The organism is Weissella sp. MSCH1 (genome assembly GCF_045799135.1).
Classification (GTDB): domain Bacteria; phylum Bacillota; class Bacilli; order Lactobacillales; family Lactobacillaceae; genus Weissella.
Map to the genome: position 1 here is coordinate 1 of NZ_JBJMBA010000031.1, position 56,183 is coordinate 56,183.

66 protein-coding genes and 2 riboswitches (1 of these 68 running past the window's edge) are annotated in these 56,183 nt (G+C 45.3%); of the genes, 9 read left to right on the forward strand and 57 right to left on the reverse strand.

Annotated elements, in window-relative coordinates; translation table 11 throughout:
- The 13 genes from ACJ28U_RS02590 to ACJ28U_RS02650 all read right to left on the reverse strand — a co-directional run.
- The coding region (locus ACJ28U_RS02590) for an ATP-binding protein (protein WP_407618282.1) at positions 1-633 on the reverse strand (633 nt) is incomplete at its 3' end.
- Positions 633-1,433 (reverse strand): DnaD domain protein, encoded by an 801-nt coding sequence (locus ACJ28U_RS02595; RefSeq protein WP_407618283.1) that lies wholly within the window; start codon positions 1,431-1,433, stop codon positions 633-635. The genes ACJ28U_RS02595 and ACJ28U_RS02590, both read right to left, overlap by 1 nt.
- A 10-nt stretch (positions 1,434-1,443) precedes the next feature.
- Positions 1,444-1,920 (reverse strand): single-stranded DNA-binding protein, encoded by a 477-nt coding sequence (gene ssb / locus ACJ28U_RS02600; protein WP_085636816.1) that lies wholly within the window; start codon positions 1,918-1,920, stop codon positions 1,444-1,446.
- Complete coding sequence (locus tag ACJ28U_RS02605; protein ID WP_407618284.1) at positions 1,886-2,596, reverse strand: putative HNHc nuclease; 711 nt, start codon at positions 2,594-2,596, stop codon at positions 1,886-1,888. The genes ssb and ACJ28U_RS02605 overlap by 35 nt, the downstream gene beginning before the upstream one ends.
- A complete protein-coding gene (locus ACJ28U_RS02610) occupies positions 2,596-3,216 on the reverse strand; it encodes an ERF family protein (protein ID WP_407618285.1) in 621 nt (206 codons plus the stop codon). Before ACJ28U_RS02610 ends, ACJ28U_RS02605 begins: the two co-directional genes overlap by 1 nt.
- A gap of 8 nt (positions 3,217-3,224) precedes the next feature.
- On the reverse strand, positions 3,225-3,626 hold the full coding sequence (locus ACJ28U_RS02615; RefSeq protein ID WP_407618286.1) for a hypothetical protein: 402 nt from the start codon (positions 3,624-3,626) through the stop codon (positions 3,225-3,227).
- 81 nt (positions 3,627-3,707) lie between these two features.
- Entirely contained in the window at positions 3,708-3,854 is a 147-nt protein-coding gene (locus ACJ28U_RS02620; RefSeq protein ID WP_167769363.1) for a hypothetical protein, read from the reverse strand.
- 79 nt (positions 3,855-3,933) lie between these two features.
- A complete protein-coding gene (locus ACJ28U_RS02625) occupies positions 3,934-4,461 on the reverse strand; it encodes a hypothetical protein (RefSeq protein WP_407618287.1) in 528 nt (175 codons plus the stop codon).
- The gene (locus ACJ28U_RS02630) at positions 4,462-4,647 is read right to left on the reverse strand and encodes a hypothetical protein (protein WP_407618288.1); all 186 of its coding nucleotides are present in this window, start codon (positions 4,645-4,647) and stop codon (positions 4,462-4,464) included.
- Positions 4,644-4,841 carry a hypothetical protein gene (locus ACJ28U_RS02635; RefSeq protein WP_063083174.1) on the reverse strand — a complete coding sequence of 66 codons (198 nt, stop codon included), beginning with the start codon at positions 4,839-4,841 and terminating at the stop codon, positions 4,644-4,646. The genes ACJ28U_RS02630 and ACJ28U_RS02635 overlap by 4 nt, the downstream gene beginning before the upstream one ends.
- A gap of 2 nt (positions 4,842-4,843) precedes the next feature.
- Positions 4,844-5,077: a hypothetical protein gene (locus tag ACJ28U_RS02640; protein WP_118123302.1), complete on the reverse strand. Its 234-nt coding sequence runs from the start codon at positions 5,075-5,077 to the stop codon at positions 4,844-4,846.
- 2 nt (positions 5,078-5,079) lie between these two features.
- Entirely contained in the window at positions 5,080-5,799 is a 720-nt protein-coding gene (locus ACJ28U_RS02645) for a Rha family transcriptional regulator (protein ID WP_407618289.1), read from the reverse strand.
- 11 nt (positions 5,800-5,810) lie between these two features.
- Positions 5,811-6,014, reverse strand: a complete 204-nt coding sequence (locus ACJ28U_RS02650; RefSeq protein ID WP_407618290.1) for a helix-turn-helix domain-containing protein — start codon at positions 6,012-6,014, stop codon at positions 5,811-5,813.
- A 254-nt stretch (positions 6,015-6,268) separates the two neighbouring features.
- Between ACJ28U_RS02650 and ACJ28U_RS02655 the strand changes: the two genes are divergently transcribed.
- The 4 genes from ACJ28U_RS02655 to ACJ28U_RS02670 all read left to right on the forward strand — a co-directional run bounded on the left by ACJ28U_RS02655 (position 6,269) and on the right by ACJ28U_RS02670 (position 8,972).
- Positions 6,269-6,613: a helix-turn-helix domain-containing protein gene (locus tag ACJ28U_RS02655; protein WP_407618291.1), complete on the forward strand. Its 345-nt coding sequence runs from the start codon at positions 6,269-6,271 to the stop codon at positions 6,611-6,613.
- Positions 6,614-7,024 carry an ImmA/IrrE family metallo-endopeptidase gene (locus ACJ28U_RS02660; RefSeq protein WP_226970295.1) on the forward strand — a complete coding sequence of 137 codons (411 nt, stop codon included), beginning with the start codon at positions 6,614-6,616 and terminating at the stop codon, positions 7,022-7,024.
- A 68-nt stretch (positions 7,025-7,092) separates the two neighbouring features.
- Positions 7,093-7,710, forward strand: a complete 618-nt coding sequence (gene bamE, locus ACJ28U_RS02665; protein WP_407618292.1) for an outer membrane protein assembly factor BamE — start codon at positions 7,093-7,095, stop codon at positions 7,708-7,710.
- Positions 7,711-7,880: 170 nt separating this feature from the next.
- Positions 7,881-8,972 carry a tyrosine-type recombinase/integrase gene (locus tag ACJ28U_RS02670; protein ID WP_407618293.1) on the forward strand — a complete coding sequence of 364 codons (1,092 nt, stop codon included), beginning with the start codon at positions 7,881-7,883 and terminating at the stop codon, positions 8,970-8,972.
- A 161-nt stretch (positions 8,973-9,133) separates the two neighbouring features.
- Here ACJ28U_RS02670 and ACJ28U_RS02675 read toward each other — a convergent pair whose 3' ends face one another.
- The 9 genes from ACJ28U_RS02675 to alr form a co-directional block, all read right to left on the reverse strand.
- Positions 9,134-9,868 carry a gamma-glutamyl-gamma-aminobutyrate hydrolase family protein gene (locus ACJ28U_RS02675; protein WP_407618294.1) on the reverse strand — a complete coding sequence of 245 codons (735 nt, stop codon included), beginning with the start codon at positions 9,866-9,868 and terminating at the stop codon, positions 9,134-9,136.
- A 120-nt stretch (positions 9,869-9,988) separates the two neighbouring features.
- Complete coding sequence (locus ACJ28U_RS02680; protein ID WP_407618295.1) at positions 9,989-11,083, reverse strand: aspartate-semialdehyde dehydrogenase; 1,095 nt, start codon at positions 11,081-11,083, stop codon at positions 9,989-9,991.
- A 102-nt stretch (positions 11,084-11,185) separates the two neighbouring features.
- A complete protein-coding gene (locus ACJ28U_RS02685; protein ID WP_407618296.1) occupies positions 11,186-12,367 on the reverse strand; it encodes an aminotransferase class I/II-fold pyridoxal phosphate-dependent enzyme in 1,182 nt (393 codons plus the stop codon).
- Between the two features lie 59 nt (positions 12,368-12,426).
- Entirely contained in the window at positions 12,427-13,167 is a 741-nt protein-coding gene (dapB, locus tag ACJ28U_RS02690; protein WP_407618297.1) for a 4-hydroxy-tetrahydrodipicolinate reductase, read from the reverse strand.
- A gap of 19 nt (positions 13,168-13,186) precedes the next feature.
- The gene (gene dapA, locus ACJ28U_RS02695; protein WP_407618298.1) at positions 13,187-14,053 is read right to left on the reverse strand and encodes a 4-hydroxy-tetrahydrodipicolinate synthase; all 867 of its coding nucleotides are present in this window, start codon (positions 14,051-14,053) and stop codon (positions 13,187-13,189) included.
- Between the two features lie 22 nt (positions 14,054-14,075).
- Positions 14,076-15,221 (reverse strand): N-acetyldiaminopimelate deacetylase, encoded by a 1,146-nt coding sequence (locus ACJ28U_RS02700; protein WP_407618299.1) that lies wholly within the window; start codon positions 15,219-15,221, stop codon positions 14,076-14,078.
- A 12-nt stretch (positions 15,222-15,233) separates the two neighbouring features.
- A complete protein-coding gene (gene dapD / locus ACJ28U_RS02705) occupies positions 15,234-15,947 on the reverse strand; it encodes a 2,3,4,5-tetrahydropyridine-2,6-dicarboxylate N-acetyltransferase (RefSeq protein WP_407618300.1) in 714 nt (237 codons plus the stop codon).
- 15 nt (positions 15,948-15,962) lie between these two features.
- Positions 15,963-17,249, reverse strand: coding sequence for a diaminopimelate decarboxylase (lysA, locus tag ACJ28U_RS02710; RefSeq protein ID WP_407618301.1), 1,287 nt, complete (start codon positions 17,247-17,249; stop codon positions 15,963-15,965).
- A gap of 13 nt (positions 17,250-17,262) precedes the next feature.
- The gene (gene alr, locus ACJ28U_RS02715; RefSeq protein ID WP_407618302.1) at positions 17,263-18,378 is read right to left on the reverse strand and encodes an alanine racemase; all 1,116 of its coding nucleotides are present in this window, start codon (positions 18,376-18,378) and stop codon (positions 17,263-17,265) included.
- Between the two features lie 122 nt (positions 18,379-18,500).
- Positions 18,501-18,671, reverse strand: a riboswitch (Lysine riboswitch).
- 113 nt (positions 18,672-18,784) lie between these two features.
- Here alr and ACJ28U_RS02720 point away from each other — a divergent pair.
- The gene (locus ACJ28U_RS02720; RefSeq protein WP_099087842.1) at positions 18,785-20,140 is read left to right on the forward strand and encodes an aspartate kinase; all 1,356 of its coding nucleotides are present in this window, start codon (positions 18,785-18,787) and stop codon (positions 20,138-20,140) included.
- 62 nt (positions 20,141-20,202) lie between these two features.
- On the opposite strand, the gene ACJ28U_RS02725 is transcribed toward ACJ28U_RS02720, so the two are convergent.
- From ACJ28U_RS02725 to ACJ28U_RS02735, 3 genes are read right to left on the reverse strand one after another with little or no spacing between them, the layout of a single operon-like run.
- On the reverse strand, positions 20,203-21,213 hold the full coding sequence (locus ACJ28U_RS02725; protein ID WP_407618303.1) for a DUF3114 domain-containing protein: 1,011 nt from the start codon (positions 21,211-21,213) through the stop codon (positions 20,203-20,205).
- 34 nt (positions 21,214-21,247) lie between these two features.
- Complete coding sequence (gene rbsR, locus ACJ28U_RS02730) at positions 21,248-22,240, reverse strand: ribose utilization transcriptional repressor RbsR (RefSeq protein ID WP_010374121.1); 993 nt, start codon at positions 22,238-22,240, stop codon at positions 21,248-21,250.
- A gap of 14 nt (positions 22,241-22,254) precedes the next feature.
- Complete coding sequence (locus ACJ28U_RS02735; RefSeq protein ID WP_407618304.1) at positions 22,255-23,109, reverse strand: homoserine kinase; 855 nt, start codon at positions 23,107-23,109, stop codon at positions 22,255-22,257.
- 265 nt (positions 23,110-23,374) lie between these two features.
- Positions 23,375-23,472: riboswitch (THF riboswitch) on the forward strand.
- A 41-nt stretch (positions 23,473-23,513) separates the two neighbouring features.
- Between ACJ28U_RS02735 and ACJ28U_RS02740 the strand changes: the two genes are divergently transcribed.
- The gene (locus ACJ28U_RS02740) at positions 23,514-24,062 is read left to right on the forward strand and encodes a folate family ECF transporter S component (RefSeq protein WP_010374125.1); all 549 of its coding nucleotides are present in this window, start codon (positions 23,514-23,516) and stop codon (positions 24,060-24,062) included.
- Positions 24,063-24,123: 61 nt separating this feature from the next.
- Here ACJ28U_RS02740 and ACJ28U_RS02745 read toward each other — a convergent pair whose 3' ends face one another.
- Positions 24,124-24,438 (reverse strand): hypothetical protein, encoded by a 315-nt coding sequence (locus tag ACJ28U_RS02745; protein WP_407618305.1) that lies wholly within the window; start codon positions 24,436-24,438, stop codon positions 24,124-24,126.
- 182 nt (positions 24,439-24,620) lie between these two features.
- On the opposite strand from ACJ28U_RS02745, the gene ACJ28U_RS02750 reads away from it, so the two are divergent.
- Positions 24,621-25,277 carry a metal-dependent transcriptional regulator gene (locus ACJ28U_RS02750; RefSeq protein WP_407618306.1) on the forward strand — a complete coding sequence of 219 codons (657 nt, stop codon included), beginning with the start codon at positions 24,621-24,623 and terminating at the stop codon, positions 25,275-25,277.
- A 53-nt stretch (positions 25,278-25,330) separates the two neighbouring features.
- Here the strand turns inward: ACJ28U_RS02750 and ACJ28U_RS02755 are convergent, their stop codons facing one another.
- The 7 genes from ACJ28U_RS02755 to rlmD form a co-directional block, all read right to left on the reverse strand.
- Entirely contained in the window at positions 25,331-26,056 is a 726-nt protein-coding gene (locus ACJ28U_RS02755; protein WP_407618307.1) for a class A sortase, read from the reverse strand.
- 100 nt (positions 26,057-26,156) lie between these two features.
- Positions 26,157-27,038, reverse strand: a complete 882-nt coding sequence (locus tag ACJ28U_RS02760; protein ID WP_407618308.1) for a hypothetical protein — start codon at positions 27,036-27,038, stop codon at positions 26,157-26,159.
- The gene (locus ACJ28U_RS02765; protein WP_407618309.1) at positions 27,031-27,948 is read right to left on the reverse strand and encodes a hypothetical protein; all 918 of its coding nucleotides are present in this window, start codon (positions 27,946-27,948) and stop codon (positions 27,031-27,033) included. The genes ACJ28U_RS02760 and ACJ28U_RS02765 overlap by 8 nt, the downstream gene beginning before the upstream one ends.
- A 196-nt stretch (positions 27,949-28,144) precedes the next feature.
- On the reverse strand, positions 28,145-28,786 hold the full coding sequence (locus ACJ28U_RS02770) for a redox-sensing transcriptional repressor Rex (protein WP_407618310.1): 642 nt from the start codon (positions 28,784-28,786) through the stop codon (positions 28,145-28,147).
- Between the two features lie 226 nt (positions 28,787-29,012).
- Positions 29,013-30,320 (reverse strand): DEAD/DEAH box helicase, encoded by a 1,308-nt coding sequence (locus ACJ28U_RS02775; protein ID WP_407618311.1) that lies wholly within the window; start codon positions 30,318-30,320, stop codon positions 29,013-29,015.
- 105 nt (positions 30,321-30,425) lie between these two features.
- Complete coding sequence (locus ACJ28U_RS02780; RefSeq protein WP_407618341.1) at positions 30,426-31,418, reverse strand: Gfo/Idh/MocA family protein; 993 nt, start codon at positions 31,416-31,418, stop codon at positions 30,426-30,428.
- A 145-nt stretch (positions 31,419-31,563) separates the two neighbouring features.
- Entirely contained in the window at positions 31,564-32,931 is a 1,368-nt protein-coding gene (gene rlmD / locus ACJ28U_RS02785; RefSeq protein ID WP_407618342.1) for a 23S rRNA (uracil(1939)-C(5))-methyltransferase RlmD, read from the reverse strand.
- A gap of 197 nt (positions 32,932-33,128) precedes the next feature.
- Between rlmD and ACJ28U_RS02790 the strand changes: the two genes are divergently transcribed.
- Positions 33,129-34,664, forward strand: a complete 1,536-nt coding sequence (locus ACJ28U_RS02790) for a helix-turn-helix domain-containing protein (protein ID WP_407618312.1) — start codon at positions 33,129-33,131, stop codon at positions 34,662-34,664.
- 52 nt (positions 34,665-34,716) lie between these two features.
- Here ACJ28U_RS02790 and htpX read toward each other — a convergent pair whose 3' ends face one another.
- The 5 genes from htpX to ACJ28U_RS02815 all read right to left on the reverse strand — a co-directional run bounded on the left by htpX (position 34,717) and on the right by ACJ28U_RS02815 (position 39,472).
- Positions 34,717-35,613 carry a zinc metalloprotease HtpX gene (gene htpX / locus ACJ28U_RS02795; protein WP_407618313.1) on the reverse strand — a complete coding sequence of 299 codons (897 nt, stop codon included), beginning with the start codon at positions 35,611-35,613 and terminating at the stop codon, positions 34,717-34,719.
- 17 nt (positions 35,614-35,630) lie between these two features.
- Positions 35,631-36,200, reverse strand: coding sequence for a LemA family protein (locus tag ACJ28U_RS02800; protein ID WP_010374148.1), 570 nt, complete (start codon positions 36,198-36,200; stop codon positions 35,631-35,633).
- Positions 36,201-36,271: 71 nt separating this feature from the next.
- Entirely contained in the window at positions 36,272-37,306 is a 1,035-nt protein-coding gene (locus ACJ28U_RS02805) for a serine hydrolase domain-containing protein (RefSeq protein WP_407618314.1), read from the reverse strand.
- Positions 37,307-37,315: 9 nt separating this feature from the next.
- Entirely contained in the window at positions 37,316-37,636 is a 321-nt protein-coding gene (locus ACJ28U_RS02810) for a Txe/YoeB family addiction module toxin (protein ID WP_010374151.1), read from the reverse strand.
- 111 nt (positions 37,637-37,747) lie between these two features.
- Positions 37,748-39,472, reverse strand: a complete 1,725-nt coding sequence (locus tag ACJ28U_RS02815) for a phospho-sugar mutase (protein WP_407618315.1) — start codon at positions 39,470-39,472, stop codon at positions 37,748-37,750.
- Between the two features lie 202 nt (positions 39,473-39,674).
- On the opposite strand from ACJ28U_RS02815, the gene ACJ28U_RS02820 reads away from it, so the two are divergent.
- Complete coding sequence (locus tag ACJ28U_RS02820) at positions 39,675-40,703, forward strand: lipid II:glycine glycyltransferase FemX (RefSeq protein ID WP_407618316.1); 1,029 nt, start codon at positions 39,675-39,677, stop codon at positions 40,701-40,703.
- Positions 40,704-40,794: 91 nt separating this feature from the next.
- Here the strand turns inward: ACJ28U_RS02820 and ACJ28U_RS02825 are convergent, their stop codons facing one another.
- From ACJ28U_RS02825 to ACJ28U_RS02915, 19 genes are all read right to left on the reverse strand, one after another.
- Positions 40,795-41,937, reverse strand: a complete 1,143-nt coding sequence (locus ACJ28U_RS02825) for a YncE family protein (RefSeq protein ID WP_407618317.1) — start codon at positions 41,935-41,937, stop codon at positions 40,795-40,797.
- Positions 41,938-41,941: 4 nt separating this feature from the next.
- Positions 41,942-42,628, reverse strand: coding sequence for a ribose-5-phosphate isomerase RpiA (rpiA, locus tag ACJ28U_RS02830; RefSeq protein WP_407618318.1), 687 nt, complete (start codon positions 42,626-42,628; stop codon positions 41,942-41,944).
- A gap of 114 nt (positions 42,629-42,742) precedes the next feature.
- A complete protein-coding gene (accA, locus tag ACJ28U_RS02835; protein ID WP_407618319.1) occupies positions 42,743-43,528 on the reverse strand; it encodes a carboxyltransferase subunit alpha in 786 nt (261 codons plus the stop codon).
- Entirely contained in the window at positions 43,528-44,373 is an 846-nt protein-coding gene (gene accD, locus ACJ28U_RS02840) for an acetyl-CoA carboxylase, carboxyltransferase subunit beta (RefSeq protein WP_010374163.1), read from the reverse strand. The genes accA and accD overlap by 1 nt, the downstream gene beginning before the upstream one ends.
- 12 nt (positions 44,374-44,385) lie before the next feature.
- Positions 44,386-45,762, reverse strand: coding sequence for an acetyl-CoA carboxylase biotin carboxylase subunit (gene accC, locus ACJ28U_RS02845; protein ID WP_407618320.1), 1,377 nt, complete (start codon positions 45,760-45,762; stop codon positions 44,386-44,388).
- Between the two features lies 1 nt (position 45,763).
- A complete protein-coding gene (fabZ, locus tag ACJ28U_RS02850; protein ID WP_099087825.1) occupies positions 45,764-46,195 on the reverse strand; it encodes a 3-hydroxyacyl-ACP dehydratase FabZ in 432 nt (143 codons plus the stop codon).
- Between the two features lie 12 nt (positions 46,196-46,207).
- Complete coding sequence (gene accB, locus ACJ28U_RS02855) at positions 46,208-46,675, reverse strand: acetyl-CoA carboxylase biotin carboxyl carrier protein (RefSeq protein WP_407618321.1); 468 nt, start codon at positions 46,673-46,675, stop codon at positions 46,208-46,210.
- The gene (gene fabF / locus ACJ28U_RS02860) at positions 46,675-47,910 is read right to left on the reverse strand and encodes a beta-ketoacyl-ACP synthase II (RefSeq protein ID WP_010374171.1); all 1,236 of its coding nucleotides are present in this window, start codon (positions 47,908-47,910) and stop codon (positions 46,675-46,677) included. The genes accB and fabF overlap by 1 nt, the downstream gene beginning before the upstream one ends.
- A gap of 87 nt (positions 47,911-47,997) precedes the next feature.
- Positions 47,998-48,720, reverse strand: coding sequence for a 3-oxoacyl-ACP reductase family protein (locus ACJ28U_RS02865; protein WP_407618322.1), 723 nt, complete (start codon positions 48,718-48,720; stop codon positions 47,998-48,000).
- Positions 48,720-49,661: an ACP S-malonyltransferase gene (locus tag ACJ28U_RS02870; protein WP_407618323.1), complete on the reverse strand. Its 942-nt coding sequence runs from the start codon at positions 49,659-49,661 to the stop codon at positions 48,720-48,722. Before ACJ28U_RS02870 ends, ACJ28U_RS02865 begins: the two co-directional genes overlap by 1 nt.
- 21 nt (positions 49,662-49,682) lie before the next feature.
- A complete protein-coding gene (locus ACJ28U_RS02875) occupies positions 49,683-50,630 on the reverse strand; it encodes a nitronate monooxygenase (RefSeq protein WP_407618324.1) in 948 nt (315 codons plus the stop codon).
- Positions 50,631-50,661: 31 nt separating this feature from the next.
- Entirely contained in the window at positions 50,662-50,901 is a 240-nt protein-coding gene (locus ACJ28U_RS02880; protein ID WP_010374178.1) for an acyl carrier protein, read from the reverse strand.
- Between the two features lie 87 nt (positions 50,902-50,988).
- Positions 50,989-51,960 (reverse strand): beta-ketoacyl-ACP synthase III, encoded by a 972-nt coding sequence (locus tag ACJ28U_RS02885; RefSeq protein ID WP_407618325.1) that lies wholly within the window; start codon positions 51,958-51,960, stop codon positions 50,989-50,991.
- 11 nt (positions 51,961-51,971) lie between these two features.
- Positions 51,972-52,430, reverse strand: coding sequence for a MarR family winged helix-turn-helix transcriptional regulator (locus tag ACJ28U_RS02890; RefSeq protein WP_010374181.1), 459 nt, complete (start codon positions 52,428-52,430; stop codon positions 51,972-51,974).
- A 2-nt stretch (positions 52,431-52,432) separates the two neighbouring features.
- A complete protein-coding gene (gene fabZ / locus ACJ28U_RS02895) occupies positions 52,433-52,906 on the reverse strand; it encodes a 3-hydroxyacyl-ACP dehydratase FabZ (protein WP_010374183.1) in 474 nt (157 codons plus the stop codon).
- A 271-nt stretch (positions 52,907-53,177) separates the two neighbouring features.
- On the reverse strand, positions 53,178-53,390 hold the full coding sequence (locus ACJ28U_RS02900) for a CsbD family protein (protein ID WP_010374184.1): 213 nt from the start codon (positions 53,388-53,390) through the stop codon (positions 53,178-53,180).
- 94 nt (positions 53,391-53,484) lie between these two features.
- Positions 53,485-54,780, reverse strand: a complete 1,296-nt coding sequence (gene purB, locus ACJ28U_RS02905) for an adenylosuccinate lyase (RefSeq protein WP_407618326.1) — start codon at positions 54,778-54,780, stop codon at positions 53,485-53,487.
- 152 nt (positions 54,781-54,932) lie between these two features.
- Complete coding sequence (locus ACJ28U_RS02910; protein WP_407618327.1) at positions 54,933-55,943, reverse strand: peptidylprolyl isomerase; 1,011 nt, start codon at positions 55,941-55,943, stop codon at positions 54,933-54,935.
- A 65-nt stretch (positions 55,944-56,008) separates the two neighbouring features.
- Positions 56,009-56,183, reverse strand: partial view of a carbamoyl-phosphate synthase large subunit gene (locus ACJ28U_RS02915; RefSeq protein ID WP_407618328.1) — the 3' portion only. The gene runs 2,294 nt beyond the window's last position; 175 of the gene's 2,469 nt are visible here — the last part of the coding sequence; its start codon lies beyond the right edge, outside the window — the gene reads right to left on this strand; the stop codon is at positions 56,009-56,011.

Genomic DNA, 56,183 nt, shown 5'->3' on the forward strand with positions numbered 1-56,183 from the left:
CAACGCCAATCCGGTCAAATCATCGTTTGACGTGATAATCGTCGCCTTGCCTCTTCTAGCGTCCGCTAATTCAAATAGCATTGACGACACGGTCTCTTTTGCTTCGGCCTGTGTCTCTTTTCCAAAATCATCAAGAACCAATACTTCTACCTCACGCATAAACTTTTCCGTTAGGTTCAAACGTTCAGCAACCTTGTTGTCCTTGAATGACTTAAATTTCAAGTTGCGCCATTCAACAACCGACACGAACATCGTTGTGTAGCGATCGCTTAATCGGCTCATCATTGCCAATGCCAACGATGTTTTACCAGCACCGGCTCGACCGAACAGGAACACATTGAACAGTCCGTTGCGCATATCATTTGTCATTGCATATGCCTGATTGCCAATATCACGCGCTGTCTGCTCGTTTCGTTGCATTTGTGGGTTCCAGTCTTCAAACTTAAAAGAACGCGTCTCTGTCTCTCCCCACAAGCTCATGCGTTGATATTTAACGCGTTCTTGTGCTTGCCACGATTTAGTAATGCGTTCAGCATCAGCCTTTTCTTTTTCAGCACGCTCTTCTGGTGTTAACGTCTTAGGTGTTAACCCACGTTGTCGCAACTCACGCACCCAATCGCTTGTAGTATTCATTAGCTGCCCTCCAGTTTGTCGTTAAGTTCGCGCATCCAATCTGGCACCTTTTCATCAGTAACGGCCTGTTTGTGTGTCTCTTTACCTGCATGCCAATCAGCAACCGATTTGACACCTTCATTCAACTTTGCACGTAGTATTGCGTCTACGTACTTAAAGTTGCGAATAGCTCGATTAGAAGCGTCTTGTAATGCAAGGTCCAGTACACCGATTTCCATACCGTCTTCTGTAACATATTCAAGCAACTGGCTTAACTGCATCGGTGTTAGACGATCTGCAAATCCATGCACCGCCACCAAGTCAGTAAGTTGATTGCGAAGTGAGCCGGTCGGTTGGTCGGTCGTGTTTTCACTTACCTTACCTTCACTTACCTTACTCTTACCTTTACTTACCTTATCTAACCTTACCTGTGTCGCCGTGTCGTCTACTATCCGTGGACGTTCCGTCGACGGTTCGTCCACGTAATAAGAACCACTTTCTGAAACACCTAATTTCCGGCGTTCTTCGCTGTACATCGTTGCATTGTACGTATCTTTTCGAATGTAATTGTGAATGCGCCAGTCTTTAATGACGACTACCCCGCTTTCTTCGAACGGGATTAAGAATTGCTTCGCTAGCAATAATTTTTCATCGTCAGTTGATGCGCCAATCATTCGCTTAATTGTGTTGATGTTCCCGACAAACCCGTCATCGTCAGCATGCATATTCAAATGGAAGTACAATGCCTGCGTTGACAGTGGCATGTCTAAGAACACGTCTGTGTCAGTAACTTTCTTGCTTAACATTCGTCGTTGTGCCATTTAAACACCCCTAGAACGGTAAATCGTCATCGTTGATAGTAGCTGCATTACCACCACCGTACATATCGTTAGGTGAGAACCCGCCCTGTTGTGGTGCCTGACGTTGTGGTTCAGGATTAAACCCGCCAGTATTTTCCTGTGGGAATTGTGTTCGTCGCTGATCCGTTTGTTCACGCGTTTCAACCAGTGTGAAATTGTTGACGATAACTTCTGTTACATAGACACGTTGACCTTGTTGGTTCTCATAGTTACGCGTCTGCAAAGACCCTTCGATGCCAACCAGCGACCCTTTGGCCGTCATGTTGGCGAAATTTTCGGCAGCCTTACGCCAGATAACGAAGTTGATAAAATCGCTCTCTCGTTCACCGTTCGCGTTAGTGAATTGACGTTGTACTGCTAGCGAACCGGAAGCAACTGCTGCGCCCGACGTTGTGTACTTAAGCTCTACTTCCCTAGTTAATCGTCCGATTAGTGCGACGTGGTTCATTGTCGATTTCCTCCATTTGTTTAAACGTCATAATGCCTAGACGTTGCAATGTTTCTGGGTCTAACTTAATACCCTTAACGTGATACTTACGCTCGAATTCTGGCCACCCAATGTTGTGTGCTTCGTTGTGATGTACACGACATAAAGCAATTAAGCGCTTCTCTCGGTGGTCAACCGTTCGGCGGTCGTTACCCATTCCGACCGTGTCAATGTGGTGAACGTCAGCCGACCTACCACACACAACGCAGCTTCGGTATCGAAGCGATGAATACATGTAGGCGTCAACGTCGTCCATATATTCCAAACCGCTCTTCGACATTGGAATGTGATTGCGTACTGCATAATCAAGCAGATATGAAATGAAATTGCGCGCCGTGGTCATATCAGTGTCAGCGAATGAAAAATACTGATCGCCCGTTTCGCCGATGTAGTAAAATTTCATCCATTCCTTCGTCTCTTCGGGCGTGTACCCTGACCACTTCGCAATCTCGCTCATAATCGCATACGCCTTCTTACGTTGAATGCGACTGATACTGCGTTCGTCAGCAACCGTCACAACCGCCTGTGGCTGTTCTTCTTGCGTGTATAGTGACAAGCTGGCTAGTTCCTGCGCATCTTCTACTGACATCGTCAGCTTGTTACCTTGAATTGATGTGATGCGCCCCCATATATCCATTACTCGAGCCCCTGACTAGTCCAGTCGATGATTTGTTGCTTCTGCGTGTCGTTCAATTTGTTAAAGGCATAGAAATTTGCGATGTTAGTCTTGAACGCTGCGCTGATTTGCTTATACATCTCTTCTTCGGTTAGTGAGTGTTTGGTTTGATAATTCTTTGCAACGGCACCAAACTTGGAATTAAGTGGGTTCTTTGATTGTGATTGCTGACGGTTCTGGTAGCTCTTTTGAGCACTGTTTGCGTCATCATCAACATCACTAGCCACTCCGAACGCTAACGCTAGTGAATAGCGCTTTGCGTACGTCAGACCAGAACCTTGCGCTTGTGGGTCAAGCGATGCATCAACCCAACCTTGTCCCTTTTGTTGACGGGCTGAGATAATCTCAACACCGCCCAAGTCCAAACGATCATCATCAGTTAGCAGTACCGTGAACAACTGACTGTCCTTCACTTCTTGTGTCCACACAAGTCCTGCTTCACTTGCCTTAATGGCATCATCAACCGCCTTAACGACGGCATCATATGTCACATAACTAGAACGGAATTGTGGGTTGCTGGCATCTTTCACGGGTTGCACAAGTGACTTGCGCACCTTCAATAATTCTGTTGCTACTCCCATGTATCCACCTACTTCCAGGTTAGCGTCTTGGTTGGTGTCTGGACTGTGTGTCCATCAAGCAACTCGTCAACAACCTCGCCATACTTGTTTTTTAACTTATTAGCTGTTTTCAAACTCACGGCGTCCCAGCCAAACTTTTCCACAAATTGTTGCTTCAATTCATTGTCAGCATCTGGAATTTCCGTCTTCATGCCATCACGATATTGTGCATGACTGAATGTGACCCCCTCATCAAGACGTCGCTTAACTTCTGCATCGATAGCTTTAACAGCTGGTGCAGCGACCATCTTTGATGTGTACTTCAATTCTTCCAATGTTTCGTTATCAACTTGCGCCAACAACTTGGGGTCTGTCAGTTGCTCCATCGTTGCAATTTCGCCAGTTGAGATAACCATTCCCATTTCACTCATAAGTCTTTATCCTCGTATTCATCCATGTAATCGTTAAGTGCTTCTTCTTCATCTTTTGGGTCATCAGGTGGATCAATTAATTCATCGAACATGGTCAGCCACCCAGTTCAAAACGTCAGCAACGCCCGTTTCAAAATATGAAACAGTCCCGTCATTGTTATCGCGTTGTTCCGCCTTAAAGGCTCGATTCATACGTTTTTGCGCTTCTAATCGCAATTCATTTTTCATTGCATACCCCCTGTGTTATCCTTGAGGAGTAAAATCTATTCACAAATTGTTTTACTCCGACGCTTAACGGTTGCACCCGTTAGGCGTTTTTCTTTTCCTTGTCATATCGACCCTTGTACTTCGTGTTGTACAACGATGCCAGGCTCATTCGTAGCTGTTTAGCAATCGGCGTCGCGATCTCTGAAAACGATTGTTCAGGTCGCTTAGAATCCATCGCCCTTTTGAACGTTTTATACCTATCTTCGTAACCAACCGCCGATGTTATATTCGGCTTGTTGAAAGGCGTGCCTTCTAACTCAGCTTCGCTGTGTTCCCGTAAAAAACGTCCAAGATATCGTGAATTATTAGCAGCAATGAATGATAGTCCAGACACTTGACTTGCTTGTGACACTAAATCATCACGTTCATCAGCGTTCTTCCCAACCATGTAATCTGATAGGGACTTCGCAAATCGACGATACCGCCTTTCGTATTCAGACAACGCCTTATTAGACCGTTCAACCGCACTTTTGCGAATTCGTTCCTTCTCTGCTTCAACATCAAATTTCGCAGGCTTTGCAAAATTATAGTGAATATCACCAACTCCCATTGGTCCTTTGAAATCCATTTAGTTACCGCCTTCCAACTTATTTAACATGTCGAACACACCTTCTCGTGTTGTTGCCCACTCAATGTGGTTCTTAACGTGAATGCCCAGTTGAACACCACCAGTCGGTAGTGAACGTGCCTCAACGTTATGCACCTTGTTATAAGCGAGAATCTGTTGCAGATTTACAAATTCTCCGACTTTCATGCTGCCCCCTTTCTGCGTGGCAACGCTTGTGCATCGCCCGTCAGCAAGTAATAAACAGTTGGCCCTAATCGCTTCAACCAAATGTGCTTAATTCCCTTGAACAAGTAATAAACACTTGTACCAATCAAAGCCATGAGTGCGACACCCATAAACATCAGTCCGAAAAATACTGCTAATGTTGTTTGATCCATCATTTTCACCACCAATCATTAAGTTTGCGAAATCTCAATAAGTCAGACACCAAGTAAGTTGGGTTATACGCGTTAGGTGTCTTATTAGGTACGTTTTGCATAAACTTCTTTGAGAAACGTAGATGGTCTTTAAACCAATTCACTGAATGATTGAATAATCGACTTGCACCAACTTGGCCAACTATTCGACGTTGCTCAAGTTCTTCGATTGTGGCTGCACTTTCTGAAAAACGCGCCATAACTAAACCTCCAATTCCATTTGCTTTAGTTGGTATATCGTCGCTGCTGCTGGCGTCCAAATGCTAATAAGTTGCGTTACAGTGTCAAAGTCCTTGTCTCGCAAGTCACGTCGAATTTTTACGCCTGCAACTTCATTGATTTGTCGGTTCAAATCGCGTCGCAACTCACCATTAACCTTCTTATAGTTCAAGTTGTTAACGTTGGCATACTCTCGCACTTTGGCGCTTACAGCCTTGCTGATGTACTCATAGCGCGCTGAATTAAGAACTTGATTACCGTCTAACTCATCAACCTTATTCTTTAACTTGCCAACTTCTTTGCTTAGTTGCGTCGTTCCTTGCGCCAACAAAACAATCTGATCCAACGGGTTAGTTGGTAAGGCCGGTTGGCTACGCAACGTTTCTTCCATTTCGTTAAACGCTTGAATGTATCGCAGCTTAAATTGTGTTGCCTTTGAGCCTGTGAACCCCATCGCTAACAACGTGAAACCGTCCTTGTTCATTCGAATTTGCCGATATTCTTGGTGGTTTTGTTCATGGATATATGTTTCTTCTTCGAATGTTGGGTCTGCCCAATTTTGGGCACCCCCCATTTGCTTAACCAAATCATCAATATCTCGAAGCACATGTCGGTGTTCTTTACCAAACACTCCTGCAACTTCACGAGATGTTGTTGTTACTTGACCGTTAATCGTTTCGACTAATTGAGTTTGCTCTGTCATTCGTTTTCTCCTTAAATTGCGATGCCTAAGATTTTTGCTACTTGCTTTTGGATTACAATATCCTTTGGCGTTGTGTTTCCTTGCAGCGCACGACTTACTTGCGCTGGTGAAACATTCAGCATTTTTGCTAGTTCAACTTGCTTCATACCGTGCTCTAGCAATGCGGTTTTAAACATAATCCGCACATTCTTAGCCGCTACTTCCAATTCAGTCATATCCGGACCTCCTGTAATTTATTCATCAAGTTATTGCAATTGTTTAACCAATAAGCTAAACTAAGTGCATAGGAAAAAAGCACAAAGAAACCCCTAAATATCAACCGTTGCCCCGTCAAAAGCACGTTGGTAATAGGCTTGTTTTTTGTTGCCTGATTACTTGATGAATTAAATATAAACCAATAAGCTAAACTTGTAAAGAGTTTTGTAACTAATTGGCTAAATTTAATTGTCAAAGTCTCGGAGAATGACAAATGACATTATTTGAAAGAATACAACAAACCGCTAAACAACGCGGGTTAAGCATGCGTGCAGTTAACGAAAAAGCTAAATTAGGCACCAATGCAATTTACAAATGGAAAACACAAACGCCTGCGACTGATAAATTAAAATCAGTTGCTGATGTTCTTGGCGTTTCTGTTGACTACCTGTTAGGTAATACAGATGACATGCACCAATCTTCTAATAATGAAATGCCTGTCGACCTAGACGAAGTGCTAAGCAAGCTTGGCCCTGCCGTATCATTTGGTGGTAAAGAATTAACAGATGATCAGAAATTAAAATTTTATGAAATGGCTAAGTTAATGTTTGGTGAATAAATGACAGAAGATGAAATAAAAGAAGAACTACTAGCTTTGGCACGTAGACACGATATTGACGTGGTCAACATTGATACAAGAAATGATGCATCACCTGACGTTGCATTTCCGTTCATTAGACAGATAATGATGAACCCCAACTTTGCCACAGGTTATCACTACGTGTTCCGTTTGGCACACGAAATATCTCACATTATATACGGTGATGCTCACGCGCTGCCTTATTACCGGTTCTCCCCCTTGTTCTTAAAAACAGAAGAAATAACAGCCAATACGCAGGCTATTCGAGTGATTGCGCGCATTGTATACCGTGACGTGCCAGTAGAGCAACGCAACTGGGTTGAATTCATGGATTACCTTGGTTTGCAAACGCACTTTGAACCAATCGTTAAACGCATTTTGTTCAACTGAGTATTTTTTGCTACGCTTAATGTACGTCCAATGCTGATTGACGTTAAAAGCTGTGTGGAGTGGGTTATATGAATTTATTTACTAAATATATTGGAATCGGTGCTGTGGCGGTCTTAGTGGGTTCGACTGCCTTGCAAGCTATCCCTCAAGTCGGAAACAACTATTTTGTTACGGTAGCTAGCGCATCTTCCAAATCTAAAATTAAAAAAGTTAAGCTTGGAATGACCAAAAAGCAGGTTCAACAAATTCTTGGTAAGCCTGATCGTGATGATGGTGGAATGCTTACATACGCAAAATACGGTTATTTGTACTTTTCAAAGGGTAAATTAACTGGTGGTGAAGATAAAAGTATTCAGGCACAAGTGACAAAGAAAAACGCTGCTAAAAAATCGTCTAAAGCAAATAAGCGTCAATACCTTCTTTCACAGGCGAAATACTTTGGAACAAAAGACGTTGAGTCAATTCAAAAGGCAACCTATGCTTATGCTTCAGCTGAAATTGATGGTGGAATGATGTACATGTGGAAATCACAAGCCGGCAAATTAATTCGAGTTGATTTGGATGAGTACGGAAAAACTGCCGTTTATAAGTACGATGATTCAAAGGATAACGGGCTTGGTGAGCAACTTTATATTGGAAAAACAATTCTTCAAAAGAAGCCGCGTACAACCGTTGTATACCCTTAAAAAATAAAAAACACGCACACTCCCCGTCGCCAAACAAGTAGTGTGCGTGTAGCAAATCAAAAACAACACGTAAAAGATACATAGTCATTTTTTGTACAGGTAATTATACCACGACCTGGGCATGTCTTTAAACTGCCCAAAATTTCTATACAAAGGTTAGGTTTAAGCTAATGGCAGTATATAAAACCGAACACGGTTGGCGTGCTGACTTCTCATTTAAAGATGCCTCCGGCAAATATCGTAAGAAATCAAAGCGCGGGTTCAAAACAAAGAAAGAAGCTGAATCCTGGTTAGCTGAGTATTCTATCAACCATGGCAAGCCAACCCTACAAAAAGGATCACAAATTCTTTTTACTGACTACTTTGATGAATATGCAAAACTACACCTAGAAACCGGCATGAAAGAAGCCACCCATGAATCGTGGAGATTCGAAAAGAAGCTTGTCGTAGACGTTTACTTTACAGGTTTAACATTAGACCAAATCACACGACAGATGTATCAATCATTCCTAAACCATTACGCAATCGGAAAGAAAAGACAAACTGTTTCAAAACGTCACAGGTTGCTGAGACTAGTGATCAATCAAGCTTTTCACGATGGCTTAATTCAAAGCGACCCCACCTTTGGAGTCACTATTCCAGGATCTGATTCAAAAGATGCGTCTGAAAAATTTTTGCAACTAGATGAACTCACTACATTAATCGAATACATTGAAAACGATGATAAGCTTATCACATGGCGAACGGGGTTTATGGTGTATCTAATATCACTTTCCGGGCTACGTGCTGGTGAAGCATTGGCCCTCACTAAAAATGACATTGATTCGGATGCACGGACAATTACCGTTAGCAAAACAAAACAATTGTCTGGCGCTGTAACAACGCCTAAAACAAAAACGTCAAATCGTACACTCGTTATGCCAAATCGTTTTTTCGATAGCTATCAGAAATTCATTGGTGCTAAAGAACATTGGAACGCTGCAAGTGAATTGTTTGATGGTCGTAGAACGCCAAGTGTTGTTAATAGATGGCTTGAACGATTAGAAAAATCACTAGGATTTGAAAATATTGTATCCTTGCATGGTTTACGCCACTCACACGTTTCTTATCTACTATCGAGTGGCGTTGACATCAGTTACGCTTCAAAACGGCTCGGACATTCTAACGTTTCCATCACACAAGACACATATGCACACCTACTCCAACATAAACAACAATCAGAAGAAAACAAGACAATCACATTGCTTGATCAACTCAATTAAGCAACTCTTGTGGTGCGAATTTGGTGCGAATGGTGCGAAAAAGTGCGAATTTTTCCACACTTACCGATATTTTGCGACAGATACCAACACATTTAAAATTCAAGCGAATCGAAAAACTAAAAACGGCTAAACCCATTCAAATCAAGGGTTTAACCGTCATATCAACGATTATTCACGTAATCCATAAAGTCTTGGAAGACACGTAAATGTGTCTTATCACGTTCGAACATCATTTCGGGATGGTATTGCACAGCCCGGACAGATGCATCCGAACTCTGATAAGCTTCGACCGTCCCATCACTCGCAAACGCAGCGGGTTGCAAATCTGTACCTAATCGCTTAATTCCTTGGTGGTGGAATGAGTTCACAATCGGATGATCACCCAATGTCCCCGTCAAGAAGTTGTCCGGCAACACATCCAAACGATGCGTCGGCTCATACCACTTCACTGGGAATTGATCGTGCTTCACAATTGGATTACCATTTTCAGGCGTGTATTGCGTATCAATATCTTGAATTAGCGTGCCTCCCAAAGCAACGTTAATCAGTTGGGCACCGCGGCAAATTCCCATCAGAGGCTTGTTTTGTTTGCGTGCCTCTGCGACAATCGCCAATTCAAATAAGTCGCGTTGTCGGTCTGTTTCGCCCATTTGTGGCGTTGGATCTTCACCGTAAAATAGTGGTCCAACGTCTTGCCCACCAATCAAAAGGACGGCGTCCACTGAATTAACGTACTCAGCCGCTTCCTCTGGTGAACCCATTGGAAAGACAACTGGTAATGCGCCAGCTTCACGTAGCGCCGCCGTATAATTTTGTTGCGTATAGTCAACGTAATTCGTTCGGTGCTTTGGATTTGGGTGGTTCAAGTGATTACTTGGAATACCAATAATTGCCATCGTTGCGTGCCCCCTGTTTCAAATATGAAACATATTATACCGCTTTCATAAGCGTATGGTTATAAAAAGGAAGTTTTTATACTAAAAAGCCTGAGATTATCCCCAGGCTTTCCATTAGATTTAGTCCGCAAACAACTCAGCGGAACCAGCTGGAACTCGGACCAGATCAAGAGCTACCAAACGCTCTGCAATTTGCACGGCGTTCCAAGCGGCACCCTTCAACAAGTTATCAGAAACCACCCACATGTGGTAGTTACCATCATTTTCCAAATCAGGGCGGACACGACCAACAAACGTATCCCGCTTTCCTTCAGCGTTAATTGGTTGTGGGTAAATTTGGTGATCCGGATCATCTTCCAAGACAACGCCAGGCGCATCCGACAATGCTTGTTGGATGCCCTTTGTGCTAGCACCGTCCTTGTCTGTCACTTCAAAGTAAACCGTCTCCCCGTGACCAACTGGCACCGGTACACGAACAGCCGTGGCCGTTACCTTGATGTCTGGCGCATTCTTATCACCCAACATAATCTTCTTCGTCTCATGAATCATCTTGTACTCTTCATGCGTGTAGCCCTCATCTTCAAAGACGTCAATTTGCGGCAACAAGTTAAAGGCCAATGGGTAATGCTTCTTGTCGCCCTTGGTTGGCAAAATTTCAGCCGTTTCAGTCTCACCATTCAAGTGTTGTTGGGCTTGGTTCAGCAATTCATTCCAAGCAGATTGCCCCGCCCCAGAGGCAGCTTGGTAGGTTGAGACAACGACTTGCTTTAAACCGAAATTTTGACGGATTGGTTCAAGTGCGACGACCATTTGAATCGTTGAGCAGTTCGGGTTAGCGACGATTCCATTGTGTTGATAAAGGGCCTGTTCATTAACCTCGGGCACCACCAGCGGCACGTTATCGTTCATCCGCCAAAATGACGTGTTATCCACGGCCACCGCCCCACGCTTAACCGCTTCAGGCAACAAGCGGGCTGACACAGAACCGCCGGCTGATGACAAGACCAAATCAACCCCCTCAAATGAGTCAGGTTGGGCTTCTTCAATCACGATATCTGAGCCACGGAATTGGCGGGTTTGACCAGCTGAACGAGACGAAGCCAACAACTTCAACGACTTAACCGGAATCGTTGATTGTTCCAATTGTTGAATCAAGCGGGTACCAACCGCTCCGGTAGCTCCTAAAATCGCAACTGTGTACTCACGTTCTGACATAATATTTTCTCCTTAAATTTTAATAAAAACCCGAAATTTGGGTACATTAAAAGCACAAGCCGAAATTAATCAGTTGTGCCATTAATTATTAGTATTTTCTCATTAACCCTTGAGGTCAACGTAATGCTTCAAGCGCACCATCGCCGTCTGCAAATCTTCCGTTGAGGCTGCGTATGATAGACGCACATAGCCTTCACCACCGGCACCAAAAATTGATCCCGGTGCGATTCCAAGCTTAACTGTTTCCGCTAAGTCGTAGACAAACGCCATATCATCAGTGTTCAAGTTTGCTGGAATCTTCGCGAAAATGTAGAAGGCACCCCCTGGTTGTGCGGCAGTAAAGCCAGCTTCTGCCAAACCTGCCATCACCAAATCACGGCGTTCCTTGTAGATATCACGCATCTCAACTGCATCTGCACGTCCATGACGCAACGCCTCATTTGCCGCTGCCATCATCGGTCCTGGCACTGTCGTTACCAAGAATTGGTGCATTTTACCAACATGCGTCATCAACGCAGCCGGTCCGGCCACATAACCCACACGGTAGCCAGTCATCGCATGTGACTTTGACAATCCGCTCACCAAGATGGTTTGTTCTGGCAACAACTTCGCCATTGAAACGTGTTCACCATCGTAAACTAACTCGGCATAGATTTCATCAGACAAGACCAACAATTGGTGTTCAGCCAAAATATCAGCAATCGCTTGCACTTGCGCACCAGTATAAGTGACACCCGTTGGATTTGATGGGTAGTTAAACAACACGGCCTTCACATTTGGATGTTCAACTAAAGTTGCTTGTAGTTTTTCTGGCGTCAAGACAAAATCAGGTGCGGTGTTGATTCCAATCACCTCAAGGCCAATGATATTCGCGATTGCTTCATACATTGGGAAAGTTGGCGTTGGGATGATAATTTCATCACCCGCATTAAACAGCGCATTCATCGTCGCGAACAACGCTTCCGAAGCGCCCACCGTCACCACCACTTCGCCGTTTGGCTCGTAACGTGGTGTATCAAACCGTTCAACCAGGTAGTCACTAATTGCTTCACGTAAAGCCAAATGCCCATGTGGCGCAGCGTAGTGTGAGTCGTCTTCATCAATCGCAGCTTTGGCAGCGTCCTTAATGTGCATTGGTACAGCAAAATCAGGCTCACCAAGTGTCAACTTTAAAATGCCGTCGATGGCAGAAAACTTTTGGTCCACCACTCGAATTGGTGATGGTAAAATCTGGGCCAATCGTGTGTTAAAGCGATCAGCAAGGGCAGCATTTAATTCTGGCATGTTTTTCTCCTCTGGCTCACTGGCCATCTTATTAAGTCTCACCGGACTTAGTCGCGGCTTTACAATAGTTGATCTAGGCCGACCGCCAGGCCATCCACCTGCGTGACGTTACGAATTGCTAAGGCAACGCCCCCCATAAACGATTCACGGGTGAATGATGTTTGCTTAAGTCGTAATGTTTCCCCGGGTGCCCCAAAGATAACTTCTTCCTCGGCCACATAGCCAGGCAAACGCATGGCATGAACCGGCACCTGGTCGATTGCTTCCCCACGAGCAGCATCCGCCCGATACTGGGTAACTGGTTTAGCCATGCGAGCCGCCGCAATGCGACTTGCGGTTGCCCGGGCCGTCCCTGATGGTGAATCCACCTTATTGGGGTTATGAATTTCTAACACTTCCACATCCGGGAAATATTGCGCAGCTTTTTCAGCAAATTGCATCAACAACACCGCTGATAACGAAAAATTAGGTACGATAATCGCATGCCGCGCATACTTTTCAGCTAGATGGCGAAGTTGTGAAACTTGATCAGCTTCCAAGCCACTTGTCCCAACCACTAAATCAAAGCCGTGTGACAACGCATAAGTGGCATTATCAAAGGCTGATTCGGGTAACGTCACATCTACCCAAACGTCTGCTGTGACATCAATTTCGTCTAATTCTGTAAAAACCGGTACTGTCGCCTCGTACGGTGTCCGACCTAGAATACCAACCAACGTCAAATCGGCCTGTTCGGTCAACATATTTTGGATGGCTATTCCCATTTTACCAAATCCACCCGCTAGAAATACGGTTGTCATAAAAATTCCTTTCTCATCTTTACGCAAGATGTGCGATGACATCTGCCGTTTCATTTTCATCCAAAGGCAAAATTGGCAAGCGCGTTAGGTTTTGCACCTCACCCTTTTCCGCCAAAACTGCCTTGACTGGGGCTGGCGAAGGGTAACTAAATAGTGTATTCATCTGTGGTGTTAACCACCGTTGCAACTGACCTGCCTTACCTAGATCACCATCATGGAACGCCAAGAACAAGTCGCGCATTTCAGGACTATACAGGTGTGCCGCCACTGAAATGGTGCCTGTCGCCCCAATTGCCTTTGCCGCTAACGTCTGGGCATCCTCACCAGTATAGACTGCAAAATCTGCTGGTGTGTGTTCAACCAAGTACGCCAAATCATCAATACTTGTGACTTGCTTGACGGCATTGATATTTGGATGTTGTGCTAATGTCACCACGCTATCATTTGTCAGTCCAACCGCTGAACGGCCTGGAATGTTATACAGCATGACTGGTACAGCTGATGCATCCGCAATCGCCGTAAAGTGGGCTAACATGCCCTTCTGACTTGGCTTATTGTAGTAGGGCGTCACAGCCAAAATAGCATCTATCCCAGGGATTGCACTAACCTCGGTGGCCAATGCGACTGATTGGGCAGTATTATTATCACCGACATTCGCAATCACCGGCCCGCGGTTTCCCACCTTAGCAGCAAAGTAAGCATATAAAGCTAGCTTTTCTTCATGCGTCAAGGTTGGCGACTCGCCAGTGGTACCACCGATGACAAATCCTTGCGTGCCTTCTGCCAACAATCGTTCGGTCAGCGAATCCAACGCTGGATAATCAATCGTATCTTCTGCTGTAAAGGGCGTAATAATCGCCGTAATCAGCTCAACTTCATCATACATATCAGTTGCCTCTTTTTATTATTTATTGCATCATTCGCCAATTTAAGTAGCCAACCATTGCGTCAACACCCGGTTGCAAGGCGGCCTCATCAGGCGACAATCCAGCATTATGTAGCGCATGAGTTGGATCACCAACCCCTAACCAAAACATCGTACCTGGGAATTTTTGTAACAAGAAGCCAAAATCTTCGCCAGTCATCGCCGGCGCGATTTCTGAAAAATTAACAGTCGGCGCTTCCGTCATATAAGCCATAAAGAGGGCCGTTGTCGCGTTATTATTTTCAACCGGCATGTACCCCCCTTGAATCAACTGCAAGTCAGCTGTTACACCGGTTGCCAATGCCACCCCCGCCACAATATCGCGCACACGTTGTTGCATCATTTCGATATCCTGCTGGCGGAAGGCCCGAATCGTCCCATCCAAATGAGCCGTTTCAGCAATCACATTGCCAACCGTGCCCGCATGAAAAGTGCCTAATGTCACCACACCACCGCGGACTGGGTCAACATTGCGTGACACAATCGTTTGCACTTGATTGACAAACATCGCACCCGCAACAACCGCATCGACAGCTTCATGTGGGTAAGCAGCGTGACCACCTTTACCTGTAAAGGTTACATGAATCTCCGTCGTCCCCGCAAACAATGTCCCTTGACGCGTCGCAATTTGCCCAGTTGGCAAACCTGGATGATCATGTAAGCCATAAAACTCATCTGGGCGCCATTCATCGGTAAACACACCCAAATCGTACGCTCGTTTACCGCCATAATCGGCTTCCTCAGCTGGTTGGAAAAAGAAAATCAAATTATCTTTCGGCTGATGTTGGGTAAAGTACGCTAAAATACCTAACCCCACGGTCATATGCATATCATGACCGCATGCATGCATCAGGCCCGCATGTTCTGAAGCGAATGGTAACCCCGTCGCCTCAGTAATTGGCAACGCATCAATGTCCGCCCGATACCCAATTGTTCGTTGTGGATTGGTTCCAGCGACCCGAACGAGCAACGCCGTTGGTAGTTCAGGTATTTCACGTATTGTGACCCAGGGTTGCTGCCATTGCATGACCAACTGTTTCAAATACTGGTGTGTCTGCGTTTCATGTAACGCCAACTCTGGGATGCGGTGCAAGTCACGCCGGACTTGTTTTAAATCAATCGGCGTCATGTCAGCACCTCGTTAATCTAAGTTCCGCAAGGCATCAACCAAAGCCGTCTTGCCTTCCGTTTGCGCATCAATTTCCTTAATGACACGTGCCGGCACGCCAGCCACAACGGTATGGGCTGGGACATCCTTAGTGACAATCGCGCCGGCCGCAACAACGGCCCCGTCGCCAACTTGCATCCCTTCGATCACTACAGCATTCGCACCGACGAGAACGTTATCACCAATCGTCACCGGCGTTGCTGAGGCTGGCTCAACTACCCCGGCCAAGACAGCACCTGCGCCGATGTGACTATGCGCGCCGACAATTGCGCGGCCACCTAGCACAGCACCCATATCAATCATGGTTCCTGGACCAATTTCGGCACCGATATTAATGATGGCCCCCATCATAATGACCGCATTATCGCCAATTTCCACCTGTTCGCGAATAACCGCGCCTGGTTCAATCCGCGCCTTCACACCGTCATAGTTCAACAATGGCACCCCAGAATTGCGGGCCAATAACTCAACGTGTTGCGCCGTGATTTTTTCAGCATTTGCGGTTAAAACCGGTGCAATCAGCGCATAGTCGCCAATCACTGTGCCCGTACGTGTTTCAATAAATGCTTGTACGTCCGTGGGCCAGGTAATATCAGTAAGCTCGCCGGCCAATGTCACCCGTGCTGGGGTTTGCTTTGGCGCATTTGCAATGAAATTAATAATCGTTTGTGCATCTAATTCTGCCATTTTTTACTTTTCCTTCTATAAATAGTGTCGATCCAAGCGAACCAAATCTGCCAACGTTTCTCGTTCCACGACGACCTTAGCTTGACCGTTTTCAACAAATACCACGGCTGGACGCCCATTTCGGTTGTAGTTTGACGCCATCGAGTAGCCGTACGCTCCGGTTGCCAACACCGCTAGGACATCCCCTGGCTTTGTCTTTGGTAAAGCTTGCTCCCAAACCAACACGTCCCCCGACTCGCAATACTTACCTGCTACACGAACAACCTCATCAGACGGCGCATCTGGCTGAGCAGCTAAGACTGCTTCATACTTCGCCTGGTACAGCGCTGGACGAATATTATCCCCCATACCACCATCAACAGCGAGATACGAACGAATGCCTGGGACATCCTTGCGCGATCCAATCGTGTAGAGACTATACCCCGCTGGTCCGACAATCGAACGACCTGGTTCGATCCAAACGGCTGGCATCTGCATACCATACGCCGCCGTCTTTTCAGCAATCGTATCAATAATTGCTTCAACGAACGTTGCGGCTGGTAATGGTTCATCATCTGCCGTGTACCGAATGCCAAAGCCACCGCCGGCATTAATCACTTGTGGCTCGAAATCCCATTCGTGCACCAAATCCACCAACTTCGCAGCGGCCATTTGGAAACCCGTCACATCAAAAATTTGGGAACCGATATGCGCATGAACCCCCAAAACATTCAAATTAGGATCTGCCAAGGCTTGTTGCAACGCAGCTTCGGCTTGACCACTATTAACATCGAACCCAAACTTACTATCAGTCTGACCAGTTGAGATGTAATCATGGGTGTGGGCTTCAACCCCTGGGGTAATCCGCAAGAGAATATCTTGCGTTTGCCGACGTTCCGCCAACAGCTCATGCAATACCTGTAATTCATAGAAGTTATCAACAATAATCGTGCCTAAGCCATTCTCAATCGCCATCGTTAATTCTTCAACCGACTTGTTATTACCATTAAACGACACATTCGCCATCGGAAACTTTGCCCGCAAAGCCGTATAAATTTCGCCACCGGAGACGACGTCAATATGCATCCCCTCTTGGGCGGCAACTTCATACATCGCAATCGTTGCAAATGCCTTCGATGCATATGACACCGCATAATTCAAATGACGCTCTTCAAATACGCGCTTGAAATCACGCATCTGTTGGCGCATGGCCCCCACGTCATACGCGTATAGTGGCGTGCCAAAGCGTTGTGCTAGTTCATTGGCATCAACACCGCCAATACTCAAATGACCTGCTGCATTTGTTTGATAAGGTGTTTTCATATTCTCTTCCCCGTTAATCTGTAATTTGTCGATAAATGCGTTCTTGTAAATTCGTTGAAATTTCCCATGGTGCCAGGTCGGTATATTGACCGACATCCTCCAAGGTATTCTCTTGTTCACCTTGCCGACCAATAATCGTGACGGTAGTGCCAATTGGTAATTCATATGGTAATGAAATCATCATTTGATCCATTGCCAGCTTACCCACAATCGGGCGTTTCACCCCGTCAACGATTACCTCAAAGCCCTGCAATTTACGTGGCAGACCATCGCCATATCCCAACGGCACGGTGCCAATCCACTCACCTTCATGGGCGTAATAAGTATGGCCATAGCTGACACCCTCACCTTCATGGCATTTTTTAACAAACACCAATTCCGTTTCCAATGTGAGGACCGGCTCTAAGTAATCATCTGCTCGCAATTCACCACGTGACGGTTCAACACCGTAAACCACAGTGCCTGCTCGAATCACATCTGTCGGCATTTCATCCGCGTGATACATCGCGGCCCCCGAATTTGCTAAGTGCACTAAGGGTGGCATTTCAATGCCATCCGTTAGCACATGCCAACGCTTTAATTGTTGGTGGAAATAATCAACTTCCGGCGCGTCGGCCTCGGCAAAGTGGGTCATGATACTGGCATATGTGAAGGCCTCACGATGTTCATGCATAAAAGCAATCGCCGCTTCTAATTCAGTTCGCTCACGAAATCCAATGCGTCCCATACCGGTATCAACAGCTAGGTTAACTTGCAAACGTTGTCCGTTAACCGGCAGATATTGTAGCGCCTCTTCCAACCACGCCACCGATCCAACTGTTGCAATCAAGTTATTTTCCGCGATTAACCGCGTATATTGCGGTAACGTAATCCCTAAAATTAACGTCGGTGCCGTCAATCCCGCTTGACGCAATGCCAAGCCTTCATCTAGCAAAGCCACCGCTAAGCCATCAATGCCCCCCGCTACAGCCGCTTGGCTCATCGGAATCAAACCGAAACCATAAGCGTTGGCCTTAACTGCTAAGAACATAAACGAGGCTTGGGATGCCTGACGCACTTCTTGAATATTGTGTGTCACCGCTGCTTGTGAAATATTTAACCGGGTTGGTCGGGTAACTGCTACTACCATAACTTGTGTCCTCATTTTCATTAGTGTCACGCTAATTGTGAGGCTTTTCCGCAAAAAAGACGCTCAATTAACGGCACCATCGCACCGTCAATTGAGCGTCTCATTAAAAAACATTCATTGACTGTGACGATAGCTCCCCGCTGCTTCCACAGCGACAGTCCATTGGCTCTTAACCAAAGGCCCAACGATTCAGTTGCGCTGAATCGTTTCGGCAATGTCCCCTTTCGCTTTGCATCTTCGCCTGTGCCGGCTCAACAAAGTTACTCATGTCGATTGCAACCTCTATCAATCATTAACGCAACATTAGAATACCCTTAAAAATTATGACTGTCAACACTTGACATCTGCCATTTTTTAATTTTGAATTATCATCAACAAATGAATGAATACACAAGAGGAAATTAGTATGCATGTAATCAAGTTTGGTGGTTCCTCCTTAGCTGAGGGATCACAATTAGAAAAAGTTATTGCAATTATCAGCGCAGATACCGCCCGTCAAGTTGTGGTCGTGTCTGCGCCAGGCAAGCGTTTCAAGGACGACATTAAGGTTACCGATTTACTTGCAAGCTATGCAGAACAAGCCATTGCTGGTGACGATACCGTCGCCATTCAGGCCGAAATTATTAACCGATACCGTCAAATCGTCACGTATTTCAACCTTGACGAAACGGAAATTATTGGGACCTTATCTGAACAACTGGCAAAGCTAAGTCGGGTCCACTACCCCTCGTTTGACTACCTATACGCCGCCTTCATGGGCCATGGTGAATTACTAAACGCCCAACTGATTGCCTATGTCATGCGTGGTCTTGGTCATAACGCCCGATTCGTGTCGCCAGCCGATTTGGGGATGATTGTCACCGGGACACCCCGCGCAGCACGCATTCGCGAAGATAGCTATACCCGTCTAGCAAATTTCCAAATTGCATCTGATGAGATTATTATCGTGCCCGGTTTTCTTGCCTATACCAATGAGGGGTTAATGGCTACCTTTTCACGTGGTGGATCAGATATTACCGGCGCTATTTTGGCACGCGGCTTGCACGCAGATCTATATGAAAATTTCACTGATGTCTCAGCAATTTATGCTGTCGATCCACACATCATTGATCATCCTGCCGCGATCACAACAATGTCCTACCGTGAAATGCGAGAATTAGCTTATGCTGGCTTTGCGGTGTTCCACGATGAAGCGATCATTCCAGTGATTGAAGCTAATATTCCAATTAACGTCAAAAACACAAACAACCCCACGGCGCCTGGCACGATGATTGTACCCGTCAAACAAGTTACTAACCCACGTCCCGTGACTGGCATTGCGAGTGATACCCGTTTTGCAGCCCTATACCTACACCGCTATTTGCTCAATAAAGAAGTCGGCTTTACCTTGCGCATTCTGGAAATTTTGGCCAAACATGGGGTTAGTTATGAACACATGCCATCCGGTATCGATGACATGACCATCATTTTCGATAAGACGCAAATTACTGAAGCAATGCGTGATGCGATTTGCGATGAAATTCAGGCCACTTTAGAACCAGACCATTTGGAATGGATTGATGATTTTGCCATTATTATGGTGGTTGGCGAAGGCATGAATAATCGTATCGGCGCCTTTTCAGAAATCGCCACCCCATTATCCGACGCTGGGATTACATTACCCATGATCAACCAAGGTGCTTCCCAAATTTCACTAATGCTTGGCGTACGCGCTGAACAAGTGGCAGATGCCGTCCGGGTGATTTATAACGCGGTCTTTTAACGCTTTTATTGGCTACCAAAAAAGACACCTGCAACCACTAAACGTTGCAGGTGTCTTTTTCATTAAAATTGATTTTTTGCATAGTTGCGTAGATCTGATTCCAGACCCGCCGTCCGCGCAGCTGGCTTCACATCCAGTGCTTCGTGAATTTCACCGCCTTGACCAGCGTAATTAGCCGATTCCGTATTGGCAATCTGTTGCAATTCAGCCAAAGTGTACGCAGCCGGGTCTTGTACAAATCGCAATGAACCATCAGCCATTTCGATTTGTTGCTCTTCCAAAGCATCCCAAAGCGACACAATGTGATTATCCCGATCAAAAATTAGCTCAACGTGATAATCCGGTGTCACAACCTTAACATTACTTTGGTCCGCTACACCCCGATTATGCAAAGTCACGCCTGGGTGCAAAACCTCTTTGCCGGTAAACAACAAGACCTTAGCCTCATACTGGGCACGCGTCCAATTCATGTGGCGCACAAAATCAGACACCGGCTTACCTAGATAATAGCGTAGCTGGTTGTCAAACGTTGCTGTTAATTGCTTACTCGTGGCATATCGCGACCGAATACCGTTCCACGCCCGATACTTCAGACGCATCAAAAACGCAACTCGGTTAACGAAATCCCAATAGTCTTGCAAATCTGTTTCATTCTCTAACTGCAGGTAATACAAGTTCGGCGTCATATCACGCTTAGACCAATCACCCAAATGAGTCATTTGGACAAAATTCGTGTCATCACGTTGCAATCCCAACACTTGATAAAGCATCCCCAACCGATCCGTTGCCGTTGCACTACCACGGTGGAAACCTGAAATTAACATTTTAGTAAATAATGATGACCCAATCCGGTGCGCCTCATACCATTTCTGCGTTAAGACACCCGTCATCGTATCATCCGTCAGTTCAGGTGCAGTTGCCACAGCCTCAACATAAGCCGCCACCGCTTTAGGTAACCACCCATCCGCTGTAAGTACTTCAGCCTGGCCCAAAAGTGCCGCTGACATCGCAGCCCGGTGGACGGCAACGCCCTTAGGGTTTTCTATCAGTTCGCGTGTTCGCTTAAAAAGCATATGCACACCTCCTCTTCCCACTAGCTTACCATAATTAAGCAAATGGCGCAGTTGATTCACGGACAATTAGGTTCGCATCAAACGCTGCCACCTGTCGCTCACCATCCGGTTGAGCAATACGTTGCAACACCAAATCCAAGGCTGACTTCGCAATATCCCAAACCGGTTGTTCAATTGTCGTGAGTGCTGGCCGGAAAAATTCCGCATAATCTGTGTCATCATAGCCGATGACCGACATTTCTGTGGGTACCTTAATACCAATCGCATTTAGCCCGGAAATCAAGCCAATGGCCAGTTCATCATTAAGGGCAAAGGCAGCGGTAGCATGCGTCACCGAAACAGCCATTGCCGCAGCCCGACCAGCGTGCTTCGTCAAATTTCGAGTGGCCACTTCACTCACCTTGACCCCCGCTTCGGCCATCGCTTCCTTGAAGCTTGCCGTCCGATACAACAAATTATCGGTATACACTTGGTTACCTAACAACACCACGTGTTTGTGTCCCAATGCAATTAAGTGCTCAGCTGCTTTACGGCCACCCTGCGTATCTGATGAATAAACCGCGTCAGCGTCCTCCAACTCATCATGATTTTCCAAGACAACCATCGCGATGCCGCGACGCTTCAAGCTCCGAGCAACGGCGGGTGGATTTGACAGCTGGCTCGCCACCACAATACCTTGAACCCCGGCAGCAACTAACGTCTCAACCGTTTGATCAGCAGTTGCCGTTTCAGCAGTCATAATCGATAGTGACACATTATCCGGCAAGCCTTCCTGCATACGTTGCACAATGTCCCCAAAGTAAGGATTCCGCAAGCTCGGTACCAACACACCAATCATCGTTGTCGTCCCGCGCTTTAAACTACGGGCACTGGCATTTGGCACATAGCCGACTTCATCACGTGCCGCAAAGACCTTCTGCTTGGTGGCATCCGAAAAACGCTCCCCTTTACCGTTTAACACTTGTGACACAGTTGCAATTGAAACGCCTGCCAAATTTGCAACGTCTCGAATTGAGGCCTTCCCCATTATCCGTCTCCTTCTTAATTCACACTCATCCCCGTGTTTGCAATATCAACCACTTCAAACCGACCCGGCAACTCCAAATAAGCCAGTACATCCAACAAATCATTGACTTTTTCTGGCGCTACCAGCGTTACAATCGCTGGTCCAGCACCGGCTAATACCGTCCCGTAAATCTCCAGCGCGTGTGAGGCTTGCCGAATCTTGGCTAATTCCGGTACATCAGCTTGACGGGCAGTATCTAATCCGGCAGTCTCCAATAATTGCCCAGCAAGAACCACTTGCTGATTCTGCCACGCAGCTAGCAACATGTTTCCCGCTGCTGCTGTCGCCATTGCCACGTCTTGCGAAAACTGCTCAGACCGGTATGTCGTCACCTCGCGACGGTACTCAGGTAAGTAAATAACCGCTTGATAGACTGGTGCGACAACACCACTCGCAAAAACATTCCCCGCCTCTAGATAACTCACCGTCACGCCACCCAGCAGTGCGGCCGTCACGTTGGCTGGTTGACCTTCAGTCCGTGCTGCCAACGTTAATTTTGTATAGTCGTCTAAATCTAATTCGCCCAATTGGTTAGCTAACTCAATTGCAGCCAACAACGCAGCCGTTGAAGATCCCAATCCTTGACGAAGCGGAATATCTGACGTTACGCGAATTCGGTGTGGCGTTATATTAGGATATAAGTTTTGCGCAACGGCGACGATATAATTTGTGGCATCGGTCGGGATTGTCTCACCTAAATTGTGTTCTACCAACCAGACATCATTGGCAGAAATAACTTCAAGCGTTAAATAGCGATCGAGCGCAATACCAATTGACGCGACGCCGGGACCAAAATCCCCTAATGTTGCAGGTACTTTTATTGTTATCATGCGGGTCTCTTTCTTCGTAAAATTACTTTGTAAACATTTTACCAAGTTTTACTAAAAATGACAGCCCCCTCAACTAGAGTTTGTTCTTAATTTATTAAGAAAACCGTGCAAGATTTCCCATTACAATGCCTATTATTAGACATAAAACTAACAATTAAAACGTTTAAACCTAAATATTTTCGTCATTTAACATTTTACTTATGATATCACCCCACTTTTCCTGCCACCAATCAATAAATTGCGCTATAATAAATCCTGTAACAGATGCAGGGTAGACTTTGGTGCGTTAAGTGCCGTGGAAACGGAATGTGGGCCACGGACGAAGGACAACGTGTTCGCGATACCATCGTCACATTCACTGTAAGAAGTGAAACCCTCCAAATACTAAAGGAGGTGTTTTCGATATGAAGACATTAAGTTACGCATTACCTCGTCTGCGCACGACGCAGCTTGCATTGTTGGGCATTCTGATGGCCCTCGAAATTGTTATCGGTCGCTTTACATTTGGCCCAGCTTCTGTGAAGGTTGGCTTCACATTTATCGTCGTTGGTTTGATTGCAAAGTGGTATGGTCCTTATTGGGGCATGATCGTTGCCTTTTTTAACGACTTTCTATCAACGATGATTAGTGGCTATAGCTACTTTTGGGGATTCGCCGTTTCAGCATTAGTCGGTGCTGCCATTTACGGCTTCGCTTTCTATGGTCGCGAACACATTAGTTGGTTGCGGGTCATTGTCACCGTTATCTTGGTCCTATTCTTGGTTAACGCCGTTTTGAATACCCTATGGATTGTGATTATGGGTGGTATGACGGATCCAAAGGCGATTACATCATTGCTTTGGGTTCGTGGCATTAAGCAAATTATTTTCTTGCCAATTCAAGCAATTATCCTGTATTTTTTCTTGAATCACCCAACGCTTGAGCAAATGCGCGAACGCCTATTATTCAAGTAACAACTGAGTAAAAACCCCAGCTTTAAATTTAAAAGCTGGGGTTTATTAGTTTGGTTAGTTTTTAGTAACTCTGATGAACAGCTAGTCCAATTTCACGACAAGCTGCTTCAAACCGATTAGCAAACTTGTTCCGCTCATCGGCCGTCGCAAATTTAAGCGCAAATTCTTCATAGATACTGCCACAACCAATGCGGTAGATGCAACTGTCATAGACCCGCCCGACAAATATCGGGCCGTTCTTTGTCATCGTTGCCTCAACCGCTCCTTGCAGCAGCTTTGCCGTCTGCACCGGCATTTCCCGGGTGCTTTGCATTAGCGTATGCAACTTTTGCATACCCACTAACTTGTTTCCTTGGCGAATCTCGTTTCCTCGCATTTGAGCCTCCAAAACGTGTTATCTGACGGACGTCAGAGTGATTTAATTGACAATTAATTATAACATGTAATTTTATTTTAAAGGCGATTAAAAATATTTTAGTCAACCAGTTAACCCTATTATCAAACCCCGCGTGTTATAATGAACACACGAAACATTTCAAACAAAAAAGGACTGCTATTATGAGCGAATCAATTTCAAAAACCCAGTATCTCCAAACTATTTTGGAGCTCAGCAGCGGGGATGAAACAACTAAGATTTCAAATAACCAAATCGCTGAACACTTGAATGTAACGCCTTCTTCAGTATCAAACATGCTGGCAAAGTTACAAGAAGCTGGCGAAGTTGACGTTGTGCCTTACTACGGGGTAACACTTACCGAACCTGGTCGACAAACAGCGTTACGCTTGATTCGATCACACCGTTTGATTGAGACTTTCGGTGCGACAAAGTTAGGTTTGTCGATTTCAGAAGCCCACTTTAACGCTGACAATTTGGATCACGATGCTGATGTTGAATTTGTTGACGCCCTTGAACGTTTCTTAGATTTCCCAAAGTACAGCCCTCATGGCCTACTAATTCCTGACGTCAACTTTAATTATGAACAAGAGAAGTTGCGCACTTTACGTGAGGCCAAGGATTCAGAAACGGTTACTTTAAACAGTTTTACTGAAGATTTGGAATTACTACAATATGTCGAAACAGTTGGCCTTGAACTAGGGACAACTTGGACAATTAAGGAACGTCTGCCATTCGATGGCCCACTTGTACTGTCTGACGGTTCACGTGATGTGCAAGTCACCCAACACGCTGCCGACTTTATTTTTATTAACGATTAACAGAAAAAAAGCGGATGAGACTAATAACTCTCATCCGCTTTTTTCTGTTTAACTTACTTAATCCAACGATTATCTGCTGTAAATGCTGTTTGAATTGACTTAGGCGTCTTATCCCAAGTTGTGGTCCGTTGAAGTTCACCACGCATCATCACACGCCCGCGTTCAGCCGTATAATCACATGTAATCAACGTCACCAACTTCTTACCAGCTACTGGATACACCCAATCGACATCAGTTGGTTTAATAACTTTAAAGTCAACTGTCCGATACTCGTAAACATGATTCATATCCGTTAAATAAATTTTCTGACCAACTGCACCTTTGTAGTAAATTGGTGAAAACAAAACATCTCGGCCAGAGTCGCCTTGAATGAAGTGACTGGCAAGTGCATAGTTACCTTCACCCATGGTTTGATCTGGAAACATCGTTCCAGCCCCCAATGATAGATTTAAATCAGTTGTGCCATTTGAAATCGGCACCGATAGACCAATCTCAGGGATCGCGACAAAGCCAATAAAATTAATCTTTCCAGCATTTACTCGAGCCGCCAATACTTGTTGGGCTGTTAACGACCCCACCTTTTGCCAATCATAGTTGGCCGTTTTCTTCTCAGCTGCCCCTTTCTTAATCGACGTCTTTGTCACCTCTGGCTCGTACGTCTTTAATACGACATTCGCAATCTGATTATGAAAAATCAACAGTAAAGAAATAAGTAGCAGCACAATAAATATGACCGCTCGCAGCCAGGCCCCCACGCGCCGTTTCTTTTTTTCTGTCATTATCCCCCCGCCTTTCTTTTCCCATTATACCCATTTGAAATCATCAAAATAAGACGCAGACGTGTCCAAATTCATAAGACAATTGACAAACGTTGCGCCCTCAATCCTCTGCAAAGGTCATTTTTTCGAACCATGCAAACTGCGACTTGAACGCCTTGATTTCATTGTCTGTGTAAAAATAGTCTATATCCGCCAATAATTCGGCCACCGCGGTTGTATACGCCGTCTCAACACATTCACCATCATAGCGGGCTAACAACAGCTGGATAAACTTAATATAAATCAATGCCGAATAATTTGTCGCAAAGGTGAACCGCTGCACAATCGATCGTAAGGCGCTAACAAACAGGCGTGCATCGTGACCACTCGCAACTTGCTGTAACAGATTAAAGATTAAAACATTAATCTTTAATTCATGGTGTCTGGTTGAGAAAAAACGACTACGCACATTCATTTTAACGATTTTTTCAAGTACAGGCACGGTAATTTCAGGTGACAAATACGGCAGCGCACATCGGGTTAATTCCAACTCATAGCGTGTCCAAAAAGGTAACGCCAATAACTCTTTGAATACCACAATTGCCTGACGTTGCTTTTCATCATCACGATCTGTGTTTTGTCGGAAATAAAGCATCCAAGTTAACCAACCATAGTGGCGGTATCCGGTCTGCTCTTGCAATCGTTGAATTTCAGCCTGAATAGCTGCGCCACCTGCATGGTCTGTAACAGACAATTGTTTAATGCGTTCAGCTAACAATCTGAACGTTGTATCTTCTGGAATAATCAATTCCGCCAATTCTGTTTCAGTCAGTCCTAATCCATAGACTAAATGATAAAAATCCGTTATTTCAATATCCGCATCCCCTTTAACAAAGCGATAGTACGTCGCCCGGTTCAAACCAGAGTACGTTAACAATTGTGTCAACGGGATGTTCTTGGCTTTGCGGATATCGTTAATTACTTGACCTACATGATCAGTCATCTGTCTCTATAACCCCCCAGGCAATTCGGAACAAAATAACAAACGTTTGCGTCACTTCCCCCGCTTGATCAGGATTGTCATGAATTGCCTTCATAAACCGACTAATTTTTTGCTCGGCATCTAACAAAATTTGCGGATTATGTTCACGCCACGCCTGCTCGATATCAGCCAAGGCCCGTCGGTATGGGGCATGCTCTAAAACGTATTCGGCGGGGGATAGCTCATTAATAAACCCCACAAATTTTACATAGTCATCGTAGTTTTTCCGAGTCAGCACCGTCTCAGCCATTATCAAGATATTATCAGACCAAATCGTTGTCACTTCTACAGCGGGAAAACGCTCGCGAAATTGCTGTTTATCAATGACGTATTTTTGAAACTCGGCGAGCACTGATTCAATTGGTGCATCTGGTGACAATGAGATGAAGTATAAGGTGACTTCTATCGCTGTCCATAGGTCTGTTTTGGCCACTAACCGGCGCATTTCCTGTTTCAACAGGGCTTTTTGTTCCTCATCGTCAAACACCAGTGCTAACGCATATTCGGCAATCAGCAACACTTCCCGGTCAGCCAACAGCTGAAACTCCTCAACTTGCGCCTCTAAATCGGTAATGATTTGTTTAGCAAGTGTGAAATCGCCCATCCGCATGGCGCGCCCAAATTTCATCAAAAAACGACCATAGGCCGATAATTCGCCATCTTCAGCGTAGGCAATTAAATTAACGGGACGGCCACCCATAAACCGAATTAGCCGAATTGCTAATTGTAAATTCAGCGGAGTCTCCCCTTTCATCACCCGATAATAGGCCGACTTACTCATCACGTGTTGATCAATGTCTTTCGTATGTATCCGGCGGTTCTGCTTCATATGCCGCATCGCCTCTAACAGACGTTCACTATGCTTATTCATTACGCCACTACTTCTTTTTTATAGTCATTACTAGCAGTGTATCAAACATTTTTGTGATTAAACAGGTCGCCCATGTCCCAATCATAGGACACTTTTTATGAAATTATCACCCTCATTCTGAACCGGTTTCCCGTTATTAGCAAAAAACACTTTGTTTACCAGTACGTAGCGGTAAACAAAGTGTTTCACGTATGATTTAAGCTTCAGCCCCACCAAAATTGTTGATGAAGTAAAGCAATGTTTGTAACTCGTTCGTCAAGTCAACGTTTTGCACGCGGACGTCATTTGGGACGTCCAAACGTAGTGGTGTGAAATTCAAAATTCCGTGCACCCCAGCCTTTGCCAAACGGTTAGCCAAATCTTGGGCAACTGGCGCTGGAACCGTCAAAATAGCCACATCAATCCGTTGATCTGAAATCTGCTTTTCCAAATCATCAAGACTGTAAACTGGCACACCAGCTTGAATCGTGTTCACGATATCTTCGTTGATATCAAAGGCTGCCGAAATTCGCGCATTAGAACTTTGGTGGAAGTTAAAGTTCAACAAGGCTTGACCAAGATTTCCAACTCCAACTAGGGCAACTGAAGCCAAAGTATCTTGATTCAAAATTTCACCAAAGAAAGTCATCAACGCCTTAACGTCATATCCGTATCCGCGCTTTCCCAAAGCACCGAAATATGAAAAATCACGACGAATTGTCGCTGCGTCAAATTTTACTGCATCAGAAAGCTCATTTGATGAAACACGTGTTGTGCCCGCATCCAGCAAAAGCTTCAAATAACGGTAATAAATTGGCAATCGCTTTGCGGTTGCGCGTGGGATGTCATGTTCTGCCATGTCAGCCGTCCTCATTATTCTTTATTTTTTTATCTCTAAGTTATTTCACAAATAAATTCTCACTTGTGAACTCTCTATCCTTATTAATAGTAACATATAACCACCTTTATGTGAACTAAATAACAATTGTTTTTCACAAAAGAAAAGGACCACTCGTCCGAAAAAGTGGTCCTAATGCCTAAATATCGCCGTTTTTCAGACGGATTTTTAGCCAATAATTTTTTCATTAATGCTTTGGCTTACCCTTGTTTTTGCTGTGCTTACGCTTCGCCTTTTTCTCCTTTGCAAAGCGGTCCGTTCGTGACACAACTTCCTCAGTGGCTTGCTTCTTAGGCGCTTTCTTACCTAGGCGGGGCTTTGCTGGCTGCTTTGGTTTTACTAAGGTTGGTTGTTGACCAGCCACTGCTGCCGGCGCGGGTGTTGGTGCGCCAGTTGAGCCAGAAAATGACTTAGGTTTAGCCGCTTGTTCAACTCCCGTTACAAGTTGGATGTCAACAGCAACCAAACGACGCAAATCACGTAAATCGTGGTCATTTCCAAACGAAATGACCAAACCATGCTTACCCATGCGACCAGTACGGCCAGCACGGTGCGTATACGTCTCACCAGTGCGTGGCAAATCAAAGTTAATAATTGCAGGCAAATCGGGAATATCCAAACCGCGGGCTGCCACATCAGTCGTCAGTAGGAATTTTGCTGTCCCCTTGCGGAAGTTTTCCAATGACTTTGCACGCGTTGAACTAGAATCACCACGAACTAGCGTTGCCATGGCGACGTGCTCGTGGGCTAGGAAACTAGCCGTAATCTTCAATTGCTTCGTCGTGTTAAAGAACACGATGGCTTGGAAATTCTTGCGGGCAGCTAACTGGCGCAACCGCTTATTGCGTTGCTCACGGGCTGTTGGCCAGAACTCATGGGCAATTGCGGTTGGGATTGGCACATTACGTTGGTCAATGCGGTTAAATTCACGGTCGAATAACCCAGCCGCGATTGTTTGATCGACTTCTGTGGCACCAAATAACGCCACCTGCACGTCTTGATCATCGACGGTATCCCAAACGGCATCAATTTGCTTAGCTGTATCTTCGGTTAAGAGTTCATCCGCTTCGTCCAATAGCAATGTGCGCAAACGACGCAACTTTAACTTACCATTATCAACGAGCTCAGCCACACGCCCAGGCGTCCCAACAATCACTTCAGGGTGCTTCTTCAATGCATCCAATTGACGCTTAACATTGGCCCCACCTGTTAAGGCCAACACCTTCAAGTCTAATAGCGTCGCCCACTCACGGACCACCCGTGTCGTTTGCATGGCCAACTCTTGTGATGGTGCCAAAATAAGGAGTTGCTCACCATCCCCTGGCACTAAAGTCGGCAACAAGGGCCATGTAAAGGCCAATGTCTTACCAGTTCCTGTTGGAGCCAGCGCATCGATTGATTCACCATTTACCAGTGGTTCAGCCACGGCTTCTTGGATTGGCGTTAGGGTTGTAAAGCCTACTGATGCCAAACGTTCTTCAAAACGAGTATCCATTCTTTTTCCTCATGTCATTTCGTTTACTTTTCGTTCCTTTCATTGTAACAGAAAAGCACGCTTCATAACTGTTCGCGAACAGATTATGAAGCGTGCTTTTAACAATTACTTATCTGCTGGGAAAACAATACCGGCATCTTGACGCAAATTAGTTAACACAATATTCACGCGTTGACTCAACGTCAGCAATTCGCGATATGTCGCGTCTTGACCAATTGGGTCATTAATAATCGCTGCGAACACTTGCATCTCTGGCACCATTGGATTTTCTGGTGCTGGTGTGCTAATTTCAGTGTCGTTACCAGCGCCATCTTTATAAACGACTTCACCCAATTCAGCGATTGAATCAATCACAATCGTGTCACGCATCCCCAAAATTTCTGAATGCAAATAACTGTTGGCTCCCTTACCAAATTGAATAGTCACATCAAAGTCAGCATAGCGCAAAACGGCAATCCCGCGACCGTCTGCCCCATTACGCAATGGCGTTGCGAAATAGTGACTTTCTTGTGGCATCCCAAATAGCTTAATCGCGGCATATAATGGATAAACGCCTAAATCAGTCAAAGCACCAGCACTAAACTCACGAGTTAAGACATTCGGCTCCTTACCTGCCAAATAATCATCAAAGCGTGATGAATACTTTTCATACACTAACGTTGCCCCAGAAATATGCGTCATCTCTGCAACTTTCGCTTCAATCGCTTTAAAATTAGCCTGATGTACGTGACGAGCAGCCTCAAATAAGCGGACATTTGGGTGCTCACGCAAAGCCGAGTAAACTGCTTCATATTCCTTAGTATTTGAAAAGGCCGACTTTTCAACAATCACATGGAGGTCATGCGCAATCGCCTGCAGCGTTTGCTCATAATGCAAGCTGTTTGGTGATGCAATATAAACGACTTCAATGCCACTCTCATAAAAGGTAGCCAAATCTGTATATACCGCAACTTCACCAAAATCTTTGGCAAACGCCTCACCAGATTCGGTGCGTCGTGAGTAAACCGCTGTTAGTTGGTACGCTTGCGATTCATGCGCCGCTTCCACCAACATCTTCGTAATCCAATTTGTGCCAATAATCCCTAACTTTAACGTCATCATTCACTCCTTAGTTAATCTAATATCCCACTTTAAAGCGCTTTCAATAATGCTATTGTACCATCAAAATCCAAAAAAGCTCATCAATCATTTGAAATGACTAATGAGCTTAATTGGGTTATCGATAGTTTTTAGTTTTATTAAATTAGTCCTTAACGAACACAGTGACAGATTCAATGTGTGTCGTTTGTGGGAATTGGTCAATTGGTTGAACTGGGCCTTGAATGTGGTAACCGTTCTCCAAAATTTGAACCGTATCACGTGCCAATGTTGCTGGGTTGCAACTAATGTACACGAACTTTTCTGGTTCCATACCAGTTGCAGCATCAATTAATTCTGGCGTCAATCCCTTACGTGGCGGATCAACGAAGATGACGTCTGGTCGCATACCAGCTTCATGCCATTCAACCATCTTCTCTTCAGCCTTACCAAGTTCAAACTTAGCATTGTTAACCCCGTTAATGTCGGCGTTACGCTTGGCGTCATCTACGGCACCAGGCACAACTTCAACACCCAAAACAGACTTAACACGATCAGCGATGGTCAATGAAATCGTTCCGATACCTGAGTAGGCGTCAATAACTTCTTCATCACCAGTCAAGCCGGCCTTATCAGCAGCCAATTGGTACAACGTTTCCGTTGTTTGTGGGTTAACTTGGTAGAATGAGTTTGGTCCGATGACGAACTTCTTACCGAACAACGTGTCGGTAATCACATCCTTACCCCAAAGCGTGTTATTCTTTTCACCCAAGATAACATTCGTCTTCTCTTGGTTCACGTTTTGAATGATTGACTTTACTTCTGGCAACGCTTCACGAATATCCGCGACAATCATTTCAGCCCCAGGCACCTTCTTTGAACGCGTGACCAAAACAACCATCATTTCGTGGCTGTAGTAACCGCGACGAACCATGATGTTACGGATAACACCAGTGTGATCAAATTCGTTATAAACTGGAATGTGGTACTTACGCAAGATGTCACGAATAACCACAATAGCCTTGTCAATTTCAGGGTCTTGAATATAAAAATCTTCAATTGGCATCAGGTTGTGTGAACCACGACGGAAGAAACCTGTCGTCAATTCACCACGCAATTCACGCGTTGGAATTTGTGCCTTATTACGATAACCAGTTGGGTTTTCCATACCAAGCGTCTCAGAAACTTCAACATCAACGTGTTGCTTCTTGAACAATTCTTGGATTTGCGTTTGCTTGAAACGCAATTGGGCGTCGTAGTTCAAGTGAGCCAACGGCGCAATCCCAGTTGTCAACGCCGCAACATCAACATCCTTATTACGATCAGCAGATTCCTTCAACGTCTTAATAACGCGACCAAATGCATACGTTCCTGCAACCTTCGTAATACCAACCCGAATTTCTTCACCCGGAACAGCGTTTGCTACGAAGATCGGAAAATCATCAACCTTAACGACTCCGTTTCCTTCGTACGTTAAGTCGATGACTGTTGCGTCAAATTCTTGGTTCTTCACCACTGGCGCTTTTTTCTTCATCATAATCTCCTTTAGTTGGCCTTTTCGACGACCAAATGTACTTACATTATAGCATAGTCAGAACTCTCACTTAATGAAATCCCCGTGAGAATCCACATTTAGAAAATTTCATGAAAACTAAAAAAAGACAATTCGTATTCAGAAACGAGACTTGCGATAATTAACTTAATGATTAAAACAATATAGCAGGTATCAATATGGACTGGATGCTACAGAAAAAAGAACGTGAAAAACTTTGGTTGAACACCTATTTGCTACAACAGAATACAGACACGGTTGCCGTCAAACAAGTTGTGAAAGAATTGGGCTGGTCACGATACCTAGTCCAAAGCAATGGCATTGACTTAGTACGTGATCTACAGGCCTTGCAGCCTGACGCACCGACACTCATTGCATATGACGAGCATAAAAAAATGTTTTCAATTAATCCCGCTTTGGAAGCTGCTGAACACGCCCTGCGTCTCCACTATCTCCACCAATCTTTGCGGAATGCGTTTCTTAACGATTTGTTCTTTGAACGCCTAACAAGTTTGGAAGATTTTGCTGAGCGCCATAATACCAGCATTTCTACAGCTCGTGAAATTAAACTCTATTTGGCTAAAAACTTAGCACAATTCGATATTAGTATTAGTGATGATTTAAAATTAATTGGGAACGAACGTGGCGTACGTCAACTTGGGTTCCAAATCGTCTACCACTACTACGCTGCGCAAGAAGAACCCTTTCCGGTCGCCGAGCGTCCACAACTCAAAGCAATCTTCGAAACCTTTTTAGCCACCTTGCCACAAGCATTACCCGAATCAGCCAAATTGGCCTTCTATTATCAGTTCGGCATTTGGCATTTTCGGATTGCTCAAGGCCATCAATTACACGCCACGGTTACTGATCCGTTGTTCCGACCAACAGCAACGTTGACTGGCCCGGTTCGACAGTATACCGCTGCTTTAACCGATTTACTGTGTAAACAAACCGGTCTATCAGCTGACACGTTAGACATCGAAATTCGTTACGCAATCACAACTCTAGTTGCCATGGGCTTTATTCCTGAGGCAACCCCGGCTGATAGTGCAACGGCAGAAACCTTAGCCACCTTGGATGTGTTTACTGACATTATGCAATCAAGTTACGTAAATTTCTTCAAGTCGCAGGATGGCTTAGAAACCACAATACTAGCCAAAATTGGCCAAGAGTTGTACCCGTTACATTTACGCTTACTTCATTTCAACCAACACCCGATTGATAGTCACCCAAACATTATGAACGCGTATCAATTTTACCCACTTCATACTGCGTACACGTTGCATGTACTACGACGAATTGCAACACGTTTTAAACTGTCTTTCGAGACGGTATACAAAACATTGTTCACAGAGTATCTGAACACGTTCATCGACCGCTTACCACGTGAGCAAATTTTCCCACTACTAACAGTGACCGTTGATTTGCCAGCACGTGCCTCACTAGCCCGGTACACGCAACGTCTCTTAGCAGACATCTTTGGTGCAAATATTTTAGTCACTAAACTCTATACGGCGCAAAGTGATTTATACATCGCTGACTTTGCCCTGACCGCTGATCAATCACGTCCCGGGTTCGTCTGGCAGGAAATTCCAACGATTCCACAAATTACGATGTTATACAATCAAGTGCACGCCTTAACTATCCAAAAATTCGAACAAGTTACCGGTAACCAGGTTGAACGGATTACCACTAACCAAACACCACGCGCATAAAAAATCCCACTCCTGATACACAAACTGTATCTGAGGAGTGGGATTTTTATTATTACATATTACGCAATGCTTCAATCCGCTTATCCATCGGTGGGTGAGTCGCAAATAAACCTGCTAACTTATCGCCCTTTAATGGGTTCGCGATGTATAAGGCTGCGCTCTCCGGTGAAACATTCTGTTCTGACATAGGTTCACTCTGCGAGATTTTCGTCAACGCATTAATCAGACCTTGTGGGTTACGGGTCAATTCGACGGCCCCTGCATCAGCCAGGTATTCACGATTTCGTGAGATAGCCAACTGGACCAAGGTTGCCGCCATTGGCGCTAATAGTAGTACCAAGAGCGATACAACGATACCGATGATATTACTGCCACCGCCTTCGCGATCCCGATCACGGTTACCACCACCAAAATACCAAAAGTGCGTGCCTAAATTTGCCAACAACGCGATTGCCGAGGTCATCGCCACAGCAATCGTTTGAATGCGAATGTCATAGTTACGCACGTGCGTCATTTCGTGGGCCATAACACCTTCAAGTTCTTCACGATTCAAGCGTTGCAGAATGCCAGTTGTCGCTGCCACGGCTGCGTGTTGCGGATCGTTTCCGGTTGCAAATGCATTGGGACTGGGATCGTTAATGATGAAGACACGTGGCATCGGCACTTGTGCGACCATCGCCATGTCTTCCACGATATGCCACAAGTCAGGCGCTTGATCCGCTGACGTCACCTCTGTCGCGTGATTCATCGACATCACAACATCAGTTGATTGGCCAAACATAAAGACGGCATACACAATTCCTGCGACTAACGCAATCACGACACCCGGCATCCAGCGCCCAAACATATAGGTTCCTAACGCTGCCCCAACCACGCCCATGAACAGAAAGAAACCAAAGAAGAGCAAAATTGTTTTGCGCTTATTTTTGGCAATTTGTTCAAATAGCATAGGTCACTGTTCTCCGTTTATAATCCTTGATCGTCAAATGATACCTTAACAACTGCCTTTTCTTCCTCCGGCGTTTGCAAGAATTCACTTGGTTGGAAGTGATGCATCTTAGCCACAATGTTTGATGGGAACGATTGCAACTTCGTGTTGTAGTTTGCCGTCGTCGTGTTGAACAATTGACGTGAGTACGCAATTTTATTTTCCGTGTTCGTCAACTCATCCATCAACTTGTTGTATTGGGCTGATGCCTTCAAATCAGGGTACGCCTCCGCAACCGCAAATACTGACTTCAAACTCGTGGTCAATTGGTCAGAAATTTCCATTGCTTGTTGGTGGTCACCGGCTGGGACTTGCGTCAACGCGTTACGCAATGACACCACTTTTTCTAGCGTACCTTGTTCAAACTTGGCATACCCCTTAACCGTTTCCAGCAAGTTAGGAATCAAGTCATTTCGACGCTTCAATTGCACATCAATTTGGCTCCAAGATTCCTGGGTTTGCATACGTGAACGTACCAACCCGTTGTAGATTGACATCCAAATCAATCCAATGACAACAACGACGGCAATTATAATTAAAATCGTCATGTTCTATCCCCCTAGTGGTCTATTTTGTACTACTTTCATTTTACCAGAAATTCAACTTTGTCGTGACAAAATTACACTTGATCGAAAAATGCCTGTGTGAATTCATAACGATCTTTTAACCAAGACGTGTTATCACGTGATGGGTGAACACGATTTGTCAAAACTACGAGTCCCTGCATCGTCCGATAATTAATCGCCATAATTGTCCCTGTGAACCCCGTTTGGTATAGCCAATCAGTCACAACGACTGGGTTATCTTCACCACCATAGGTCCAAAAATGCCAGCCAAACGTTCGAATGCCAGCCTGATTTGCTGCCAAATAACCGGCCATGTTTGCCGGTAAATCGTCATCTGGCAACAACCACTCGTGTACAAAGGGCAATGCATCAGATGCGGTCGCAAACATCCCTGCATGGCCAGCCGCACCACCCAGGAGGTACGCTTTGAAATCATCAACTTGCCCCTGTAGGATGCCGCCACGAACCGGTACGTCTTCTGTTGGCACAAAGCGGGACGTTGGTGCCTGCAAGCCACCAATGCCCGGGACGCGATACCCACTCGCCGTTAACTTTTTCGGGGTCAGCAAGTTAGCCGGCATATCCGTCACCAGTGGCAAACCAGTCACCGCGGTTAACACTTTGCCGAGTAACATAAACCCAACATCTGAGTATTTCGTCACCCGGCCAGGTTCATTGATTAACTCACCGGCCATGATGTCTGTTTCCAGCATCGATTTCGTTAATGCTGGCACTTGTCGCACACTACTTGGTAGGCCGGCATTATGTAAGAGTAACTGACCAACCGTAACCCGGTCATTACCGTAATCCGGTAGAATGCTTTTGACAGTTGTATTCGGCGTCACTTGGCCCGCTTTAAAGAGTTGGATGAAACGCATGGTCGTATATAACTTCGTCAAGCTCGCCAAATCATAGATGTGGTTAACCGACAATAACTCATCCGCAAATTTTCCGGTGCCAACTTTACCGACTGACGCGATTTCTTTTTGGCCTTTGAAGTTTACCACCCCAACTGTTGCCCCAAACAAACGACCATCATCAACCATCGTTTGCGCAATTTTTTCAAGCCGTTCAATTAATTGATCCATTGTGCAACCTCACGAAGTCATGCTTTTCATATAGTGGTACCGAAGCTGGGCAATCGTCACATCCCCATTACCTTCTGGGAAATAAATCATGCGATTCGCACTATCGATCCGACGGGACCAGCCACCATCTAAGCCAGCTTGTAATTCAGGCTTCCCTGTCCCCTCAAAAGGTGTGCGAAAGACTTCTTTCAATAGTTTGTTAATTTTTTTAATCGTCTTTGGATCTTGTGTCAAAAAGTATTGATAGTCGTCGAATGCTTGTTCGGTAAAAATCATCTTTTTACCGCCCCGCATGCCGTCGGCTAGCTTTTTAGCTGCTTTCATTGCCATTAGGCATCACCTCATCTCTTGATTTATATGGTTATCATATCATGCGGAAAAAACAGTTCGTTTAAAAAAGACCGCCACAACCAAACAAGTTGTAGCGGTCAATTGTTATTATTAGTCTACATAAGTTGCGATTGTTGCTTGAATTGCAGCCAATTCATCATCAGCAGCTTGGGCCGTAGCACCCTTGGTACCGACATAGAACTTAATCTTTGGCTCAGTTCCTGAAGGACGAACAGCAACCCATGAACCGTCAGTCAACCAATACTTCACCACATTAGCCTTTGGCAACGTCATTGGCGTAACAGCCCCCGTTGTTGTATCCGTCTCAGTTTGCAATGAGAAGTCTTCAACCTTAGCAACCTGAACACCACCAAATTCAGCTGGCGTTTCAGCACGGAACTTGTTCATCAAATCGGCAATCTTTTCAGCCCCATCAACACCTGCAAACGTCAATGACTTCGTGTTTTCAACGAAATAACCGTATTGCTCGAACAACTCTTGCAATCCATCATATAACGTCTTACCCAATGACTTGTAGTAAGCTGCCACCTCGGCCAACAAAACCGTTGCTTGGACTGAATCCTTGTCACGCGCAAACGACTTCACCAAGTAACCATATGACTCTTCAAAACCAAACAAGAATGTGTGCTCGTTCGTGTCTTCGAAGTGTTGAATTTGCTCAGCGATATACTTGAAACCAGTCAACACGTTGATAGTTTCAACCCCAAAACTCTTTGCAATATCTGCTGCGAATTCTGAAGAAACGATTGACTTAACCAATGCCCCGTTGGCAGGCAAAGTACCGGCAGCCTTCTTGGCCGTCAACAAGTAGTTCAATAGCACAGCCCCAATTTGGTTACCCGTCAACAATTGGTACTCGCCTGATGGTTGGCGTACCGCCGTCCCCATTCGGTCAGCGTCTGGGTCAACCGCGATAACGACATCAGCGCCTTGTTCCTTAGCCAAAGCAATTCCCATTGCCAGTGCTTCGGGATCTTCAGGATTTGGCAACTTAACTGTTGGGAAATCACCGTTTGGCTCTGCTTGTTCAGGCACAATGGTCACGTTTTCAAAGCCCGCATTTTGCAAAGCTTGTCCCGCAATCAACGCACCCGTTCCGTGCAATGGTGAGTACACCAACTTCATGTCCTTACCGACCGTATCGATTAATTCTTGGTTAACCGTCACCGTCTTGACTTCAGCCAAGTAAGCGTCATCGACTTCCTTGCCAATCTTGACCAACAAACCAGCAGCCACGAGTTCAGCTTCATCCTTAACTGGCACTTCGAACATGTTAGCTTCACGAATTGAAGCTGTGATGATGTCTGATTCCTTTGGTGGCATTTGCCCACCATCTTCACCATAAATCTTGTAGCCGTTGTAATCCTTTGGGTTGTGTGACGCCGTAATCATAATACCGGCATACGCATTCAAGTGGCGTACCGTAAATGACAATTCAGGTGTTGGACGCAACGTCTCGAAGACGTACGCCTTAATACCGTGAGCTCCCAAAACCTTAGCAGATTCAATTGCAAATTCTGGTGAGAAGTGACGTGAATCGTAAGAAATCGCAACACCCCGTCCCTTAACTGCATCATCCAATGAATCCATCAAGCGGGCCAATCCCTCAGTTGCTTGACGCACCGTAAAGATGTTCATTCGGTTAATTCCAGCACCCAGGATACCACGCATACCAGCCGTTCCGAATGAAAGTGGTTGGTAAAAAGCGTCTTCAGCCGCCTTGTCATCAGTTGCAAGTTGTTGCATATCAGCTTGCAAGTTTGCTGGCAAATCAGTGCGATCTGCCCAAATTTGGTAATTATCTTGCCAAGTCATGTTTCAAAATTCTCCTTTGTATAAGTCCCCACGCTTATCACTAATGAAATAATTATACCATATGCTGATTTTACGATATGAATTTTATTAGCATTCCTAAAAATTAAAGCTATTTTTAATTCACAGATAAGGCACAGTTAACCCCAAAAGTATAGACTAGAGTTAATTAGTTTAATGCTTCATGTTTTAGAGGAGAAAAAAGATGCCTGTACTAAATTTAAATGACGACGCTGCTGTCGCTAAATATAATGCGTTTATCCGCCAATCGCCCAATGCCCAAATCAGCCAAGATTTAGGCTGGGCAAAGGTCAAAAATAATTGGGAACCTTGCTACGTCTACCTAGAGGATGCCGCCGGAAACATCACGGCTGCCCTATCAATGTTATTAACGATGACACCGAGTGGGAAAAAATTTGCGTACGCGTCAAAGGGACCCGTCATGGACATGTCCGACCTCGCCACTTTTGATCAACTCATCGCGACCGCAAAGCAAGCGTTGGGCGACGATGCCTATTTGCTCCGTTTAGATCCTGAAGTACGCTACGATGCGCAATTTGAAGCGGATTTGCGGGCCCATGGTTATGAAGTCCGTGGTCGTAATGTGGCAGAGCAAGGGATGCACGCAACCATTCAGCCACGCCTAAATATGGTGATTGATTTTGCCAACTACCCAGACGCGACGTCGCTCTATGATATGGTCCCTTCTAAAACCAAGAACAAGTTGCGCAAGCCTGAACGTGAAGGTGTCGTCGTTGACTACGGACTAGATCAGTCATTCCTAGACGACTTCTTTGAAACCTACGTCATCATGTCAAATCGGCATGGCATCACCCACCGACCAAAAGACTACTTTGAACGCATGATGCAGACGTATGCCGGTACGGATATTATGCGGATTTACCGAGCTAAGAAGGATGATGTGTTGTTAGCGACAACAATTGGCTTCAAGATGGGCGATAAAATCTGGGATATGTACGCTGGTTCAATCGACCACGATTTGACCAACGCCCATTACGCCACCCGTGTCCACATGGTGCAATGGGCGCTTGATGCTGGCTTAAAGCGTTACGACATCGGAGGCATCGATCATGCCGATAATACTGATGGCTTGTATAAGTTCAAGCGTAATTTTGTCCGCCAAGACCCAACAGAGTACATTGGCGAAATTGACGTTGTCTTAGATGACGCGATTTACGACGAACTGGTGCGTCAGCCTGATCAACATCACTAACGAAATCAAAAGCCGCCAAGCTGCCGATTCAAAATCAGCAGCTTGGCGGCTTTTCAACGTGTTCAAAGCACCTATTCGGAACACGTGCTATTTAATCGTTTTTGGGCCGGGTTAAGTCCATAAACTCTGGTTGCAACAATGGCGTAAACGGTGTAACCCCCGTTTTAAAAACATCATTATCAACGTAAAGAATTCGATCAACCACGGCCTTTGTTTTAACCCGGTAAACGGGCGTGGCACTTTCAAATATCATGTAGAACCGATTTGTATCGCCATCATATGAAACAGCTTCCAAATACGGTGGCATCGTGACTGAAACACCCTTGGTGAACTTATCACCCGCTTCACGGTCATATCGAACCAACTTACCATCAACATTACCAAAAGATGACGTCATCAACACATGTCGCTGGTTAGCCGTCAACCCTTGTAACTGCCCCACTGAGGCATACACCTTAGTGGCCGCTACAATCGACTCATCCTGCTCGCCCGCACTTTGGCCAAGTGTTAGATTACCAGAAGCATCTTTACCAAAGGGTAGTTCTTGAATATTCCCTAAGCCACGTTTGGTAAAATAGCCGACCCACAGAGCATTATTCGCGTACATCATGATGGAGTTATTCGTTTCCGTTGTAATTTGAAACACCTGCTGATAACTAATTGGCAAGCGTGATCGGATATCATACTGGTCGATTTGTGCCTGCGTAATGCCATATAGCATTGAGTCTTTGCCATCGTGCCCAGTTACCCAAAGCATCTGGCGGTCCGGGTCATAAGCAACACCACCCGCATGGTCCTGAAATTGCAATGACAGTGTCTTAATATATTGACCCGTCCACTTATTCAGCACATAAATAACCGAATTGGCTTTGTTATTATGATCGTAAGCCGATACAAAAATTTCATTCTGACTGGTTGTGATACCTTGTGGATCAAAAGCCACCGTCTTTATTAGACGATGCGGTGCTGTGGCCGATTTATTCTTGGCCAACGCCCACGCCCCCTGTAAGCCTGGCATCGGGATCATCCGTTGGATGCCAGCCCGTAATTGGGGGTACCGCGCCAAATTAGCTCGCAATCGCTTTTCAGTATACAGTGGCGTTTGCGAAGCTTGTCCTTGCGCCAAATGTTTCGTTGTTTGGTGAACAGGGGGCGCTGGTTGCTGTGCAAGCCCCACCCACACCAATATTAGCGACATTACCAATAAGACTGCCCACACAATCCGTTTAACCATCCGTTTATGCCTGTCTCTCTATAATTGTAATTTCATCACCACCAATAATCACTGCATCGGCCACTTGCAAAAATAGCCCGTGTTCAACTACCCCAATCGTTTGCTCAAGATAATAAGCGAGTGCTTGGGGATGTGTGATCTCAGTTAGCTGTAGATCAATAATGTAATTACCCGCATCCGTCGTCAAACGCAGCCCATCTGCGTTCCGCCGGAATTGGGGATGCAAATCAGCATCTGCAAACCGTTTTAATAATTGGTGACTACCATACGGCACGACCTCTACTGGCAACGGAAACGTTCCCAGCTTTGAATGATACTTAGATTCGTCAATAATCCAGACATTCCGCTTTGAATTCAGCGCAACAATCTTTTCAAACAGCAGCGCCGCACCTCCACCTTTAATGCCATTTAAAGCAGTATCAACCTCATCTGCTCCGTCTATCGTGATATCAATTCCCGGTACTTCGTCAACAGATTTTAATTTAATCCCCCACCCCTTAGCCAGCGAGGAGGTCTGACGCGACGTGGTCACCCCCACAATATCAAGACCTTCTTGATTAATTCGCGCGGCCAATCGCTCAATAAAGAATTTTACCGTTGAGCCCGTTCCTAAGCCAACAACCATCCCGTCTTCAATAAGACTTGCCGCATAGTCACCAGCTGCGCGCTTTTGTTCCGTTTGTTTGTCCATGGCTTTCCCCTTTACCGCGACAACTGTCGTTTTTAACTGCCTTTATTGTAACGGCCACACACAAAAAACGCCAGATTATGATAATCTGGCGCTCAAAATGAATAATTGCAAATTTTAGAATGCGCGGAAACGGGCACGTCGCTTGGCAACTAACTCAGTCGTTGTTAAGCTTTGGAGTTGCTGAATTTCTTCTAGCAACTTTGCCCGAACCAAATTGAAAACTCGGTTGTGTGAACGACTTTCTGGCACAATGTACTCAATGATACCGTTCGCTAAAAGCTCATTGGGTGTTAGTCCCATTAATTCAGCCGCCTCGCCACTGCGTTTAGCATCTTTCCACAAAATGGCTGCAAAGCCTTCAGGAGAGAGAATTGAGTACGTCGAATTTTGGAACATCCAAACTTGATCGGATGTTGCTAATGCAAGCGCACCACCTGAGCCCCCTTCCCCATAAACGATAGCGATCATGGGAACTGGGTACTTCATGCTTTGCAAGATACTGTCGGCAATTGCTTCACCTTGTCCTTGGTCTTCCGCGGACTTACCAGGAAATGCACCTGGCGTATTAATAAATGTAATAATTGGTCGACCAAACTTAGCTGCTTGATCCATCAACCGGGTCGCCTTACGATAACCATATGGTTCAGGTGAACCATTGCGTTTCGCTAGCTTATCCTTAATATCAGTTCCTTTATCGATAGCAATCACCGTTACGGGTTGACCACCAAGGTTAGCAAGTCCACCAATCACACTTGCATCATCCCCAGCATAACGGTCACCATGTAACTCGATAAAATCAGTAAAGATACCTGAAATAATTTCACGTGCAGAAAAACGATCTTCACGTGATTTTTTAACCACCTGCACTGGGGTTAATTCACGACGAAATAGTGCTGCCATTACTTAACCTCCTGTGTTTGGTGGAATCGGACCAATTGTGCAAGCGTTGCCGTCATTGCTGGTCGCTGTACAATTGCATCAATAAACCCATTTTCAAGTACTGTTTCAGCCCGTTGGAATTCCTTTGGTAGCTTCTCATGAATCGTTTGTTCGATAACCCGCTTACCAGCGAATCCAACTAACGCATGTGGCTCGGCCAAAGTAATGTCACCTTGCATTGCAAATGAAGCTGTCACACCCCCCATCGTTGGATCGGTTAGGATCACGATGTAAGGTAGCCCTGCTTCTTGATGCGCTGCAACTGCTGCACTAACCTTCGCCATTTGCATCAATGAGTGAATTCCTTCTTGCATTCGGGCACCACCAGAAGCCGTAAACAGGATAACCGGCAACTTAGCTGCCGTCGCATGTTCAAAGAGGCGGGTAATTTTTTCACCTGTAATCGTACCAAGTGACCCCATAATGAAGTATGAATCCATAATTCCCAAGGCAACCTTTTGATCTTCCAGAGTCGCTATCCCTGTCAGAACTGAATCGCCCAATTCCGTTTGTTGTTGCGCACGTTCCAATTTACCAGCATAACCTGGGAAATCAGTATCGGCCAACTTCAAATCAGCATCAAGTTCCTCAAAATCAGTTGTCATCAGTGCAACACGTTCACGCGCTTGTAGGCGGAAGCCATAGCCACAGGCTGGGCAGACACGGTGGTCGCCTAACTGCTTTGAATATAGTTGGGCGCCACAGTATGGACAAGCCAAGAACAAACCATCTGGAATACGATCATTCAAGTTCGCATCGCGTTTGATCTTGGGAGTTGAAACCGTGGTGTTATTAAATAAATCCATTGAATCGCCTCCTTAATCAGCGGCTGGCAAACTAGCTTTCCAACGTGGCAAAAATTCCTTTTCCAGATAGCGCGTGTCAAACATGCCACGTGCTACTGTTGGGTCGTGTAACAAAGCTTTTTGGAAATCGGCGTTTGTATTAACACCTTGAATAACTAACTCATCCAAGATACGGTCCATTTTCGTGACCGCGTCCAAACGATTATCCGCGTGGACCAAAAGCTTACCAATCATTGAATCGTAAAATGGTTGAATCTTATCACCCGTATAGATGGCAGAATCAATTCGAATACCAGGTCCACCGGTTGGTAGAAAGGCGAAATCAATTGTACCGGCACTGGGTGCAAAGTTCTTAGCTGGTTGCTCCGCGTTCAATCGGACCTCTAAAGCATGACCCTTAAGGGCAATATCAGCTTGTGACACCTTCAAAGGTTCACCCGCAGCCACTTCAATTTGCATCCGAATCAAATCCACCCCGGTGACCATTTCGGTTACTGGGTGTTCAACTTGAATACGCGTATTCATTTCCATGAAGTAGAAATGACCATCATGATCTTGCAAGAACTCCAATGTCCCCGTATTTTCATACTGCAAAGCATTCACAGCCTTAGTTGCAATGTCACCGAGGTTTTCACGCATCGCTGGCGTCACACCGAGCGCAGGGCTTTCTTCCATGACCTTTTGGTTATTACGTTGAAGTGAGCAGTTTCGCTCTGGGAAGTATAACACCTGGCCAAACTGGTCACGCATCACTTGCATCTCGATGTGACGAACATTCTCCATCACCTTCTCGACGTACATGTGTTCGTCCCCAAACGCAGCTTTCGCTTCACGTTGGGCATCATCGAACTTATCTGCTAATTCATCTTCTGAATAAACAAATCGCATCCCTTTACCACCACCGCCGGCGGCAGCTTTTAGCAACAATGGATAGCCAACCCGATCAGCAACCAGCTTAGCTTCATTAGCATCACGAATGAACCCTTCTGAACCCGGAATAACTGGTACGCCAGCCGCACGCATTGATTCACGCGCATTCGCCTTATTACCCATTAATTCGATGACATGAGGGCTTGGCCCAATCCACTTTAAACCAACAGCTTCAACCATTTCAACGAATAATTCATTTTCCGATAAGAAACCGTAACCTGGATGAATCGCTTCAGCACCCGTTAACAACGCAGCACTCAAGATATTCTTCATGTTCAGGTAACTATCTTTAGATTTTGGCCCCCCGACTGAAATCGCTTCGTCGGCTAATTTCACATGGAGGCTATCCGCATCAGCTGAAGAATAGATAGCAACAGATTTAATGCCCATTTCCTTCAGTGTACGAATGACACGAACAGCGATTTCACCACGGTTCGCGACTAACACTTTCTTGAACATTTTAATCTCCAATAATAAACGTCAAATCGGCAGTAGTAGCCTTCTTACCATTAACGTAAGCAACACCCTTACCTTCACCGATTGGACCGCGCAAACGATCAAGCGTCACTTCTAGACGCATTTGATCACCAGGTTGAACCATCTTACGGAAACGAGCCTTCTTAATACCACCAAAGTAAGCTGTCTTACCCTTAAATTCAGGCATCGAAAGTAATGCTACGGCACCGGCTTGTGCTAATGCTTCAACTGTCAACGCACCAGGAAATGTTGGATTGCCTGGAAAGTGACCTTGGAAGACTTCTTCGTTGATGGTGACATTTTTAATGGCAACCGTCTTTTCACCCGGCACCAACTCCTCAACCGTATCCAACATCAACATTGGGTAACGGTGTGGCAAAATTTCTTGAATTTGTTGTGTATTTAATACTGACATTGCCGCCCCTCCTTAAGCATCTAGTTCGACACGGAAGATTGCATGACCGTAATCAACCACATCTTCTTCCTCTACCAAAATTTCAGTGATGACACCGGCAACTTCACTCTTCACTGGTGTCATTAGCTTCATTGCTTCAACAATCGCAACTTGTTCACCGACAGCAACGTGGTCACCCACTTGCTTGAAAGGCGCAGCATCCGGACTGGCCTTCAAGTAAACCGTTCCGACCAATGGTGCATCAATCGTTACGCCTTGCTTTTGTTCCTTGTCCAAAGGATGATGTTCCGTTGCGACAGGCGCCTCTGCTGTCGCGACACTCGCAACAGTTGGCTGCGCAGGTGTCGTGACAACAGGTTGCGTGATTTCGTTCTTACTCAAATGCAAACTGAAATCATCTGATTGCAATGAAAACTCACGCAACGAACTATTTTCCAAATCTTGCATCAAAGCGCGAATGTCATCTAATTGCAAACCCATTAATTCTCACTCCACTTCTTGAAAATAACAGCGGCATTGTGGCCACCGAAACCATAGTTAGCTGACAAAACGTAGTTAGGCGCAACAAACTTATTGTCGTCATTAACCAACGTCACACCAGCAGTTTCAGGATCTTGTTCCGTCACACCAACATTAACTGGCAATTGTTCACGGACCAAGGCACCAATTGCGGCAATAGCTTCAATGGCACCAGCTGCTCCCAACAAGTGTCCAGTCATACCCTTAGTTGATGAAACCAAGACGCCGTTCTTACCAAAGACCAATTCCATGGCCTTTGATTCAGCCGCATCATTGGCACCAGTTGCCGTTCCGTGTGCGTTGACATAATCAATGTCGCTTGCTTGGATACCGGCGTCTTGCAAAGCCAACTTAACTGAACCAGCTGGTCCTGATCCGTCTGGAGTTGGGCTGGTCAAGTGGTAAGCATCAGAGTTCGCCCCGTAGCCAACTACTTCGGCGATGATTTCTGCACCGCGGGCTTGCGCGTGTTCCAATGATTCCAATACCAAGATTCCTGAACCCTCACCCATAACGAAACCGTGACGATTTACATCAAATGGCTTTGAGGCTTCAAGTGGATTTGGTTCAGTTGACAAAGCAGTCAACGCAGCGAACCCTGAGATTCCCATTTCGTTAACCGTCGCTTCTGATCCACCCGTAACCATCACATCATACTTACCTGATTGGATACGCCAGAAAGCTTCACCAATCGCGTTCGTCGCACTGGCGCACGCCGTTGACAATGTGTAGTTAATTCCCTTGGCCCCGTAACGCATTGACACGTTACCTGACACCATGTTAGGAATCGCGTTCGGCACGAACATTGGGCTCACACGTTGTGGTCCCTTGTCATGCATCTTGATAACTTGTTCTTCGATAGTCGTCAAACCACCGATTCCGTTACCCATGATAACGCCGAAACGATCAGGATTATCCACACCATCGGCTAAGCCGGCGTTTTCCAATGCTTCACCGGTAGCGTGAACGGCGTATTGTGAAAATAAGTCCATCTTGCGCGACTCACGCTTACCAACGCGAGCAGCAGGATCGAAGTTTTTCACTTCCCCAGCAACTGTGACACCCGTCTCAGTTGCGTCAAACTTTGTAATTGGTGCAATTCCAACTTGGCTGTTAAAAATCCCATCCAAAAAATCATTTGCTGTATTACCAACGGGTGTAACTGCACCCAAACCTGTTACGACAACTCGTGTCATGTTGTTCTCCTCTACTTTCCTAAAGCTTGGATACGACTTATTAATAAGTTATAAAAGAATAAGTGCATCAAGTCGTATCCGTTTTCCTTAGATGTACAATCCACCATCGACCGTAATTGTTTGGCCAGTGATGTAATCGTTTTGAGCCAAGAACAAGGCAGTTTGTGCGATTTCCGTCGCGTTTCCGAAACGCTTCAAAGGCACAGCCTCTAGGACTTGTTCCTTAACCTTGTCAGACAACGCATCTGTCATGTCTGATACAATCATGCCCGGCGCAATTGCATTAACTCGAATACCACGCATTGCACCTTCTTTAGCCAATGACTTTGTCAAACCAACAATACCAGCCTTTGACGCTGCGTAATTTGCCTGTCCAACATTTCCCATCAGCCCCACAACAGATGCCATGTTAATGATATTTCCTGAGCGGGCACGCAACATCTTCTTAAAGATTGGCTGCGTCACGTTAAATGTTCCGTTCAAGTTTGTATTCACAACGTTGGCAAATTCACTTGGCTTCATGCCCATTGTCAATTTGTCGTCAACAATTCCAGCATTGTTAATCAAAATATCAATGCCATCAATTTCTTCAAACAAACCAGCAAGGGCGTTATTAACGCTTTCCTCATCAGCAATATCCGCTGTAATAGCTAGTGTGTTCTCACCAAATTCAGCCATTACGTCTGGTCTAACGGCCGAACGCCCGTGTAAAATCACCCGAGCCCCAGCCGCATCAAAGGCTTTTGCAACTGCTAAGCCAATACCACGCGTTGATCCTGTGATCAACACATTTTTGTTTGTTAAATCCATTACACTGTCTCCTGTGCCGCAATCAGCATATCGCGAACTTCATTAAATGAGGCCAAATCCTTAACGCAGTAGCGCTTGATATCTTTACCAACGATCTTCTTTGCGAATTTCATCAAGGTATCACTTGGTCCAAACTCAATTAGCGTATCAACGCCATCATCAACCATCGCTTGCAATGCTTGTGCGAAATAAGTTGGTGACGTAATCTGCTTTAACAAAGTTGCTTTAACATCGTCAAACTTTTGGCCCGTTGTATTTGAGTACACTGCAAATGCTGGTGTGCTAAACGTTTCATCCGTTAAACGATCTGCTAGTTGATCAGCCGCCGTTTGCAACAATGGTGTGTGGAATGCACCTGAAACTGGCAATTCGACCATGCGTGAAACACCAGCTTCCGTCAATGCGACCATTGCCTCATCAACATCTGCTTCGATTCCACCAATGACCAATTGATTGAACGTGTTAAAGTTCGCTGGGTACACGCGCTTTCCCGTAGCTTGCAATTTTTCAAGCGTTGCAACAACCAAGTCTTGATCGTCCGTCATTACGGCAACCATCTTACCTGGGTTTGCATCACCGGCGGCTTGCATGTAAGCACCGCGATCCTTAATAATGGCCATACCTTGTTCAAATGTCATTGACCCAGCGGCTGTTAATGCACTGTACTCACCCAAACTCAGGCCCAATGCACCGGCTGGTTCAGGCATCACATCTGACAAAGCGTTGTAGATACCCATGCTCATTGCCAAAATAGCAGGTTGTGTGTACTTCGTTTGCTTGATGTTATCTTCACTATTCACAATAGTGGTCATCACATCGTAGCCAAGTAGTTCACTCGCATGGTCGATTGTTTCTTGATATTTAGGTAGACTGGCATACAAATCGGCACCCATGCCAACTTGTTGTGCCCCTTGCCCGCTCATCAATAGTCCTAGTTTCATGTTTTTTACCTCGTTGTTTGGTTACTTCAACAAGTCTTCAGCTTGTGACCAAACATCTTCTAGAATTTCAGCCACTGGCTTAATCTCATGAATCATTCCTGAAATTTGGCCAGCCATGAAGGCCCCATTTTCTTTATCACCATCAAGCACTGCTCGGCGAAGAGACCCATTCTCAAGTTCTTCGATTGCATCTGCATCTGGCTTTGGCTTCGTAATTTCAATGCGCTCTTGCTTGACAAAGTTCTTTGACATCTTAGTCTTCAAGACACGGGCACGGTTACCAAGTAACTCCCCCGTCACAAGCGTATCGATATCCTTTGCTTTCACAACAGCATTCTTAAAGTTTTCGTGGACCTCTGACTCAGCTGAAGCCAAGAAGCGTGTTCCCATTTGAACACCAGAGGCACCTAGCATGAAGGCCGCAGCAACACCACGACCATCTGCAATCCCACCTGCCGCAATAACTGGAATGTTCAACGCGTCAACCACCTGTGGAACCAACGTCATCGTCGTCAACATACCAATGTGACCACCTGACTCCATTCCTTCGGCAACAACCGCATCAACACCCTTCTTTTCCATCATCTTAGCCAAACCAACAGATGGAACAACCGGGATAACCATGATACCGTGGCTGTGCAACTCTTCAATAAACGGTGATGGATCACCTGCACCAGTTGCCACAACTTGCACACCCTCTTCGATAATGACATCGAAAACTTCACGGATGTGGCGTGATAGCAACATCACATTGACACCGAACGGCTTATCAGTCATTTCACGGGCACGACGAATTTCTTCACGCACCTTGTCAGCCTTCCAATAACCAGTTCCGATAATTCCCAAACCTCCAGCCTCAGAGACGGCACCAGCAAGATGTCCCGTACCCGCCCAGGCCATTCCGCCTTGGATGATAGGGTACTTCATACCCAACTTTTCAAATAATGGATTATTTAGCTTAACGCTCATTTTGTGGTTCCTTTCTCTTGGTGCTGAATATTTAGGCGTTAACTTGTGCAGCTACCTTGTTAACCAAGTCTTGTACCGTTTGGATTTCTTCAGCAACAGCCAACTTAATGTCGAAGTCGTCTTCAACACGGTTCAACACTTCAAACAAATCCAATGAATCTGCGTCGATGTCTTCCGTCAAGTTCGTTTCAGGCTTAACTTCACCATCTTCCAAGTCAAATTGGTCTACCAAGATTTCAGTTACCTTGTTCAAAATTTCTGCTTCAGTCATGTTATTGTCCTCTATTTCTTTTGTTTAATAATTTAATAATTCGATAATTTAAATGTATAGGTCATATACAAAAAATGGTTAAAAAAACTACACCTTGATAATCAAGGCACCAACCGTTAAGCCACCACCAAACCCGGCAATCGCAATTGTTTGCCCAGGCTTAATCGTCCCAGCTTCACGCAGTTCATCAAGTAAAATACCGATACTAGCTGCACTAGTATTACCATAGAACGCCATGTTCGTTGGAAACTTTTCGATTGGCTGACCGAATCGCTTCGCAATGCTGCTAACGATTCGTCCATTGGCCTGATGCAACAGATAATAATCAATCTCATCAGGTGTGAGGCTTGCTTTTGCAAGCGCCTCGTTTAAGACCGCCGGCACTTCGCGTGTCGCGAAATTATACACTTCACGACCATTCATCTTAAAATACGGATCAGCAACCTTTAACTCACCCGCAAAATAATTTGCGTTTCGTTGTTGACCAGCCGTCAGGAATTCTGAGCGTTCACCAAAGGTTTTCAATGATTCAGCTAGTAAGCCTGTTTCTGCTACAGTACGCTCAAGCAAAACCCCGGCCGCTCCGTCACCAAACAACACGGCTGTTGATCGGTCATCCCAATCAACTAACTTACTTAAGACCTCTGCCCCGATAACTAAACCGCGTTGATAACGTGTCGTCAACAACGCGCTCGCCATACTCAGCGTATAAACAAACCCTGAGCATGCCGCACTTAGATCCCAAGCAAAAGCGTTCGTAGCGCCAATCTTTCCTTGCACAATTTGTGCCACACTTGGTGATAACGTGTCAGGCGACATTGTTCCCACTAAGATGAAATCTAATTGATCAGCTGTTAAACCAGCTTGATTCAATAGTTTTGTTGCAACACCAACAGCTAAATCACTCGTATCCTCAGTCGATACGATATGCCGTTGGCGAATGCCGGTACGCGGTTGAATCCATTCATCGGATGTGTCCATAAATGTCGCTAACTCATCATTAGTTACGACCCTTTCTGGCACGACTCGCGCTGACTGGACGATGGTAAATCTTTCCATATCGCCCTCTCTTAGAACTGGATTAGCTCGTGAAGATATTCTTGCAAATTAAGCACAGCCTTTTTCACTGCCTCGGTTTCATCGTCAGATAGAGAATCAAATAACGAGTGCGCCATACCGCGGTGAAAAGCCTCGTGGGCACGGAAAACTGTACGTCCGTTGTGAGTCAGCGCCAAATGGACAACCCGTCGATCATTGTCATCTCGATGACGTTCGACGTAGCCCTTTTTGACTAATTTATCAATAACACTTGTCATAGCGCTTGGTGTTAAGTGCACCATTTCTGCAACTTGCGATGCGGTCCGGGTCTCATACATCGAGATTGCCGCAATCGTGTGCATATCTTTGATCGTAATGTCATTGAACTTTGATTCGCGTAATGAGGCTTCCTCAATCCACACAACGTTATTAAATACGTTGACCAATGCCTCATTAATCTGTTCGAATGATGCTTCTTCACTAGCTGCCATACTTACTTCTCCGTCTCACTCTTGGCATTATCTGCCGATTTCTCTTCAGGTGAAACAACAAACATCAGTTCAGCACTAGTTGCTAACTTGCCATCTACCATTGCCTTGACGTTTACTGTTCCCATGTTCTCTCTCAGATTACCGAATTCTACGTGTAACTTCAAGACGTCGCCTGGTTTAACCATGCGCTTGAACTTGGCATTATCAATACCCGTCATGTAAGCCGTCTTACCGACGAACTGTGGTGATGACAAAATCAGAATCGATGCCGCTTGTGCAAGCGACTCAATAATTAGTACCCCAGGCATAACTGGATTACCTGGAAAATGTCCTTGAAAGAACTGTTCATTAATAGTGACATTCTTTGTCGCAATCAATGACTCACCAGGCACCATCTCATCAACGTAATCCATATATAGAATTGGATAACGATTTGGAATCAAATCCATAATTTCCGTGGTTGTCAAAACTGCCATAGTCCCGCTCCTTCCAAAAAGTATTTCGAACATCGAAATATTCGATATTCAAATAGTATTTTATTTTCATCGAATTGTCAACACGCCTTTTCCAATAAATATACGTATACCCCATTTACAATTAACACAAAAAGCGCAGAAAACGCCTGTTTTTGGGCATTTTCTGCGCAACGCAATACTAACGTGTTCACAGATTATTCAATATTTATTCATTCACTTACAAAAAGTAAATAAAAAAACGCACCCCTAATTCGGGTGTGTCTCATGATTGTTAGTCCTTCTTATCGAACTTATCCTTCAGATTATCTACCGCATCCTCGGCCTTGTCCTTCAAATCCCCTAGCGCTTCACGCGCCTTACCGGTTAAACCTTGGGCCTTTCCCTCAGCCTCTAGTTTTGCATCACCAGTTGCTGCACCAGCAACTTCCTTGGTCTTACCTGAGACTTCATCGAACTTGCCTTTTACTTGATCTTCCAATGCCATCAGTAATTTCCTCCATATCTGTGATTGCTTATATCATACCTAAATACAGAAGAAAGCGCTACCAAAAATATTTGAAGATTAGCCATTTGGGAAATTACAGTAACCCAACGCGCTTAAAGATGTCATCAACATGCTTGAGATGCCAATGATAATCAAATGCGTCATCAACTTCGGCTACCGTCAGTTTACTTTGAATGGTTGGATCGGCATCCACCAAATCACGGAACTGCTTTTGTTCATCCCAAGACTTCGCCGTCAATGGTTGTACAGTATCATATGCCGCTTCACGTGACATTCCTGCATCTACCAATTTCAACAACAAACGCTGTGAATAAATTAACCCATACGTGCGGGTCATATTCGTCTTCATCGTTTCAGGGAACACTTGTAAATTAGCCAGGATACCTGTCAAACGATGCAACATGTAATCTAGGACCGTTGTACCATCTGCCAAAATAATACGTTCAGCACTCGAATGAGAAATATCACGTTCATGCCATAGCGTAACATCTTCCAACGCCGTAACTGAATAACCACGAAGCACACGTGACAAGCCAACGATATTTTCAGAGCCAATTGGATTACGTTTGTGTGGCATCGCTGAAGAACCCTTTTGGCCACCCTTAAAGCCTTCTTCAACTTCATGAATTTCAGAACGTTGTAACCCACGAATTTCCGTGGCAACTTCTTCTAAGGTCGTCCCGATTAAGGCAATCGTCGTCATGTAATCGGCATGCAAATCGCGTGGTAACACTTGGGATCCAACAGGTTGGGGCGACAAGCCCAATTCGTTCATCGCAACTTCTTCAACGGTCGGTGGTACGTTCGCAAACGTACCTACGGCCCCTGATAACTTGCCAGTCTCAACCATCTCGGCCACTCGTTCAAAGCGATCAATGTCGCGCTTGGCTGCCTGATAGAAACGGGCCATCTTCAAACCAAACGTTGTTGGTTCAGCATGTACACCGTGAGTTCGTCCCATCATCACAGTGTCTTTATAACGAAGGGCGAGTTCACCCAAAATATCACGATATGCCACCAAATCTGCTTTGATAACGTCATTTGCCTGGCGTAGGCGTAAGGCTTGCGCTGTATCAACAACGTCAGTCGACGTCAAACCATAATGAATCCACTTCCGTTCTTCACCCAATGATTCAGACACATTTCGAGTAAACGCTACCATGTCATGGCGCGTTGTCTCTTCAATCTCCGCAATACGAGCGGCATCAAAGCGAGCATTCGCCCGAATAGCTGCCAAGTCTGCCTCAGGAACGTGGCCCTCTGCTACCCAGCCCGCTGTCACGGCAATTTCAACATCCAACCATGATTGGTACTGATTTTCCAAAGACCAAATGTGACGCATTTCAGGTCGCGCGTAGCGATCAATCATAATATAACCCCTCTCAAATTCGTAAACACGAACGAAACGTTTTTAACATTAATTATTGTACATTATTTCCGAATGATATTTCAAGGTAATTCAAAAATGTTTTATTTTTAGCGCACAAAAAAAGAGACCAGAAAAATCCAGTCTCTTTTAGTTTACTTATCTGAAGATTCAGATGAAGCTGCTGAACTTGAGCTTGCTTCACTTGAACTTGCACTTGATGAAGTCTTGCTTGATGAAGATTCAGATGAAGAAGATGACGTCTTAGCAGCCTTAGCAGTTGCAGCGGCTTGCGTGTAAGTTGCCAAAACATTCTTCAATTGTGAATCCTTAATGTTAACGTTAGCCTTAGCCAATTCGTTACCAATAATTGCTTGCACCTTTGATGAATCAGACATCTCGTTCGTCACCAAGATTTCCTTCATCTTAGACTTCAAAGTTGTGAATGACTTCTTGTCCTCACGTGAATCCATCTTAATGACAAAGTAACCTGAGTACGTATCTGACTTAACAGGCGTCTTTGTGTATTCACCCTTCTTCAACTTGAAAGCAGCCGTCTTAAAGTCGTCTTCCAACGTTGTGTTAGTTGAATCAAAGGCGTCCATCTTACCACCCTTGTCCTTTGTTGAAGAGTCTGTTGAGTACTTCTTAGCCAACGTGGCGAACTTATCACCATCGTCCAACTTAGAAATCATATCCTTGGCTTCGTCTTCTGAAGATACCAAGATAACAGAAACATTCACATTAGGTGTGTAGTTCTTGTATTGTTCCTTTAATTGCTTTGTCGTAAACTTTGAGTTCGCTTCAACTGCCGCCTTTTCCAAAGCTTGCAACTCCAAAGACTCCTTAAATGAATCTTCAGTCATACCGTTATTAGCCAAAGCCGTTGAGAATTGTGAGCCGTATTGCGCCTTCACGTCATCATATTGCTTTGTAATTGCCTTTGACGATACCTTGTCACCGTACTTCTTATCCAACACCTTTTGGATAATCATGTTAGCCAATTGTTGTTGTCCTTCAGTGGTGCTCTTTAACTTCTTGTAGTAATCCGCTTGCGAAATACTTCCTGAATCGGTAGTTGCGATTGACTTAGGGCCTACGCCCCAAACAGCCAATCCCAAGGCTGCCGCAACGACAACCAAAATAGCCACTACTTTCTTCCACATGGAAAAATTCCTTCTTTCAAAAATTTATTATGTGTATCAGTTTACCATATTATCTTTAAGTTTGCTTATAGCACCTGATACGTTGCGCCCATTGCAAAGCGCCCATTGTCTAAGGGTTGCGTTGTATTGAGATGTTCAGCAAAATCCGCATCACGATACCGCAGACGGGCCGTTTTAAGACGCCATTGTAGTGTCATGAGTTGATCAACCAACTGTTCGTCAGCCGCAGATGGCGTTCCA

Coding starts and splice junctions, on each gene's coding strand:
- fabZ (WP_010374183.1), bottom strand. CDS start 52,906: ATGGCAGTTTTGACAACCACGGAAATTATGGATTTGATTCCAAATCGT.
- ACJ28U_RS02680 (WP_407618295.1), bottom strand. CDS start 11,083: ATGTCAGAACGTGAGTACACAGTTGCGATTTTAGGAGCTACCGGAGCG.
- ACJ28U_RS02885 (WP_407618325.1), bottom strand. CDS start 51,960: ATGGAAAGATTTACCATCGTCCAGTCAGCGCGAGTCGTGCCAGAAAGG.
- accB (WP_407618321.1), bottom strand. CDS start 46,675: ATGGGTTTGCAATTAGATGACATTCGCGCTTTGATGCAAGATTTGGAA.
- ACJ28U_RS02660 (WP_226970295.1), top strand. CDS start 6,614: ATGACAGAAGATGAAATAAAAGAAGAACTACTAGCTTTGGCACGTAGA.
- htpX (WP_407618313.1), bottom strand. CDS start 35,613: ATGCTATTTGAACAAATTGCCAAAAATAAGCGCAAAACAATTTTGCTC.
- ACJ28U_RS02870 (WP_407618323.1), bottom strand. CDS start 49,661: ATGAAACTAGGACTATTGATGAGCGGGCAAGGGGCACAACAAGTTGGC.
- ACJ28U_RS02800 (WP_010374148.1), bottom strand. CDS start 36,200: ATGACGATTTTAATTATAATTGCCGTCGTTGTTGTCATTGGATTGATT.
- ACJ28U_RS02675 (WP_407618294.1), bottom strand. CDS start 9,868: ATGGCAATTATTGGTATTCCAAGTAATCACTTGAACCACCCAAATCCA.
- ACJ28U_RS02740 (WP_010374125.1), top strand. CDS start 23,514: ATGAAGACATTAAGTTACGCATTACCTCGTCTGCGCACGACGCAGCTT.
- ACJ28U_RS02610 (WP_407618285.1), bottom strand. CDS start 3,216: ATGGGAGTAGCAACAGAATTATTGAAGGTGCGCAAGTCACTTGTGCAA.
- ACJ28U_RS02640 (WP_118123302.1), bottom strand. CDS start 5,077: ATGGCGCGTTTTTCAGAAAGTGCAGCCACAATCGAAGAACTTGAGCAA.
- ACJ28U_RS02875 (WP_407618324.1), bottom strand. CDS start 50,630: ATGAGCGTTAAGCTAAATAATCCATTATTTGAAAAGTTGGGTATGAAG.
- ACJ28U_RS02880 (WP_010374178.1), bottom strand. CDS start 50,901: ATGACTGAAGCAGAAATTTTGAACAAGGTAACTGAAATCTTGGTAGAC.
- ACJ28U_RS02780 (WP_407618341.1), bottom strand. CDS start 31,418: ATGACGTTAAAGTTAGGGATTATTGGCACAAATTGGATTACGAAGATG.
- ACJ28U_RS02900 (WP_010374184.1), bottom strand. CDS start 53,390: ATGGCATTGGAAGATCAAGTAAAAGGCAAGTTCGATGAAGTCTCAGGT.
- dapD (WP_407618300.1), bottom strand. CDS start 15,947: ATGGCAGAATTAGATGCACAAACGATTATTAATTTCATTGCAAATGCG.
- ACJ28U_RS02595 (WP_407618283.1), bottom strand. CDS start 1,433: ATGGCACAACGACGAATGTTAAGCAAGAAAGTTACTGACACAGACGTG.
- ACJ28U_RS02865 (WP_407618322.1), bottom strand. CDS start 48,720: ATGGATTTAACAAACAAAAATGTGTTGATCACAGGATCAACGCGTGGT.
- ACJ28U_RS02655 (WP_407618291.1), top strand. CDS start 6,269: ATGACATTATTTGAAAGAATACAACAAACCGCTAAACAACGCGGGTTA.
- ACJ28U_RS02635 (WP_063083174.1), bottom strand. CDS start 4,841: ATGATGGATCAAACAACATTAGCAGTATTTTTCGGACTGATGTTTATG.
- ACJ28U_RS02625 (WP_407618287.1), bottom strand. CDS start 4,461: ATGGATTTCAAAGGACCAATGGGAGTTGGTGATATTCACTATAATTTT.
- ACJ28U_RS02735 (WP_407618304.1), bottom strand. CDS start 23,109: ATGATAACAATAAAAGTACCTGCAACATTAGGGGATTTTGGTCCCGGC.
- ACJ28U_RS02750 (WP_407618306.1), top strand. CDS start 24,621: ATGAGCGAATCAATTTCAAAAACCCAGTATCTCCAAACTATTTTGGAG.
- ACJ28U_RS02720 (WP_099087842.1), top strand. CDS start 18,785: ATGCATGTAATCAAGTTTGGTGGTTCCTCCTTAGCTGAGGGATCACAA.
- bamE (WP_407618292.1), top strand. CDS start 7,093: ATGAATTTATTTACTAAATATATTGGAATCGGTGCTGTGGCGGTCTTA.
- ACJ28U_RS02645 (WP_407618289.1), bottom strand. CDS start 5,799: ATGACAGAGCAAACTCAATTAGTCGAAACGATTAACGGTCAAGTAACA.
- ACJ28U_RS02755 (WP_407618307.1), bottom strand. CDS start 26,056: ATGACAGAAAAAAAGAAACGGCGCGTGGGGGCCTGGCTGCGAGCGGTC.
- ACJ28U_RS02765 (WP_407618309.1), bottom strand. CDS start 27,948: ATGAATAAGCATAGTGAACGTCTGTTAGAGGCGATGCGGCATATGAAG.
- dapB (WP_407618297.1), bottom strand. CDS start 13,167: ATGACAACCGTATTTCTAGCGGGTGGATTTGGTAAAATGGGAATAGCC.
- rlmD (WP_407618342.1), bottom strand. CDS start 32,931: ATGAAGAAAAAAGCGCCAGTGGTGAAGAACCAAGAATTTGACGCAACA.
- ACJ28U_RS02605 (WP_407618284.1), bottom strand. CDS start 2,596: ATGGATATATGGGGGCGCATCACATCAATTCAAGGTAACAAGCTGACG.
- ACJ28U_RS02700 (WP_407618299.1), bottom strand. CDS start 15,221: ATGACGCCGATTGATTTAAAACAAGTCCGGCGTGACTTGCACCGCATC.
- ACJ28U_RS02615 (WP_407618286.1), bottom strand. CDS start 3,626: ATGAGTGAAATGGGAATGGTTATCTCAACTGGCGAAATTGCAACGATG.
- accD (WP_010374163.1), bottom strand. CDS start 44,373: ATGGATTTATTTAATAACACCACGGTTTCAACTCCCAAGATCAAACGC.
- accA (WP_407618319.1), bottom strand. CDS start 43,528: ATGGCAGCACTATTTCGTCGTGAATTAACCCCAGTGCAGGTGGTTAAA.
- ACJ28U_RS02790 (WP_407618312.1), top strand. CDS start 33,129: ATGGACTGGATGCTACAGAAAAAAGAACGTGAAAAACTTTGGTTGAAC.
- ACJ28U_RS02770 (WP_407618310.1), bottom strand. CDS start 28,786: ATGGCAGAACATGACATCCCACGCGCAACCGCAAAGCGATTGCCAATT.
- ACJ28U_RS02745 (WP_407618305.1), bottom strand. CDS start 24,438: ATGCGAGGAAACGAGATTCGCCAAGGAAACAAGTTAGTGGGTATGCAA.
- ACJ28U_RS02820 (WP_407618316.1), top strand. CDS start 39,675: ATGCCTGTACTAAATTTAAATGACGACGCTGCTGTCGCTAAATATAAT.
- ssb (WP_085636816.1), bottom strand. CDS start 1,920: ATGAACCACGTCGCACTAATCGGACGATTAACTAGGGAAGTAGAGCTT.
- ACJ28U_RS02630 (WP_407618288.1), bottom strand. CDS start 4,647: ATGAAAGTCGGAGAATTTGTAAATCTGCAACAGATTCTCGCTTATAAC.
- ACJ28U_RS02685 (WP_407618296.1), bottom strand. CDS start 12,367: ATGCCAGAATTAAATGCTGCCCTTGCTGATCGCTTTAACACACGATTG.
- ACJ28U_RS02910 (WP_407618327.1), bottom strand. CDS start 55,943: ATGTGGAAGAAAGTAGTGGCTATTTTGGTTGTCGTTGCGGCAGCCTTG.
- accC (WP_407618320.1), bottom strand. CDS start 45,762: ATGTTCAAGAAAGTGTTAGTCGCGAACCGTGGTGAAATCGCTGTTCGT.
- ACJ28U_RS02805 (WP_407618314.1), bottom strand. CDS start 37,306: ATGGATCAATTAATTGAACGGCTTGAAAAAATTGCGCAAACGATGGTT.
- ACJ28U_RS02825 (WP_407618317.1), bottom strand. CDS start 41,937: ATGGTTAAACGGATTGTGTGGGCAGTCTTATTGGTAATGTCGCTAATA.
- rbsR (WP_010374121.1), bottom strand. CDS start 22,240: ATGGGGAAGGCCTCAATTCGAGACGTTGCAAATTTGGCAGGCGTTTCA.
- purB (WP_407618326.1), bottom strand. CDS start 54,780: ATGATTGATCGCTACGCGCGACCTGAAATGCGTCACATTTGGTCTTTG.
- fabZ (WP_099087825.1), bottom strand. CDS start 46,195: ATGTCAGTATTAAATACACAACAAATTCAAGAAATTTTGCCACACCGT.
- ACJ28U_RS02620 (WP_167769363.1), bottom strand. CDS start 3,854: ATGAAAAATGAATTGCGATTAGAAGCGCAAAAACGTATGAATCGAGCC.
- rpiA (WP_407618318.1), bottom strand. CDS start 42,628: ATGGACAAACAAACGGAACAAAAGCGCGCAGCTGGTGACTATGCGGCA.
- ACJ28U_RS02775 (WP_407618311.1), bottom strand. CDS start 30,320: ATGGATACTCGTTTTGAAGAACGTTTGGCATCAGTAGGCTTTACAACC.
- lysA (WP_407618301.1), bottom strand. CDS start 17,249: ATGAAAACACCTTATCAAACAAATGCAGCAGGTCATTTGAGTATTGGC.
- ACJ28U_RS02815 (WP_407618315.1), bottom strand. CDS start 39,472: ATGACTTGGCAAGATAATTACCAAATTTGGGCAGATCGCACTGATTTG.
- ACJ28U_RS02650 (WP_407618290.1), bottom strand. CDS start 6,014: ATGACTGAATTGGAAGTAGCGGCTAAGAATGTGCGGATTATGTTTAAA.
- dapA (WP_407618298.1), bottom strand. CDS start 14,053: ATGTATGATGAAGTTGAGCTGATTACGGCGATTATTACGCCCTTTACA.
- alr (WP_407618302.1), bottom strand. CDS start 18,378: ATGGTAGTAGCAGTTACCCGACCAACCCGGTTAAATATTTCACAAGCA.
- ACJ28U_RS02670 (WP_407618293.1), top strand. CDS start 7,881: ATGGCAGTATATAAAACCGAACACGGTTGGCGTGCTGACTTCTCATTT.
- ACJ28U_RS02725 (WP_407618303.1), bottom strand. CDS start 21,213: ATGCTTTTTAAGCGAACACGCGAACTGATAGAAAACCCTAAGGGCGTT.
- ACJ28U_RS02890 (WP_010374181.1), bottom strand. CDS start 52,430: ATGGCAGCTAGTGAAGAAGCATCATTCGAACAGATTAATGAGGCATTG.
- ACJ28U_RS02810 (WP_010374151.1), bottom strand. CDS start 37,636: ATGGCAATGAAAGCAGCTAAAAAGCTAGCCGACGGCATGCGGGGCGGT.
- ACJ28U_RS02760 (WP_407618308.1), bottom strand. CDS start 27,038: ATGACTGATCATGTAGGTCAAGTAATTAACGATATCCGCAAAGCCAAG.
- fabF (WP_010374171.1), bottom strand. CDS start 47,910: ATGACACGAGTTGTCGTAACAGGTTTGGGTGCAGTTACACCCGTTGGT.